We start from the raw sequence: 55371 nt of genomic DNA, 5'->3' as shown, positions 1-55371 counted from the left end.
GCGGGCCGAGATCTCCTGCGGCGTGTACTGCTTGCCGTCGATCTCCTGCTTCCAGTCGGTGCCCATGTGGCGCTTGACCGACGAGATGGTGCGGTCGACGTTCGTGACGGCCTGGCGCTTGGCCGGCTCGCCGACGAGCGTCTCGCCCTCCTTGACGAACGCGACGACCGAGGGGGTCGTGCGGAAGCCCTCGGCGTTCGCGATGACCGTGGGCTCGCCGCCGTCGAGGAACGCGACGACGGAGTTGGTGGTGCCGAGGTCGATGCCGACTGCTCGTGCCATGGTGTCTGCCTCCTGTTCGCAGCTCGCGCTGCGCTCGTGCCTGATTCCGGCAGACCGGCCCACCGTCATCCCCCCATGACCTGGCGGTGGGCTCGTCTCCCGGAATCCCGGCTGCGACCGCGCCCGGGCGGGCGCTGACTTGAGTCGCGATGGCTCAACTTTTCCACCTTGAGTCGGGTCGTGTCAAGTTTCTGGGCGCATTCCCAGGGAGGGTCGACGGATGCGGCTATGCGAGCGCCGCGCGGGGCGACGGCACGATCCAGCGCGCGAGCAGCGGCCCGCCGATCGCCGTGAGCAGCACGTAGCAGGCGGCGAGCGCACCCACCTCCGGGTAGCCCGCGCCCACGGCGAGCGCCGCGATCACGATCGAGAACTCGCCGCGCGGCACGAGCGCCGCGCCCGCGCGCAGCCGGCCGCGCCGCTGCACGCCGTCGCGGGCCGCCGCGAGCCAGCCGGTGCCGAGCTTCGTGGACGTCGTGACGACCGCGAGCAGCAGCGCCGCCGGCAGCACCGGCAGCAGCTCGGCGGGCACGATCGGCAGGCCGAAGGAGAAGAAGAAGATCGCCGCGAACAGGTCGCGCAGCGGCCCCAGGATGCTCCGCGCCCGCACGGCGAGCGACGGCGGCACCGCGATGCCGACGAGGAACGCGCCCACCGCGGCGGAGGCGCCGAGCAGCTGCGTGAGGCCGGCGACGAGCAGCGTGATGCCGAGCAGCCGCAGCAGCACCTGCTCGTCGCTCGGGTGGCTCAGCAGCCGGCCGAGCGGCACCGACGCGCGGCGCGAGGCGAAGAGGATGGTCGTGACCGCGCCCACCGCGAGCGCCACCGCGCCGAGCGCCTGCCACCACTCGGCGCCCGTGAGCACCGCGATGAGCACCGGCAGGAAGATCGCCATCGCGATGTCCTCGATCACGAGGATCGACAGCACCGCCGGCGTCTCGCGGTTGCCGAGGCGGCCGAGGTCGGCGAGCAGCCGCGCCACGATGCCCGACGACGAGACCCACGTGATGCCGGCGAGCGCGAGGCACGCCGGCAGCGGCATCCCGATCGCCAGGCCGATGAGGAAGCCCGCGCCCGCGTTGAGCGCGAAGTCCGCCAGCCCCGAGCGCCCGTGCCGGGCGAGCGACTGCGCGAGCTCCTCCGCGGTGAACTCGAGCCCCAGCATGAGCAGCAGCAGCAGCACGCCGATCTCCGCCGCCGGGCCGATGAACGGCTCCGCGTGCGTGATGTCGACGAGCCCGCCCGAGCCGAGCCCGACGCCCGCGACGAGCATGAGCGGCACGGGCGAGATGCCGATGCGGTGCGCCACGAGCCCCAGCAGCGACACCCCGAGCACGACGGCGCCCAGCTCGAGCAGGAGGGCGGCGACGTCGTGCATGGTCAGACCGGCTGCAGCCTGACCCGCAGCTGATCGATGCCCGTCGCCGAGCCGACCACCACGAGCGTGTCGCCGGCGGCGAGCGGCTCCTCAGGGCCGGGCGCCGCGAGCACGTCGTCGCCGCGCACGATCGCGACGATCGAGCAGCCCGTGAGGGTGCGCGCCTTCGTGCTGCCGAGCGGGTGCCCCGCGAAGGGCGAGCCGGGCTCGATCGCGAGCCGCGCCGACTCGAGGCCGGGGATCTCGCGCGTCACGTCGAGCATGCCCTCCGCGATCCGGGCCGCGCCCAGGAGCTCGGCGAGCGCATCCACCTCGTCCTCGTTGAGCGACAGCTCGAGGCGCACGTCGTCCGGGTCCTCGCGGCTCAGCACGCACAGGTCGGCCTGCCCCTCGCGGTGCACGACGATCGAGAGCGGCACGCCCTTCGTCGTCCTCATGTCGTAGCGCATCCCGACCCCGGGCAGCAGCGTCTGCGTGATCTCCACGACCGCATTCTGGCACCGCGCGGGCGCCGCGACACCCGCGCGCCACCGCGGCTGCGGCCGGCGCGCGCCCCGCGGCCCTACGCTCATGCCATGAGCGTCCCTCACGAGCCGCCCGCCGCATCCGCCCCCGTCTCCGGCGGCGCCGCGAAGGGATCGCCCGACGACGTCGTGCAGCCGTCGCAGATCGGGGTCGCGCCCGTCACGCGGCGCGAGCTCGGGCGCCGCGCCACCGCGTGGGCGCTGTGGGACTGGGGCTCGGCGTCGTTCAACGCCGTCGTGACGACCTTCGTCTTCAGCCGGTACATCGCATCCGACCTCTTCGTCGACCCGGCGATCGTCGAGGCCGCCGGCGAGGGCGGCTCGCCCGAGCTGACCCGCGCGCTCGCCGACAACGCCTCGGTCGTCGCGTGGGCGGTCGCGATCGCGGGCCTGCTCGTCGCGCTCCTGGCGCCCGTCATCGGCCAGCGGTCGGATGGCGGCGGTCGCCGCAAGCTGTGGGTGGCGGTCAACACCGGCGTGACGATCCTCGCCATGGTGGGGATGTTCTTCGTGACCCCCGTGCCCGAGTACCTGTGGCTCGGCGCGGCGCTGCTCGCGGCCGGCAACCTCTTCTTCGAGTTCGCGTCGGTCAACTACAACGCGATGCTGCACCAGGTGTCGACGAAGGCGGCGCTCGGGCGCACCTCGGGCTACGGCTGGGGCATGGGCTACGTGGGCGGCATCGTGCTGCTGGGGCTCCTGCTCGTGCTGTTCATCTTCCCGCTCGCCTCGCCCGACGCGGGCGGCGTGCTCGCGGTGCCGAACGGCCGCGAGGGCGGCGCGCTCGACGTGCGCCTCGCGGTGCTGACGAGCGCCGTGTGGTTCCTCGTCTTCGCGCTGCCGCTGCTGCTCAAGGTGCCCGAGCTGCCCCCGACCGGCGCCGCGCCCCCCAAGGTCGGCATCGTCGAGTCGTACCGCATCCTCTTCCGCACGATCCGCCGCATCGCGCGCACCGCGCCCAAGACGCTGCTGTTCCTCGCCGCCTCGGCCGTCTTCCGCGACGGGCTCTCGGGCGTGTTCACCTTCGGCGCCATCATCGCGTCGTCGGTGTTCGGCTTCAGCGCGACCGAGGTCATCCTCTTCGCCATCGCCGCCAACGTCACCGCCGGCGCCGGCACCTTCGTGGGCGGCTGGGCCGACGACCGCTTCGGCCCCAAGATCGTGATCGTCGTCTCGCTCGTCGTGCTGTCGCTCTCGGGCCTCGCGGTGCTCTTCGTCGAGGGCAAGGCGATGTTCTGGGTGTTCGGGCTCGCGCTGTCGACCTTCGTGGGGCCCGTGCAGTCGGCGTCGCGCTCGTTCATGGCCCGCATCACGCCCGAGGGGCGCGAGGGCGAGATGTTCGGCCTCTACGCGACGACCGGGCGCGCGGTGTCGTTCCTCGCGCCGACGCTGTTCGCGGTGTTCGTCTCGCTCACGGGCGACACGCGCTTCGGCATCCTCGGCATCGTGCTCGTGCTCATCGCGGGACTGCTGCTCGTGCTGCCCGTGCACCCGCGCCCGACGGTGCTCGAGGGCGCGGAGCGCGAGGCGTCCTCGAAGCCGGCCGCCTGACGCGCTGACCACGCGCGCGCATCCGTCGTGGGCGATCTGCGGCACCGATCGGCCCTCCGGACCCGCGGCTGGGGGGCCAGGTGGTGGCGCAGATCGCTCGAGCCGGATCTGGGGCACCGCTCGCCGCTCTCCACAGGCGTGGAACGGATGCGCGCCGGGGCCGAGCGGGGAGGCGCAGGATGCGCGCATGGTCGCCCCCGAGCCCCTGCCCGAGCCGCTCGGCAGCACCTTCACGACGGCGGAGGCACTGCGACTCGGCGTCTCGCGCAAGCGCCTGCGCGCGGGCGACCTCGTCGCGCCGCGCCACGGCGTGCGCATGCGGGAGCAGCCGGCCGACGTGCGCGCACTCGCCACGGCGTTCGCGTCGCGCATGGCGCCGACCCATGCCTTCGCAGGCGTCACGGCCGCACGGCTGTGGGGTCTGCCGGTCGCCCACCCGTGGCGCGCCGACGAGCCGCTCGTCGTCGGCGTCCCCGTCGGGGCGACAGCGACGCGCGCCAAGGGCACGCGGGTGCGCAGGTTCGATCCGAGACGGCTCGTGCCCGGCGAGCTCGAGGGTCTGCGCACGCTCTGGCCGGCGGCGGCCGTCATGTCGATGGCTCGAGAGACCCCGCACGCCGACCTCGTCGTGCTGCTCGACGCGCTCATCACGCCGTCGGAGCACTACCCCGGGCTCCGCGTGCCGCAGCGCCCCTTCGCGTCGGTGGAGCAGCTCGCCGCGTTCGCTGATCGCTGCCGCGGCGTGCACGGCCGAGGGGCGTTCCGCGTCGCGCTCGCCGACGTGCGGGCAGGCGTCGACTCGCCGCCCGAGACGCGGTCCCGGCTGGCGATCGTCGCCGCCGGGCTGCCGGAGCCGACCGTGCAGCACGAGGTCCGGGTCGACGGCGAGCTGCGAGCGGTGATCGACCTCGCCTACCCCGAGTGGCTCATCGCCGTCGAGTACGAGGGCGAGCACCACCTGACGGATCCCGCCCAGTGGGCCAAGGACATCCGTCGCCAGGAGCTGCTCGAGTCGCTCGGCTGGATCGTGATCCGCGCGACGAAGGCCGACCTGCGGCACGGCGGCGCGGGCCTGGTCGCGCGGGTGCGCTCGGCCCTCGCGCGGCGGGGCGTCGCCGCCTGAGGGACCTGCGTCGTGCGGCAGGTCGTCGCGGTTCCGGTACGGAATCGCGGATGCGCGGAGCCGGGACCCGCGATTCGGTACCGGAAGCGCGCACGCGGCCAGGCCGCCGGACTCAGGAGGTCGACAGCGGCCCCCGAGGATCTGCTTCACCGGGGCGGAGCGGTGGGACGCTGGACCATGCTGTCGCCGGCGACGAGCGCGACCGCGGTCGGACGCGGCCGCGAGCTGGCGGCGCTCCGGCAGGCGATGGCGGCGAGCCTCGATGGCACACCCCACGGGGTCGTGATCGCGGGCGAGGCGGGCATCGGCAAGTCGCGGCTGCTCGCCGACTTCGCGGCCGGGCTCGACGACGTCGTGATCGCCCGCGGCCAGTGCGTCGCGCTCGGCTCGCTGCCGGCGCCCTTCGCGCCGCTGCGGGGCGTGCTGCGCGACCTCGTCGTGACGTTCGGCGCCGACGCGCTGCTCGCCGCTGACGGCCCGATCGGCCGGCTGCTGCCGGCGGTGCTGCCCGAGCTCGCCGAGGGGGCCGCGCCCGAGATCAGCCAGGAGCAGCTGCACGACGCGGTGAGCCTGCTGCTCGAGCACCTCTCGGCGACCGCTCCGCTCGCAGTCGTCGTCGAGGACGTGCACTGGGCCGACCTGCCGACCCTCGACCTGCTGCGCAACCTGCTGCACACGCTCCGCCGCGGCCGCGTGCTCGTCGTGCTCAGCTACCGCACCGACGACATCGATCGCGCCGGGCCGCTGCCGGCGTTCCTCGTCGAGGTCGACCGCGCGCGCCGGGTCGCCCGCATCGAGCTCTCGCGCCTCACCCCGGCCGAGATCGCCGAGCAGGCCCGGCTCATCCGCGGCGAAGCCCTCGACCCCGACGCGCTCGCGGCGCTCGTCGAGCGCAGCGACGGCATCCCCTTCTACGTCGAGGAGCTGCTCGGCCTCGGCCCCGACCGCGGACCTCCCATGCCCGCGACGCTCCGCGACGTCGTGCTCGCCCGCTACGCGCGGCTGCGCGCGGCGACGCAGGGGCTGCTGCGCACGCTCGCCGCGGGCGGCATGCGCGTCGAGCACGACCTGCTCGAGCAGGTGCACCGCGGCGACCCTGAGCGGCTCGACGCGGCGATGCGCGAGGCGATCGCGGCGCACGTGCTCACCGCCGACGGCACCGCCTACCGCTTCCGGCACGCGCTCGCCCACGAGGCGGTGCACGACGAGCTGCTGCCGGGCGAGCGCCGCCGCATCCACGCCCGCTACGCCGAGGCGCTCGAGCACACCGGCGGCGCCGGCCGCGCCGCCGAGGTCGCGCACCACTGGCTCGAGGCGCACGAGCCGCGCCGCGCGCTCGCCCCGCTCATCGCCGCGTCGCGCGAGGCGCAGGCGGCGGGCGCGCCCATGAGCGCCGCGACCCTCGGCGAGCGCGCCCTCGCGCTGTGGCCGGCGGTGCCCGATGCGGCCGAGCGCGCCGGCTGCGCCCGCTGGCAGCTGTTCCTCGCGGTGGGCTCCGCCTACGACGAGGCCGGCGACGCGAGGGCCGTGACGATGCTCGACGAGGCGCTCGCCGAGGTGCCCGCCGACGACCGCCACGGACGCGCCCTGCTGCTGCACGAGTCGATGATCGTGCGCCACTCGAGCGGGCTCCCCGGCGGGCTCGACCTCTGCCGGCAGGCACTCGCGCTGCTGCCGGAGGACGACGACGAGGAGGGCCGCGCGATCCGGGTGCGGGTGCTCTGCGGGCTCGGCATCACCGAGGCGCTGCACCGCGAGCCCGGCGCACGGGCGACGCTCGAGCGCGCGGCGGCCGACGCCCGAGCGTTGCTCGCCACCACCCGCGACCCGGCGATCGCCGCGAAGGCTCGCTTCGAGCTCGCGCGCGCACTCACCAACCTCAGCAGCGTGCGCGCGCTCACCGGCGAGGTCGAGGAGAGCCTCGCCGGCATGGCCGAGGCGCTCGCCCTCTCGGGCGCCGATCCGAGCGCGCGATTGCGCCACGACGAGCAGCTCGCCATGCTGCTGCACCAGCTGGGCCGCTACGACGAGGCGCACGACCTCGCGATCGGCGGCCACGAGTTCTCGCGCACCGTCGGCATGGAGCGGGGGTGGGGATGCGCCGTGGCGCTCATCGGTGCCGGCGCCGCCGTCGCGGTCGGCGCGCTGGGCGAGGCCGAGGCGATCCTCGGCCGCGTGCGGGCCGCGCGGCCCGAGCCCGCGATCGAGGCGTTCAGCGCGGCAATCGACGTCGAGCTGCGACTGCTGCGCGACGACCTCGCCGGCGCGGCCGCCGCGCACCGGCAGGCGCAGGACGCGATCGACGACGCGCGCGCGAACGACGCCGACGACGACCTCGCCTTCGCGCGGCTCGCGGCGGAGCTCGCGCTCGCCGACGGCGACGCGGCCGCGGCGTGGGCCGAGGTCGAGCACCTCTGGACGGGCCCGCCGCTGCGGCCTGGCCCCGCCTTCGCGCTCATCGCGACGGGCGGCGTCGTGCTCGACGAGCTGCGCCGCACTGCCGCTCCCCCGCCGGGCGGCATCCACGAGTCGGCGGCAGCACGCCTGCGCGCCGCGCTCGAAGCGGTCGCGGTGTGGCCGATCGCCGACGACTGGCGCGCGATCCTCGAGGCCGCGCTCGCCGGCGACGACGCCGAGGCCTGGCGCGACGCCGCGCATCGCGCCGCCCTGCCCGTGCGGCTGCGCACGCATGCGCTGCACCGGCTCGCCGACGCGCACCTCGCGGCCGGCGACCGCGCTGCCGCATCCGCGGCGCTCGTCGAGCTCGCGGCGCTCGCCGAGCGCTGCGACCTGCGCCGCGCGGCGCGCCTCGCCGACGACCTCGCCACCCGGGCCGGCCTCGAGCGCCGGCGCAGCGCATCCGCCCCCGACGCCGCGCTCGACCCGCAGCACGGCCTCACGCGCCGCGAGCTGCAGGTGCTCGAGCTCGTCGCGCACGGCCTCACGAACCGGCAGATCGGCGAGCGGCTGTTCATCAGCGTCAAGACCGCGAGCGTGCACGTGTCGGCGATCCTGCGCAAGCTCGGCGCCCGCACCCGCAGCGAGGCCGCGGCGCGCGCCGCGCAGCTGCTGGGGGCGGCTCCGCGCGCGGGCGCCTCGGGCTCGGCCGCCGCCGCGGCCTCGGCCGCGCGCCGAAGATAGGGCATCTGCACGATCCGGTCGGACCGCCTTAGCGAGCAGTGTCGTGCTCGAGCCCGTCGCAGCCGCACGGGCCCGACGCAGGAGCGACGACCATGGGACAGCTCGACATCCACCTCGCACAATCGGTCGCGGCCGAGCGCACGCTGCAGGCGCGGCGCCTCGCCGAGCACCGCATGGAGATGCAGGAGCGCGCCGAGCTCGCGCCCAAGCACCGCGAGATCGTCATGACGCGCATCGCCGCGCGCACGCACACGACCGGGCTCGCCCTGCGCCTGCACCTCATCCACGCGCCGACGATGCGCTGATCCCCGCGCCCCACCGACGCGAGGCGCACCGGGAGCATCGACCGCCCCGGTGCGCCTCGCCATGCGCCGGGTCCGCGCCGCGCACAGCGCGGCTCGGGCAGGCTGTCGGCATGGAGGCGCGGATGTCGAGCGTCGAGCTGCTGCTCGACGAGGCTGCCGAGGCGCGCGTGCGCGACGAGTGGCACGCGCTCGCGGACGCGGGCCTGTCGAGCCTCGCCCGGCACGACGCGCCGAGCAACCGCCCGCACATCACCCTGCTCGCGCGGCCCGGCCTGCCCGCGCGCCTGCCGCTCGCGCGCCTGCCGCTGCCGCTGCCGCTCGTGCTGGGCGAGCCGATGCTGCTCGGCGTCGGCGAGCGCCGGGTGCTCGCCCGCGCGATCGTGCCGAGCGCCGCCCTGCTCGCGCTGCAGTCGGCGGTCGTCGAGGCGGCGGGTCCTGCGGACGACGTCGCGCACTTCCGCGCCGGCCGCTGGGCGCCGCACGTGACGCTCGCGCGCCGGCTGCGGCTCGCCGACGTGCCGACGGCCCTCGCGCTGCTCGGCGAGCCGATCGACGCGCGCGCCGTCGGCATGCGTCACTGGGATCCCGCGAGCGGGACCCTCACGCCGCTCGGCGGCTGAACCGCCGCCGGCGACGGCGCGGCAGCCTGAGCGCCCGCGACGCGAGCGTCAGACGAGCGGATCCTCGGGGCGCGTCCGCTCGGCCTCGAGCGGCGGATGCGCGAGCACGCGCCCGACGAGGTGCGCACTGCCGCCGACGAAGGTCACGTCGAGGTCGAGGTCGGTGGCGACCATCCATGCCGGCGCGCCGTGCGGCTCGGCCGGCCAGACAGCGTTCGGCGTGCGGCCGCGGTCGACCCAGTCGCCCTCCCTCCAGCCGAGCCCCGCCGTCTCGACCCACGCCGGGTCGGCGAAGGCGGCGAGCCGGCCGCGCAGCAGCACGTGCCCGCGGCCCTGCCGCTCGCGCGGCAGGCCGAGCAGGCGCTGCTGCTCCATCGCGGCGCGCACGGCGGGGTCGATCGCCGCCCAGGCCAGCTCGCGATGCGCCGCCTCCGCCTCGCGGTGGCGGCGCAAGCGCTCGGAGGACGCGAGCGACGGGTCGATGGGCCAGAAGGTGCTGGTGCTCGAGGGGTCGAGCCCGCTCCCCTCCCAGACGGCGACGAGCACCTCGGCGTCGCCGTGCTCGTCGAGCAGCAGCTCGGTCAGCGTCGTGAGGGTCGGCAGCGGGATGTCGCCGAGCTCCGGCGAGCCGACCCAGGAGCCGCCGCCGAGATCGATCTGGTCCTCGCCGAAGCGAGCGAGCCACGACGTCCAGGGCTGCGGCGCGGCGAGGCGATCGTTGATCAGCGACCGAGCCTCGCGCCAGGTGATCTCGCGCGTCTCATGCACCTGGCACCCATGCGCATCCGTCCGGTCGGTCGCCACGGACAGCATCGCCGGGTGCAGGACGCGCGCGTACGCCTCGAACACCGGCGGCATGGTGCCGGCGACGGTGCTGTCGAGCGGGTGCAGCGCCGCCTGCAGCCACCGCCCGACCTCGATGTCGTGCTCGACGCGCAGCGGCCCGGCCACCGGCGCCGCCTCAGTCGCCGGTGGGCGCGTCGATCACCGTGCGGTGGAACGACTGGAACGAGCGCGACGCCGTCGGCCCGCGCTGCCCCTGGTAGCGGTTGAGGTTGCCGCCCTGCCCGTAGGGCGTCTCGGAGGGCGAGCTGAGCTGGAAGTAGCAGACCTGCCCGATCTTCATGCCCGGCCAGAGCTTGATCGGCAGCGTCGAGACGTTCGACAGCTCGAGCGTCACGTGCCCCGAGAAGCCCGGGTCGATGAAGCCGGCGGTCGAGTGCGTCAGCAGCCCGAGGCGCCCGAGCGACGACTTGCCCTCGAGCCGCGCCGCGACGTCGGCCGGCAGCGTGACCCGCTCGTAGGTGGCGCCGAGCACGAACTCGCCCGGGTGCAGGATGAACGCCTCGTCGGCGCCCACCTCGACGAGCCGCGTGAGGTCGGGCTGATCCTCGGCCGGATCGATGAACGGGTACTTGTGGTTGTCGAACAGCCGGAAGCCGCGGTCGAGCCGCACGTCGACGCTCGACGGCTGCACCATCGCCAGGTCGAGCGGCTCGAGGCCGAGGTCGCCCGACGCGAGCCGGGCGCGGATGTCGCGATCGCTGAGCAGCACGACGCCGAGGGTATCGCTCGCGCGTTCCTGAGCGGATGCGCGGGTGCGGTTCACAGCAGACAGGAGGACGATGGAAGCCAGGAGGTCGCCATGGCCGTGCACCGCAATCGCAGGCTCGAGGACTGGGTCGAGCTCGCGGCCGCCGCCGTCGAGCGCGCGCGGCGCTCGCTCGGCGACGAGGAGGTCGCCCGCCGCGTCGAGGCGGGCGTCTCGGACGAGGACTACGAGACGACCGTGCGCGTGCTGCGCACGATGGGCCGCGACCTGCAGGCGAGCGGCACCGACCTCACCGCGCTCGACGCGCGGCTGCGCGGGCACGGCGAGCACTCCCCCCACGTGCCCGAGGCGCCGGAGGACGCCGGCGAGGGCTCCGAGTGGGGGCTCGAGCGCGGGCCGCAGCCGACGCTCGACGAGCTGCCGCCCCACGAGCGCGGGTCGATGCCGCCGATGGAGGTCGCGAAGCGGCTCGCGCGGCTGCGCAACCCGATCCTGCCCCACCCGCGTCGCGGTCGCGCCAAGTAGCGGTCCCGGGCCCGCAGCGCACGGCCGACGCCTGCCGTCAGCGCGCCCAGATGCCGCGGCCGAACAGGTAGACGCCGTAGACGATGAGGCCCACCGCGATCGCGACGAGCGCGATCACGCCTCCCGGCACGGTCGTCAGCGACTGCAGGGCGCCGTCGAGGCCGCCCGCCTCCTGCGGGTCGTCGCGCACCGCGGCGAAGACGAAGAGCACGCCGACGATGAGCACCGCGATGCCCTTCGCGACGAAGCCCGGGGCTCCGAGCACCTCGACGACGCGGCGGAAGCGGCGCGGCGGGGCGACGTCCTCGAAGAACTTCCGGCGCACGCCGCGCACCACGAAGGCGACGCCGACGCCCGCGATCACGAGCCCGGCGGCGCCGATCAGCCAGGGCCCGACTGGGCCGGCGAGCACCGCGGCCGAGAAGTCCTCGGTGGTCTGCTCGCCGTCGATCCTGCCGCCGAGCGCGAACACGAGCGCCGTGGCCCCCACCACGGCGTGGCCGATGCCGCGGCCGGCGGCCCGGAACGCGTCGCGGCGGTTGCGGCGCGACTCGGCCACCGCCACGACGAAGGCGTGCAGCGCGAGCCCGACGAGCGCGAGGCCGACGACCCACAGCGCGAGCCCGCCGATCACTGTCTGCTGGAGCGCGGCCATCGCCCCCGACTGGTCGGCCGCGCCGCCGGCGCCGGCGGCGACGCCGAGCGCGATGCCGCCGATGATCATGTGCACGATGCCGTTGGCCGACTGGCCGACCGCCTCCACCCAGGAGGTGGCGCGGTGCTCCTCGGCCTGCGCGGCCGCCCGCTGGGCCTTGCGCGCGGCACGGCCCGCCGCATCCGCCGCCTCCGAGAGCGCCGCGCGGGAGCGCTCCCCGTCAGCCACGGGCGCTCAGCGCGACCAGGCGCCGCGGGCGAAGCAGTAGATGCCGTAGAGCATCAGGCCCACGGCGATGCCGACGAGCGCGACGACGCCGCCGGGCACCGTGGTGAGCGACTGCAGCGCCCCGTCGAGGCCGCCGGTCTCCTCGGGATCGTCCTGCAGCGCGGCGACGACGAACAGCGCGCCCACGACCACGACGGCGACGCCCTTCGCGACGTAGCCGGCCGTGCCGAGGCGCTCGACGAGCCGTCGCCAGCGGGCCGGGGGCGCGACGTCCTCGAGGAACTTCTTGCGCACGCCCTTGACGACGAAGTAGGCGCCGACGCCGACGATCGCGAGCCCGATCGCTCCGACGAGCACGAGCCCGAACGGGTTCGCCATGAGGTCGGCCGAGAGCGACTCGGTGCTCTCCTCGCTGTCGGAGCTGCCGCCCATCGCGTAGACGAGGGCGGTGGCGCCGATGGCGGCGTACGCGACGGCGCGGCCCGCCGACTTCGCGGCGTCCTTCCAGTCGCGGCGCGATGCGGCGAGCGCGCTCACCGCGGAGTGCAGCGCGAGGCCCATGAGGGCGATGCCGACAGCCCACAGCCCCACGGCGCCGAGCGGCGTCTGCTCGATCGCCTGCATCGCACCCGACTGGTCGGCCGAGCCGGCGTCGCCGAACGCGACGCCGAGCGCGATCGCGCCGATGATGAAGTGCACGATGCCGTTGGCGACCTGTCCGGCGCCCTCGACCCATCCCGCCGCGCGGTGGTCCTCGGCCTTCGCCGCGACGCCCTTCGCCTTGCCGGCGGCGCGGGCAGCCGCATCCACCGCATCCGACGCGATCTCGCGCGCCCCTGCACCATCGACCATGGTGCAACGGTAGAGCACCGCAGCCCATGCTCAGCGCCCGAGCATGATTCGGCAACACTGTTGCCGTGCGGGACGCCGCACGCGAGGATGTGGCCATGACCGGCCGCCCCCGGCCCGTGATCCGCACGCCCGATCAGCGGATCCGGGTGTTCGTCAGCTCGACCCTGCGCGAGCTCGCCGACGAGCGCCGTGCGGTGCGCGCCGCGATCGAGCGCATGCGCCTGGCCCCCGTCATGTTCGAGCTCGGCGCCCGCCCGCACCCGCCGCGCGCGCTCTACCGCTCCTACCTCGCGCAGAGCGACGTCTTCGTCGGCATCTACGGCGACAGCTACGGCTGGGTGGCGCCCGAGGAGTCGATCTCGGGGCTCGAGGACGAGTACCGGCTCGCGCCGCCCGAGATGCCGAAGCTCATCTACGTGCGCGCGGCCGGGCAGCGCGACCCGCGGCTCGCCGAGCTCATCGCGCGCATCCAGGCCGACGACACCGCCGCGTACCTGCCGTTCGAGACGGCCGAGCAGCTCGAGGAGCAGGTCTCGAGCGACCTCGCCACGCTGCTGGCCGAGCGCTTCGACGAGTCGCGCATGCCCGCCGACGACGGCGGGCCGGAGGAGATCCCGCCCACGCCCGCCTCGCGCATCCCCGTGCCGTACACGACCACCATCGGGCGGGAGCGGGAGATCGCCGAGGTGCGGGCGCTGCTCGAGCGCCGCGGCGATCGGCTCATCAGCCTCGTCGGCCCCGGCGGCATCGGCAAGAGCCGGCTCGCGATCGAGATCGCGCAGGCGAGCGCCGACCTCTTCCCGGACGGCCGCTACTTCCTGCCGCTCGAGGGCGTCTTCGAGCCCGGGCTGCTGCTGCCGACGATCGCGTACGTGCTCGGCATCCGCGACAACGGCGAGGCGGCGCTCGAGGAGCGCATCGCGCGCGCCCTCGCGGGCCGGCGCACGCTGCTCGTGCTCGACAACTTCGAGCAGATCGTCGAGGCCGCGCCGCTGCTCGTGCGCCTGTTCGACGTCGCCCCCGACGCCGCGTTCCTCGTCACCAGCCGCACGGTGCTGCGCATCCGCGGCGAGCGCGTCTACGAGGTGGGCGCGCTGCCGGTGCCCGACGAGGCCGCGCGGGGCGGGGAGCGGGCGATGCGCTCGGCCGCCGTCGCGCTCTTCGTCGACCGCGCGCAGGCGGTGAAGCCCGGCTTCGCGCTGACCGACGAGAACGCCGCGGCCGTCGCCGACATCTGCCGCGCGCTCGACGGCATGCCGCTCGCGATCGAGCTCGCCGCGGCCAAGATGCGCGTGCTCACGCCGCAGGCGATCGCGCAGCGGCTCGAGCAGAGCCTGCCGCTGCTGACCGCCGCCGCCCGCGACGTGCCCGAGCGCCACCGCACGATGCGCGCGGCGATCGAGTGGAGCGTGAGCCTGCTGCCCGACGAGCAGCGGGCGCTGCTCGAGGACCTCGGCGTCTTCGCCCGCCAGTTCTCGCTCGAGGCGGTCGAGGCGCTCGGCGCCGGCCGCGCGTGGGATGGGCAGGCGCTCGACGGCATCGCCGCCCTCGTCGACGGCTCGCTCGTGAAGCAGACGGAGATCGGCGGGCGCCCGGTGCTGTCGCTGCTCGCGGTCGTGCGCGAGTACGCGCTCGGGCGGCTGCGGGAGCACGGCGAGGCCGGCCGGATGCGCGCGGCCCACGCCGACCACTACAGCGCCCTCGTCGCGCGCGTCGCGCCGGGCCTGCGCGGCGCGGGGCAGGGCGACGCGGTCGTCGAGCTCGGGATGGAGCTACCCAACCTGCGCGCGGCCGTGCGGCACCTCGTGCACATCGGGCGGCTCGACGACGCCGGCGACTTCGCCTGGCGGCTGCTCGTCTACTGGTGGATCGCCGGCTTCTTCGGCGAGGTGCGGGTGTGGATGCTCGAGCTGCTCGGCAAGGACCAGCCGATCACGCCGCACACGCGTGCCGTCGCCTGGTTCTTCGCCCTCTGGAGCGAGCTGTGGCAGCGGCCGACGGAGGAGGTCGTCGCCGGCCTCGGCGAGTGCGTGCGGCTCTTCGGCGAGAGCGGCGACCGCGACGCCGCCGCGATGGCGACCGCCGCGCGCGCGACCGCGCGGCTGCAGCTGCCGCTGCCCGACCTCGCCACCGCCGAGCGCGAGCTCGCCGAGGCGGTCGAGGAGCTGCACGAGCTGGGCAACGCATGGGCCGAGGCCATCACCGAGGTCTCGCGCGGCAGGCTCGCGTGGCTGCACGGCCGCACCGACGACGCGCAGGCGCGCTTCGACCGCGCCACCGAGGTCGCCGAGGCGAGCGGCGACCTCTTCACCCTCTCGGTCGCCGGCAACCACCAGGCACGGCTGCAGCTCGTGCGCGGCGAGGTCGACGCCGCCGAGGCCGGCTGCGTGCGCACGCTGCTCGTCTCCATCCGCCTGCACTTCGAGGAGGGCATCGCCTACGGGCTCGAGGGGCTCTGCGCCGTCGCGGCCGCGCGCGGCGACGGCGAGCGGGCGGGGATGCTCGCGGCGGCGGCCGATGCGATCCGGCAGCGCATCGGCGTGTTCGACGCGGAGGCGTTCACCGTGCACACGCCGCAGCTCGACGCCATGCGGGAGGCCGACCCGGCTGCGGTCGCGGCGGGCGAGCGGCGCGGCGCCGAGCTGACGGTGGCCGAGGCGATCGCGATCGCCCTGCCCGACGAGGAGCGCGACCGCATCGCGCCGGCCCTGGCGCAGTGGTGACCGGCGCGCCCGGCCGCGGCAGCGGCATCCGCACCCCCGACCAGCGGCTGCGCGTCTTCGTCTCGTCGACGCTGCGCGAGCTCGAGCCCGAGCGCCGCGCCGTCCGCGCCGCGATCGAGCGGCTGCAGCTCGCGCCGGTGATGTTCGAGCTCGGCGCCCGCCCCCACCCGCCGCGCGACCTCTACCGCGCCTACCTCGAGCAGAGCGACGTCTTCGTCGGCATCTACGGCGAGCGCTACGGCTGGGTCGCGCCCGGCGAGGAGGTCTCTGGCCTCGAGGACGAGTACCGCCTCGCACCGCCGGCGATGCCGCGGCTCATCTACCTGCGCGACGACCCCGAGCGGGAGCCGCGGCTCGCCGCGCTCATCGCCCGCATCGAGCGCGACGACACCGCCTCCTACAAGGCCTTCTCGACCCCCGACGACCTCGCGTCGCTCGTCGCCGCCGACCTCGCGACGCTGCTGGCGGAGCGGTTCGACGCGTCGCGCGCCGGCCCGGCGCCCGCGGCGACCTCCGTCGACCTGCTCGCCGCGCGCATCCCCTCCCCCTACACGCGGCTCATCGGCCGCGAGCGCGAACTCGCCGACGTGCTCGCGCTGCTCGACGACCGCAGCAACCGGCTCGTGACGCTGCTCGGCCCCGGCGGCATCGGCAAGAGCCGGCTCGCGATCGCGGTCGCGCAGGCCGCCGGCGACCGCTTCCCCGACGGCATGGCGTTCGTGGCGCTCGAGAACGTGCTGGAGCCCGAGCTGCTGCTGCCGACGATCGGCGCCGCGATCGGCGTGCGCGACACCGGCGAGCAGCCGCTCGAGCAGCGCCTCGCGATCGCGCTCGAGGGCAGGCGGATGCTCATCGTGCTCGACAACTTCGAGCAGCTGCTCGCGGCCGCACCGATCCTCGTGCGCCTCTTCACCGTCGCGCCCGACGCATCCTTCCTCGTCACGAGCCGCGCGCTGCTGCGGGTGCGCGGCGAGCGCGCGTTCGAGGTGCCGCCGCTCGCGACCCACGACCCGGCCTCCCCCGACTCGATCGTGCGCGCGAGCACGTCGCCCGCCGTCGAGCTGCTCATCGAGCGCGCCCACGCCGTCAAGCCCGACTTCGAGGCGACGCCCGCCACGATCGGCGCGATCGTCGGCATCTGCCGGGTGCTCGAGGGCCTGCCGCTCGCGATCGAGCTCGCGGCAGCCCGCATCCGCGTGCTCACGCCGGCGGCGATGCTGCAGCGGCTCGACCGGCAGCTGCCGCTGCTCGTCGACGCGTCGCGCGACCTGCCGCCGCGGCAGCGCACGCTGCGCTCGACGATCGAGTGGTCGACGGGGCTGCTCGCCGAGCCGGAGCGGCGCATGCTGCGCGACCTGTCGGTCTGCTCGCCCGGCTTCTCGCTCGAGTCGATCGAGGCGCTCGCCGAGGCGCGCGGCTGGGACGTCGACGTCTACGCCGCGCTCGAGACGCTCGTCGACAGCTCGCTGCTCGAGCAGGACGACGTCGACGGCCAGGCGGTCTTCTCGATGCTCGCGACGGTGCGCGAGCACGGCGTCGAGCAGCTGCAGGCGGCGGGCGAGGAGGACGCCGCGCGCGACGCGCACGCAGCCGTCTACGCGGCGCTCGCCCGGCGCGAGGGCCGCGGCCTGGGGTTCAGCGACCAGATGGATGCGGTGGGCAGGCTCAACCTGGAGCGCGGCAACCTGCGCACGGCCGTGCGCCACCTGACGCGGGCGGGCGATGCCGAGACCGCCGCCGACGTCGCGTGGCGGCTCTTCCTCTACTGGTGGATGGGCGCGCACCTGACCGAGGTGGCGCACTGGATGGAGGAGGCGGTGGCGAGCGCGGCCCGGCCGCTGCCGCCGCGCACCCGGGCGATCGCGGCCTTCTTCGTCGGCTGGCGCGACATGTGGGCGGCACCCTCCCACGACATCCCGACCTCCCTGCTCGCCGCCGCCGACGCGTTCGAGGGCGAGGGGGATGCGCTGGGAGCAGCCATGTGCATCGCCACCGCCGGCTTCGCCGAGATCACCACCGCCGACCACGACCTGCCGCGCGCGAGCGTCTGGCTCGAGGAGGGCGCGCGGCGCTTCCGCGCCCTGGGCGCCGGCTGGGGCGAGAGCCTCGCGCTCGTCGCGCTCGCCCGCATCGACGCGCTCGCGGGCGACCTGGCGTCGGCCACCGAGCGCTCGAGCCGCGCGATCGCGGCGGCGGCCGGCAGCGGCGACCGGTTCGCGGCGACGGTGGCGATGCACCACCTCGCGCGCATGCACCTGTTCGGCGGCCGCATCGAGGAGGCCGAGCAGCTGCTGCTCACGGCCACCGCCGACTCGGTGGCGCTGCGGCACGAGGAGGGCATCGCGTACGGGCTCGAGGGGCTCGCCGCGATCGCGGCGCTCCGCGACGACGAGGAGCGCGCCGGGGTGCTGGCGGGGGCGGCGGCGGCGATCCGGCGGCGCACCGCCGTCTTCGACGCGCCCGAGTTCGTCTTCCACACCCGCTACCTCGACGAGCTGGCCGAGCGGGGCGACGCCGCGCGCCTGCGCGCCGGGGAGGAGCGCGGCCGCGACTACGGCGCGATCGAGGCCGCCGAGTACGCGCTCACCGGGCGGCTGCGCCCGGTCGACGCGGCCTGAGGGGCGCTCGGCCGCGTCGGCTAGCGTGGCCCGCGAGCGAAGGAGCACCATGGCGATCGAGACGACCGACGACACCGCGACCCGCTGGCACGGCGCGGAGGGCGACCCCGTGGTCGCGCTCGCGCACGACTGGAACGGACGCCTGCCCTGGATCGACGACTTCGGCGCGCGGCTGGCCGACGAGGGCTTCCGCGTCGCGGTGCTCGACCTCTACGACGGATGGTCGACCACCGACGACGACGAGGCCGACGCGCTGCTGCGCGAGCGGCGCGCCGACCTGCCCGGCGCCCTGCACATCGTCAGCGAGGCGATCGGCGAGGCGAGGGCGCTGGGCAGCGAGCGGGCCGCGATCGTGGGCTTCTCGATGGGCGCGGGCATCGCGCTCGCCTACGCCGCGCAGGGCTCGATCGACGCGGTCGTCGCCTACTACGGCGCCGCCGCGCACAGCACGGCGACGGGTCCCCGCGTGCCGGCGCTCTTCCAGCTCGCCGAGCACGACGACTGGAGCGGCCGCGAGGCGCCCGAGGCGTACCGCGAGCGGCTCGAGGCGGAGGGCTTCGACGACGTCGAGATCCGCCACTACGCGGGCGCGGTGCACGGGTTCCAGAACGCGCAGGTGCCGGAGCGCTACGACGCGGATGCGTCGGCCGCGGCCTGGACGTCGACGGTCGCGTTCCTGCGCGAGCACCTGCGGCCCGCGGGGTGACGCGGCCCCTCGGCGCGCTGCGCGCCGGTCATGCCGCCGCTCGCGCGACCGACGGGCGCGCCGCCCGCACGATGCGCACGGCGTAGACCACGCCGCCCGCGATCGCGACGAGCACCGCCGCGCGGTACACCCACACCCCCGCGGCCGCGCCACCGCCGAGCGGGTTGCCGACCGAGCCGTCGACCTCGGCGGGCGGCGGCACGAGGGCCAGTGCCGCGAGGAGCAGCACGCCGAGCGCGAGCGCCACGACGATCGGGATCCACAGCAGCCGCGGCACCGGCTCGCCCGAGAGCACGCGGGCGAGCGCGAGCAGCGCGACGGCGGCGAGCAGCGCGAGGCCGCCCTCGAGCGGGTCGATGAGGCCGAGCACGAGCAGCGGCAGCGCGAGCACGCCGAGCACCACCGCGACGATCCGCCGAGTCCGCATGCCGGCCTCCCTCCGCCCGTCCGCGCCGGACGGCCCTCGGGTGCAGGATGGCACCGCCTCGCGGCCCGCGGAAGCCCTCAGCCGGCGAAGCTCGTCCGCAGCAGCCGCTCGAGCGCCGGCAGCCCCTCCGCGAGCGCCGCGCGCTGCCGCGCGGCGCCGTTGCCGGCGGCTCGCGTGCGCTCCAGCAACGACTCGACCCGGCCCCGGTCCCCGGCCGCGTCGAGCGCGGGCGAGGCGGCCTCGAGCATCCGCTCGATCACGTCCCAGGCGGGGGCGACGGATGCGGTGGTCGGGTCGACGAGGCCCGCGTCGAGGCCGTGCCGGGCCGCGTGCCACACCGCGGCGTCGAGGTGCTCGGCGTGGGCGGCGGCCGGGTCGTGCGGCAGCGCCCCGGCGGCGGCCGTCTCGACGAGCGCGCGCGCGAGCAGCGCCGCCGCGATCGTGTCGTCGGCGCTCAGCTGCGCGTCGAACACGCGCAGCTCGACCGTCGGGTAGCGCTCGGCGAGCCGCATCATCCAGGCGATCGCGCCGCTGTCGAGGGTCGTGCCGAGCCCGACGAGCGCCGCGATCCGGCGCTCGTAGTCGGCGGCGTCGGCGAAGTCGGGCGGCACCGATGCGGTCGTGAAGCGGCGGCCGACGAGCGTGCGCCAGCTCGCGAAGCCGGTGTCGCGGCCGGCGAAGCACGGCGAGTTGGCGGTGAGGGCGATGAGCGGCGCGAGCCACGGCCGCAGCGCGCGCATGATCAGCACGCCCTCCTCGCGGGAGGCGATGCCCACGTGCACGTGCAGCCCTTGGATGCTGTGGTCGGGGCGCACGGCGCCGAGCTCCGCCACGAAGCGCTCGTACCGCTCCCCCTCGGCGACGCTCGAGACGCCCGGACCGTGCGGGGTGCCGATGCTCGCGGCGATGAGGCCGCGCCGCCCGGCGGCGCCGGCCAGCACGCGCCGCCACTCGCGCACCACCCGGTCGGCCGCCGCCGCGTCGTCGAGCACCGGCGACGAGAACTCGAGCTGTGCGCGCAGGAACTCGTGCCCGACCCAGCCGTACGACGCATCCAGGTCGGCGATCTCCTCGATCACCGCATCGGCCACGTCGACCGGCGCGAGCGTGCCCGGCTCGAGCAGCACGACCTCCTCCTCGACGCCGAAGGTGCGGGGCGTGCGCCGGTGCGGCAGCAGGACCGTCATGCCCCGGATCATGCCGCACGCGCCTGCGCGCCGCCAGGACGACCGCCGCCGGCGCCGCGAACCTGGGAAACGGGCCCCTGGCGCCTCCCAGCCCCGTGGGCGACAGTGTCTGCATGCGCGCGATCTGGAAGGGCTCCATCACCTTCGGCCTGGTGAACGTGCCCGTGAAGCTGTACTCGGCGACCGAGGAGCACGACCTGCAGCTCCATCAGGTGCACGACGCCGACGGCGGCCGCATCCGGTACGAGCGCAAGTGCGAGGTGTGCGGCAAGAAGGTCGCCTACGAGCACATCGACAAGGCCTACGACGACGGCGAGCAGACCGTCGTGCTCACCGACGACGACTTCGCCGCGCTGCCCGCGGAGCGCAGCCGCGAGATCGAGGTGCTCGAGTTCGTGCCCAACGAGCAGATCGACCCGATCCTGCTCGACCGCAGCTACTACCTCGAGCCCGACTCGAAGAGCCCGAAGGCCTACGTGCTGCTGCGGCAGGTGCTCGAGGACACCGAGCGCACCGCGATCGTGCGCATGGCGCTGCGGCAGCGCACGCGCCTCGCCACGATGCGGGTGCGCGACGACGTGCTGCTCGTGCAGACGATGCGCTGGGCCGACGAGGTGCGGGCGGCCGAGTTCGCGAGCCTCGACGCCGACGTCACGGTCGGCAAGCGCGAGCTCGACCTCGCGAAGTCGATCGTGCGCGAGCTCGAGGCCGACTTCGACCTCGACAGCCACGTCGACGAGTACCAGGAGCAGCTGCGCACGCTCGTCGAGGCCAAGCTCGAGCAGGGCGACGCGCTCGACACGGCCGCGACCTTCGGCGAGACCGACGACGAGGAGGGCGGCGAGGTCATCGACCTGCTCGAGGCGCTGCAGCGCTCGGTCGAGAAGAAGAAGGCGGGCTCGGATGCCTCGGGCGGCGCCGCGTCGTCGTCGGAGGCGGATGCGGGGTCGGGCTCCTCCGCGCGGAAGCCGGCCGCGAAGGCGCCGGCGAAGCGCGCCGCGGCGAAGTCGGGCTCGTCGTCGACAGCGACGAAGGAGCCCGCGGCGAAGGCACCGGCCGCGAAGAAGCCCGCGGCGAAGGCGGGTGCGGCCAAGACGGCGGCGGCGAAGAAGCCGGCCGCGAGCAAGCGGAAGTCCGCCTGACGTGGCGGCGGCCGACCGGATCGTCGTCGGCGGCCGGAGCCTGCGCTTCTCGAGCCCCGACAAGGTCATGTACCCGGCCACGGGGACGACCAAGCGCGACGTGCTCGAGTACGTGCTGCGCGCATCCGACGTGCTCATCGCGCACGCGGGCGGGCGCCCCGTCACGCGCAAGCGCTGGACGGAGGGCGTCGGCACCGAGCGCAAGCCCGGGCAGGTCTTCTTCCAGAAGACGCTCGAGCGGGGCGCGCCCGACTGGGTGCAGACCGTCGAGCTGCAGCACTCGACCGGGCCGAAGCAGTACCCGGTGCTGTCCGAGCCGGCCGTGCTCGCGTGGATGGCGCAGATGGGCGCGCTCGAGCTGCACGTGCCGCAGTGGCGCATGCTCGACGGCGAGCGGCACGGTGATGATCCCCCTCGGCCCGACCGGCTCGTGCTCGACCTCGACCCGGGGCCGGGCGCCGACCTCGACGACTGCGCGCAGGTGGCGCTGTGGGTGCGCGAGCTGCTCGAGGACGTCGGCCTCCACCCGATGCCCCTCACGAGCGGCTCGAAGGGCATCCACCTCTACGCCCGGCTCGACGGCACCGTCACGAGCGAGCAGGCGAGCGAGGTGGCGCACACGCTCGCGCGATCGCTCGAGGCGATGCACCCCGAGCTCATCGTGAGCGACATGAAGAAGTCGCTGCGCGAGGGCAAGGTGCTGCTCGACTGGAGCCAGAACTCCGGCTCGAAGACCACCGTCGCGCCCTACTCGCTGCGCGGGCGGCTGCGGCCCACCGTCGCCGCGCCCCGCACGTGGGCCGAGGTCGAGGCGGGCGGGCTCGAGCAGCTCGAGTACGACGAGGTGCTCGCCCGGCTCGAGCGCGACGGCGACCTCATCGCCGCCCTCGACCCACCGCCCGACCGGCTCGCGAAGTACCGCGGCATGCGCTCGGCGCACCGCACGCCGGAGCCCGTGCCCGCCGAGCCGCCCGCGCCGACCGACGGGCGCTCGTTCGTCATCCAGAAGCACCGCGCGAGCCGGCTGCACTACGACTTCCGGCTCGAGCAGGACGGCGTGCTCGTGTCGTGGGCGGTCCCGAAGGGGCTGCCGTCGACGCCGAAGCAGAACCGCCTCGGCGTGCAGACCGAGGACCACCCCCTCGAGTACGGCTCGTTCGAGGGCACGATCCCGAAGGGCGAGTACGGCGCCGGCGTCGTCGAGATCTGGGACGCGGGCACGTACGATCTCGAGAAGTGGCGCGACGACGAGGTCATCGCGACCCTCCACGGGCGGCCCGACGGCGGCCTCGGCGGCGACCCGTACCGGTTCGCGCTCATCCGCGCCGACGCCGACAAGCGGCAGTGGCTCGTGCACCGCATGAAGGAGCAGGACGCCGAGCGCGACGCACGGCTGAAGGGCTACGCGCCGTCGAAGGCGTCGGCGGCGCGGGCGGCGCGGGGCGGCGAGGACGACGATTCGCCGGCGGCCCCCGCTGCCGCGCCGAAGCGGCGGCTCGGCGCGAAGGCCGACCGCTCGCGAGGCAGGGCCGACCGGCCGACCGACCTGCGGCCGATGCTCGCGACGCAGTCGGAGCCATCCGCGATCGACGACGAGCGCGAGTGGTCGTTCGAGGTGAAGTGGGACGGCTGGCGGGTGCTCGTCGACCGGCGGGGCTCCACGGTGCGACTGCTGAGCCGCAACGGTCGCGACCTGTCTGGCGCGTTCCCCGAGCTCGTCGAGGCGGTGCCGGCCTCGATCGAGGCGGATGCGGTGCTCGACGGCGAGGTGGTGATGCTGAAGCGCGGCGCGGCCGACTTCGCGGCGCTGCAGGAGCGCGGCGGGCTCTCGGGGCGGCAGGCCGCGCGCGCCGCGAAGGCGACGCCGGCCACGCTCATCCTGTTCGACCTGCTCGAGGTCGACGGCGAGCGGCTCGTCGACGAGCGGCTCGACGAGCGCCAGTCGCGGCTCGACGGGCTCGTGCACGAGAGCCGCCGCGTCAAGATCTCGAAGCCGCTGCGCGGCCGGCTCGAGCGCATCCTCGAGGCGACCGCCGAGCGCGGGCTCGAGGGCATCATGGCCAAGCGCCACGACAGCCGCTACAAGCCGGGGCGGCGCAGCGACGACTGGCGCAAGCTCAAGCACCAGCAGTCGCAGGAGGTCGTCGTCGTCGGCTGGCTCGAGGGCAACGGCTCGCTCGCCGGCACGGTCGGCTCGCTCGTGCTCGCGCTGCCCGGCGAGGGCGGGCGGATGCGCTACGCCGGCCGGGTGGGCACGGGCTTCTCAGGCAAGGATCGCGACCGGCTGCGCGACGAGCTGCGGCCGCGACGCACGGTCCCCGCGATCGACGGGGTGCCGAGCGACGTCGCGCGCAAGGCGAACTGGGTGCGCGCGGCCGTCGGCGAGGTCGAGCACACCGAGCAGACAGCGTCCGGCGCGCTCCGGCACCCCGTCTGGCGCGGCCTCCGCCCCGACAAGGCCCTCGCCGACCTGAACCCGTAGCCCCGCCCTCTCCGCCGGTCGAGCCGAGGGCCCTCCGGCCGTCGAGTCGAGACCACCCGCGCCCCCCGCGCCCTCCGCCGGTCGAGCCGACGGCCCTCCGGGCCGTCGAGTCGAGACCACCCGCGCCCCGGCGCACAACGCAAGCCCGCCCGCCCGATCTCCCCGCGCATCCGCCGCCGCCCCCGCACGCGCCGCGGAAGCCGCCTCCCCGGCTTGCGTTGTGCGCGCACGCCCGCGGCGCGGCAGACTGCCGCCATGACGACCGACCTCCTCGACCTCGAGTCGCTGCTCACCGACGAGGAGCGCGCCGTGCGCGCCCGGGTGCGCGCGCTCGTCGACCGCGAGATCCGCCCCCACATCGCCGACTGGTTCGAGCGCGCCGTGTTCCCGCGCGAGCTCGTGCCGGCGCTCGCCGCCGAGGGGCTGCTCGGCATGCACCTCACCGGCTACGGCTGCGCGGGCCGCAGCGCCGTCGAGTACGGCATCGCGATGCAGGAGCTCGAGGCCGGCGACAGCGGCATCCGCACGTTCGTCTCGGCGCAGGGCTCGCTCGCGATGACCGCGATCGCGAAGCACGGCTCCGAGGAGCAGCGCCAGGAGTGGCTCCCTCGCATGGCCGCGGGCGAGGCGATCGGCTGCTTCGCGCTCACCGAGCCGGATGCCGGCAGCGACCCCGCCTCGATGCGCACCGTCGCGCGCCGCGACGGCGACGACTGGGTGCTCGACGGCGCGAAGCGGTGGATCGGGCTCGCCTCCATCGCCGACCTCGCGGTCGTGTGGGCGCAGACCGACGAGGGGGTGCGCGGGTTCCTCGTCGAGACGTCGTCGCCGGGCTTCACCGCGATGCCGATCGAGCCGAAGCTCTCGATGCGCGCCTCGATCCAGTGCGACATCGCCCTCGACGGGGTGCGGGTGCCCGAGTCGATGCGGCTGCCGGATGCGCGCGGCTTGCGGGCGCCGTTCGAGTGCCTGGGCGAGGCGCGGTTCGGGATCGCCTGGGGAGCGCTCGGCGCGGGACGGGACGCGCTCGAGGGCGCGCTCGCCTACGCCGGCGCGCGCGAGGTCTTCGGGCGCCCGCTCGCCGGCATGCAGCTGACGCAGGCGCGCCTGGCCGAGATGGCGCTCGCGCTCCAGCAGGCGCAGCTGCTCGCGCTGCACCTCGGGCGGCGGAAGGACGCGGGCCTGCTGCGCCCGCACGAGATCTCGATGGGGAAGCTCGCCTCGGTGCGGGCCGCGATCGACGTGTGCCGCGAGGCGCGGGCGCTGCTCGGCGGCAACGGCGTGACGCTCGAGCACTCTGCGATGCGGCATGCGGCGAACCTCGAGAGCGTGCGCACGTACGAGGGCACCGACGAGGTGCACACGCTCGTCATCGGGCAGGCGCTGACGGGGCTGAGCGCGTTCCGGGGCTGAGGTCACGCAGCAGCAGCGCTCGTCCTCGACGGCGGCCGCACGATCCACTGACCGCGAGCGTGCCGCGAGGGCCATACTCAGGCCATGGGACTCCGTGGATCGATCATGCGCGGAGCCGCCGACTTCCATGCGGCGCTCTTCCGCCGATTCACCTCGCCGAGGATCCACCGCATCGCAGGCCTGCCCATCATGCTGCTGACGGTCGCGGGGCGGCGCAGCGGCAGGGCCCTGACGACGCCCCTCGTCTACCTCGAGCACGAGGGCGGCTACGCCGTCGTCGCCAGCGCCGGTGGGCAGACCGAGGCGCCGCAGTGGTTCAAGAACCTGCGGGCCGCGACCCAGGCGACGATCGATCTGGGCGACGGGCCGCGCGAGGTCGACGTGCGCATCGCGCCCGAGCCCGAGCGGCAGGGGTTGTGGGCGCGGTTCCTCGCCGAGGGGACGACGTTCGCCTCCTACGAGAGACGGACGGATCGGGTGTTCGGCATCGCGGTGCTGACGCCGCGGTGACGCTGCCGGCCGCCTCGTGACGGCAGCGGCCTGAGGCCGCGGCCTCCTCGGCCTACGGCTGCACGTCGAAGGCGTGGTGCTCGAGGTCGTGGAGCGCGTAGACGAGCAGCGTCTCGACGGTGAAGACCGAGCCGTTGGAGCGCCTGCCCGGACGGCCCCACGCGTCTGACGGCACCGCATCCGCCGCGTTCGCCAGGCTCGTGGCGGCGACGTCGACCTCGGCGGCCACGTGCTCGGGCTCCTGGCCCGCGTAGCCGCCGTCGATCGCCGCCTGATCCTGATCCCAGTTCGCGAACTCCGGGTCGTCCTCGTGCAGCAGCTGCTCGAGTCGGCCCTGCATCACGCGGCAGACGTCGCGCACGTGCGCGGCGTACTCGAGCGGCGACCACGTCGCCTCGTCGGGGCGCTCGGTGACGCCCTCGCCGTGCATCCGCTGGTGCATCGCCGCCGCGGCATGGCGGATGCGCCTGCCGAGGTCGTCGCGGTCGACGTCGAGCGGGTCGAACCCGCACTCGGGGCAGCGCTCGTGGAGCACCCAGGTCCAGTCCTTGGTGTCGGGCTCGATCGGCATGCGGCCAGCCTGGCACGGCTGCGCGGATCATCCCAGCGGATGAGGCGGTCGCGCCGGTCGGCGGACGCGGCGACCGGGCCCCGATTCCTAGCGTCGGAGCATGGCACTCACCACGATCCTCTCCGTCGCCCTCTCCGTCCTGGCGCTCGCCGCCATCACCGTCGCCGTGATCGGCGCGGTCATCATCGGCCTCGCGCAGCTCGGACGCGCGCGGGCGGGCCGCGCGGCGCAGCGCTGACCCGCGGAGCTCGGGCCCAGCCGCTGCCCACCGTTCGTCGACCGGCTCCGCGTCGCGCCGACCGGATAGTCCGGTCGGCATCGCACCTGGCCGGTCGACGAACGGCGCCTGGCGGCACAGGGGTCGACGGGACGCAGCCGCAGCGGTCGGCGAGGCCCGGTGCGCCGCGGCCCGCCGCCTCCATGTTGCGGGCGGCATCGTCGGCGGCCTACTGTATTCCTGAACGATCGGTCACTAATTCGCGACCGGTCGCATCACCTGCAGTGACGACGGAGTCAGGAGTCCCATGCCCGAGGCCTTCCTCGTCGGTGGCGCGCGCACCCCGGTCGGCCGCTACGGCGGCGCCCTCGCCGGCGTCCGCCCCGACGACCTCGCAGCCCTGGTCGTCGGCGAGGCCGTCGACCGCGCCGGCATCGATCCCGCCCTCATCGACGAGGTGATCCTCGGCGGCGCCAACCAGGCCGGCGAGGACAACCGCAACGTCGCGCGCATGGCCGTCCTGCTCGCGGGCCTGCCCGACGCGGTGCCGGGCATCACCGTCAACCGCCTGTGCGCATCCGGCATGTCGGCGATCATCATGGCGTCGCAGATGATCCGCGCCGGCGACGCCGACGTGGTCGTCGCGGGCGGCGTCGAGTCGATGACGCGCGCGCCCTGGGTGCAGGCCAAGCCCGAGAAGGCGTGGGCGAAGCCGGGCGAGGCGTTCGACACGTCGATCGGCTGGCGCTTCGCCAACCCGCGGCTGCTCGCCCGCGACAAGGCGACCTTCTCGATGCCCGAGACCGCCGAGGAGGTCGCGCGCGTCGACGGCATCACCCGCGACGACGCCGACGCCTTCGCGCTGCGCTCGCACGACCGCGCCATCGCCGCGATCGACGCCGGCCGCTTCGCCGACGAGATCGTCGCGGTGCCGACGCGGGCCGGCGACGTGACCGTCGACGAGGGCCCGCGCCGCGAGACGACGATGGATGCGCTCGCGCGCCTGCGGCCCGTCGTGGCCGGCGGGTCGGTGGTCACCGCGGGCAACGCGTCGAGCCTCAACGACGGCGCATCGGCGATCGTGGTCGCGAGCGACGCGGCCGTCGCGCGGCTCGGCCTCGCGCCGCGCGCCCGCATCGTCGGCGGCGCGAGCGCCGGCATCGCGCCGGAGATCATGGGGCTCGGCCCGGTGCCGGCGACCGAGAAGCTGCTCGCCCGCACGGGCGTCGCGATCGACGAGATCGGCGCCGTCGAGCTCAACGAGGCCTTCGCGACGCAGTCGCTCGCGACCATGCGCCGGCTCGGCCTCGACGACGCCATCGTCAACGCCGACGGCGGGGCGATCGCGCTCGGCCACCCGCTCGGCTCGTCCGGCTCGCGACTCGTCGTCACGCTGCTCGGCCGCATGGAGCGCGAGGGCGCCGACCGCGGCCTCGCGACGATGTGCGTCGGCGTCGGCCAGGGCACCGCGATCCTGCTGGAGCGCCCGTGACTCCCGTCCGCCCCTTCGCTGGTCGAGTAGGGCGGAGCCGCCCGTATCGAGACCTGAACCGGGTCTCGTCTCGATACGCGCCCTTCGGGTGCTCCTCGACGACCGGTGCATGGGCGGGGCGCGCATGAGCGGCTCGCTGCGCATCGAGGAGCGCGACAGCCACGTGCTGGCCGTGCTCGACCGGCCCGAGAAGCGCAACGCGATCGACCAGGAGCTCGTCGACGCGCTGCACCGGCTCTGCGCGCGGCTCGAGGTCGAGCGGCGCGCCCTCGTGCTCGCCGGGTCCGGCGGCACCTTCGCGGCCGGCGCCGACATCGCGCAGCTGCGCGAGCGGCGCGCGACCGACGCCCTGGCCGGCATCAACACCCGCTGCTTCCAGCGCATCCGCGCCCTGCCGATGCCGGTGATCGCGGTGCTCGACGGCTACGCGCTCGGCGGCGGCGCCGAGCTCGCCTACGCCGCCGACATCCGCATCGGTACGCCGACGCTCACGATCGGCAACCCCGAGACCGGGCTCGGCATCATCGCCGCGGCCGGCGCCACCTGGCGCCTCAAGGAGATCGTGGGCGACGCCCTCGCGAGCGAGATGCTGCTCACCGGGCGCCTGCTGAGCGCTGACGAGGCGCTCGCCGCAGGGCTCGTCAGCGCGGTGCTCGAGCCCGAGGCAGCGCTCGCCCGCGCGGTCGAGCTCGCCGACCGCATCGCCGCGCTCGACCCGGCCGCGACGCAGGCGACGAAGCGCTCGCTGCTCGCCCCCGCGAGCGCACACCCCGAGATCGACCTCGCCGAGCAGGCGGTGCTCTTCGAGAGCCCCGAGAAGCACCGGCGCATGACGGCGTTCCTCGAGCGCCGGTCGGCCAAGCGCACCCAGGAGACCCGATGACCGATGTGACGGATGCGGTGGCCCCCGACGGCGGGCACGGCACGGCCCGCACGAGCCCGGCCGCCGACGACACCGACGCGCAGGTCGGCGCAGGCGCCCCCGAGCGCGTCGGCGTGCTCGGCGGCGGCCGCATGGGCGCGGGCATCGCGCACGCGTTCGTGCTCGCCGGCAGCCAGGTGGTCGTCGTCGAGCGCGACGAGGCGGCGGCCGACGCCGCCCGCGAGCGCGTCGCCGCGAGCCTCGCGAGAAGCGTCGAGCGCGGCTGGGCCGAGCCGCTCGACGAGCTCGAGGGGCGCCTGAGCGTCGCCGTCGACGTCGCCGCGTTCGGCGGCTGCGGCCTCGTCGTGGAGGCGGTGCCCGAGGACGAGGGGCTGAAGGCGGATGCGCTCGCCCGCGTCGAGGCGGTGCTCGACGACCGCGCTGCGCTCGCGAGCAACACGTCGTCGATCTCGATCGACCGGCTCGCGCGCGGCCTCGCCCGCCCCGAGCGCTTCCTGGGGCTCCACTTCTTCAACCCGGTGCCCGCATCCGCGCTCGTCGAGATCGTGCTCGGCGACGCCACCGAGCCGCGGCTCGCGAACGACGCGCGCGCCTGGGTGGAGGCGATCGGCAAGGCGCCGGTGACGGTGCACGACGCGCCCGGCTTCGCCAGCAGCCGCCTCGGCGTCGCGCTCGGGCTCGAGGCGATCCGCATGGTCGAGGAGGGGGTCGCGAGCCCCGGCGACATCGACACCGCGATGGAGCTCGGCTACAAGCACCCGGTCGGGCCCCTGCGCACGACCGACATCGTCGGGCTCGACGTGCGGCTCGGCATCGCCGAGCAGCTGCACCGCGAGCTCGGCCCGCGCTTCGAGCCGCCGGCGCTGCTGCGCCAGATGGTCGCCGAGGGCCGCCTCGGCAAGAAGAGCGGGCGCGGCTTCTACGACTGGACCGCCGAGTGACCGGCCCCGCTCCGCACAACGCAAGCCCAAGCGCCCCGATCCGCGGCCTATCGGGCCGACACCTCGCATCCGCCCCGCGCCGCGGCCCACGGGCTTGCGTTGTGCACGGCCACTGACCGAACGATGGAGACGACGATGACCCGACTGCTGCCCAGCTACATCCAGGACGCCTGGTGGGAGCCGACCGAGGCCGACGCCGCCGACGCGACCGTCGTGCGCGACGCCTCGACCGGCGAGGAGGTCGTGCGCGTCTCGACCGCCGGCCTCGACACCGCCGCCGCGCTCGAGCACGCCCGCACCGTCGGTCAGCACAGCCTCGCGCCGCTCACGTTCCACCAGCGCGCGATCCTGCTGAAGCAGATGGCGCTCGCGCTCACCGAGCGCAAGAGCGAGCTGTACGAGCTCTCGAGCCGCACCGGCGCGACGAAGAGCGACTCGTGGGTCGACATCGACGGCGGCATCGGCGTGCTCTTCACCTACTCGTCGAAGGGGCGGCGCGAGATGCCGCAGTCGACGATCTACCTCGACGGGCCCGTCGAGCCGCTGTCGAAGGACGGCTCGTTCCTCGCCCGCCACATCTGCACGACCCTGCCGGGCGTCGCGGTGCAGATCAACGCCTTCAACTTCCCCGTCTGGGGCTCGCTCGAGAAGCTCGCACCGGCGTTCCTCGCCGGCATGCCGACGCTCATCAAGCCCGCCACGCCGACCGGCTACGTCGCCGAGCACATGGTGCGCATCCTCGCCGAGTCGGGCCTGCTGCCCGCGGGCGCGATCCAGCTCGTCTCGGGCTCCGCGCGCGACCTCATGGACCACCTGCGGCTCGGCGACACCGTCGGCTTCACCGGCTCCGCATCCACCGCCGACTCGCTGCGCCGCCACGAGGCCGTGCAGGCCCGCGGCGTGCGATTCACGGCCGAGACCGACTCGATCAACGCCTCGGTGCTCGGCCCCGACGCGGTGCCCGGCACGCCCGAGTTCGACGCCTACGTGCGCGGCCTCGTCGCCGAGATGACGGCGAAGGCGGGCCAGAAGTGCACCGCCATCCGCCGCGCGATCGTGCCGACGGGCATGACGGATGCGGTGGCCGACGCCGTGCGCGAGCGGATCGCCGCGAAGGTGGTCGTCGGTGACCCGCGCGCCGAGGGGGTCACGATGGGGCCGCTCGCCTCCACCGAGCAGCGCGACGAGGTGCTACGGCAGGTGATGAAGCTGCGCGAGGGCGGCGGGCAGATCGTGGTCGGTGGCGACGCCGGGCACGTCACGCTCGCCGACGGCTCGCTCGGCGAGGCGGCGGGCGGCGCGTTCGTGGCGCCGACGCTGCTCGCCTTCGACGACCCGGCCGCGGCTGCGCTGCACGAGGTCGAGGCGTTCGGCCCGGTCTCGTCGCTCGTCGAGTACGGCTCGCCCGAGCAGGCCGCCGAGATCGTCGCCCGCGGCGGCGGGTCGCTCGTGACCTCGGTCGCCTCGCACGACCCAGTGTTCGTCAGCGAGCTGACGCGCCGCATCGCGCCGCACAACGGCCGCATCCTGCTCCTCGACCGCGACGACGCGCGCGCCTCGACCGGGCACGGCTCGCCGCTGCCGATGCTCGTGCACGGCGGGCCGGGCCGCGCCGGCGGCGGCGAGGAGCTCGGCGGCATCCGCTCGGTGCTCCACCACATGCAGCGCACGGCCATCCAGGGCTCGCCGACCATGCTGACGGCCCTCACCGGCGTGTGGCACCCGGGGGCGACGGCGTCGACCGAGGCGCCGCATCCGTTCCGCAAGTCGCTCGCCGAGCTGCGCATCGGCGACCAGGTCGTCTCGGAGCGGCGCGAGATCACGCTCGACGACATCGAGCACTTCGCCGAGTTCACGGGCGACCGGTTCTACGCGCACATGGATCAGGAGGCGGCCGAGGCGAACCCGTTCTTCCCGGGCCGCGTGGCGCACGGCTACCTGCTGCTGTCGTTCGCGGCCGGCCTCTTCGTCGAGCCGGCGCCCGGCCCCGTGCTCGCGAACACCGGCCTCGACAACCTGCGCTTCATGACGCCCGTCTGCCCCGGCGACACCCTGCGGGTGACGCTCACGGCGAAGCAGATCACGCCGCGCGAGACCGACCCCTACGGCGAGGTGCGGTGGGATGCGGTGCTCACGAACCAGGACGACGAGACCGTCGCGCAGTACGACCTGCTGACGTACGTCGCGAAGGAGCAGCCGGCGGCCTGAGCACCCCGCCCGACCGCTCGTTCTCGGTACCGATTCGCGGCTGAGAGCCCGCACGACCCGCGAGTCGGTACCGGAGAGCATCCCGCCCCCAAGTCGCCCCTGGCGCCCGCCCGACCGCGGGTCGACAATGCGGCTACAGCGTGGCGAGGGGGTGCACCGTGGACGGTGCCGACAGGAACGCGCAGCACGAGGCCGTCGTCGAGCGGCTGATCGCCTGCATCAACGAGCGCCGCATCGAGGTGATGGACGAGCTGTTCCACGAGGATGCGGTGATGGACTGGCCGCAGTCGGGCGAGCGGGTGGTGGGCGGCGAGAACCGCCGCGGCATCTACCGCGCGTTCCCCCAGCTGCCGACGATCACGCCGCGCCGGATCGTGAGCGCCGGCGACCTCGTCGTGGCCGAGGCGACGCTCGACTACGGGGGCCCTGTCTACAAGACGGTCTTCGTCTTCGAGTTCCGGGGCGACCGCATCGCCCGCGAGACGGCCTACTGGAGCGAGCCGTTCGACCCGCCCGACTGGCGCTCGCGCTGGGTCGAGGTGGCCTGACAGCACGAAGGGCGGAGACCCGACCGGATCTCCGCCCCCGTGCGACCGATCACTCGGCGGGCAGCACGAGCTCCTGGCCGACCTCGATGTGGTCGGGGTTCTCGACGATGTCCTGGTTCACGGCGAAGAGGCCGAGCCAGCCGGTCTCGATGTCGTTCGACTTGGCGATCGCGAACAGCGAGTCGCCGGCCTCGACCGTGACGCGCTCATCCGACGGCTCGACGTCCGGCAGGTCGTAGCTGGCGGGCGCGGCCGGTGCGGCCTGCGCAGCCGGAGCGGCCTCGGCGGCCGCCGGCGCCTCGGCGGGCGCGGCCTGCTGCGTGGCGGTGTCGACGGGCGTCGAGCTCGGCTCGGCGGCGCCCGAGGCGCCGATCTGCACCGAGCAGGAGGGCCATGCGCCCCAGCCCTGGCCGGCGAGCGTGTTCTCGGCCACGCGGATCTGCTCCTCGCGCGACGCGTCGGCCGGGTTGCCCGAGCCGCCGTAGGCCTGCCACGTCGACAGCGAGAACTGCAGGCCGCCGTAGTAGCCGTTGCCGGTGTCGATCGACCAGTTGCCGCCCGACTCGCACTGGGCGAGCGCGTCCCAGGTGGCGTCGCTCGCGGCGTTCGCCGCGGTCGGCACGAGCATCGCGCCCGCGAAGACGGCCACGCCGGCGGCCGTCACGGCGCCGCCGCGCAGGAATCGCTTCGATCGGCGGGCGTCGTCGGTGGTGTGCTTCTGCATGAGCTGAACTCCACGGCCCCGTCTCGGCGCGCGATCCCGCGCATCCGACCGCCCGACCGGAATGACTCGATTCGATGGCGCGGAGGACTCCAGGGGCGGATGCGACGGCCGTCCTTCGCGGTTCAAGCCGGCTACGCTACCAAAGATCACGATTCGATAACAATCGTGCGCATCCGGCACGTCCCGCGCTCAGCCCTCGAGCCGCCGCAGCAGCGCGACGTCGTGCACGTCGACCTCCCGCGGCTCGTAGCCCTCGCGCAGCTGCAGGAGCCGCGCGGCCGACGCGACCACGACGGCGCGCCCGCCGATCGATCCCGTGGTGCGGTCGGCGGCGCGATGCACCAGCTCGCCCCCGTCGAGCAGCGCCTGCACGCCGTCGCCGCCAGGCAGGATCTGCATCGGGTGCAGGTCGATCCGCCGGTCGCCCGCGGCGAGCTCGATCCGCACCGGCAGCCAGTCGTCGACCACCGCGTACCCGCGCTCGCGCAGCACCGCGAGTGCGTCGTCGAGCGCGACCTCGTCGAGGAAGACGTCGAGGTCGCGGTGGGGCCTGGTCTCGCGGCCGACCAGCGCATCCACCGCCCAGCCGCCGTTGCACTGATAGACCACCGACCGGCGCTCGAGCCAGTCGACGAACCAGACGACCTCCTCCGGCGGCACGGCTACAGCGACGACGGCTCGCGCAGGCCCGTGCGCACGAGCTCGAGCACCGAATCGGCGAGCTGGTGCGGGGTGATCGGGCCGTCGGGGCGGTACCACTCGACGATCGAGTTGACCATGCCGAAGGTGAGCCGCTCGGCCACCCGCGGGTCGATGTCGGGCCGCAGCGTGCCCTCGGCTCGCGACTGCTCGAACATGGCGCGCAGCTTGCGGTCGATCTCGCGCCGTCGCCGAAGCGCCTCGAGCTCGATCGGGGTGTTGCCGCGCAGCCGCAGCAGCAGGGTGACGAACGCCCGGTGCTCGCACAGCACGAGCACCGCGCCGCGGATGACGTGGCGGATGCGGTCGACGACCGGGCCGCTCGTCGCCTCCGGAGCGTCGAAGACGGCCTCGAGCGCGTCGAGCGCCTTGCCGAGGGCCACCTCGAGCATCTGCTCCTTCGAGGCGAAGTGGTGGTAGATCGCCGACTTCGACAGGCCGAGCCGCTCGGCGAGCACCCCGAGGGAGGTCGCGTCGTAGCCGCGCTCGTTGAACGCCTCGACGACGACCTCGAGCATCGAGTCGCGGTCGTAGCCGGGGCGGCCGCGGCGGGCGGGCTCGGTGGCGGTGGTCATCGGGACATCATCTCAGCGGCGCTCGACCGCTGGCGGGTCAGCGAGGGTCTCGCGACGCGTGCGGGCTGCGCCCGCGCGCTCCTCGACCTTGCGCGATCCGGGCTCACGGCCGTGAGCCCTCCTCGCGCAAGTCATACACACGCTTGTACTTGCCCTCCGAGCGCGGCAGCGAGCCCGTCGGCACGATCTCCACGTCGACGGTCGTGCCGATGCGCTCCTTCACGCGCAGCTTCAGGATCTCGGCGGCGGCCGTCGACACGACCGGCTTCACGCCCGGCGTGCTCTCGATCTTCACGACGAGCCCGTCCATCCGCCCGCGCTTGACGAGCTCGAGGATGAAGTGCGGGGTGAGGTGCTCGATCTCGAGCACGATCTCCTCGATCTGCGTCGGGAAGATGTTGACGCCGCGCACGATGAGCATGTCGTCGTTGCGGCCGGTGATCTTCTCGATGCGGCGCATCGTCGACTGCGCCGAGCCCGGCAGCAGCCGGGTGAGGTCGCGGGTGCGGTAGCGGATCACGGGGAACGCCTGCTTCGTGAGCGAGGTGAAGACGAGCTCGCCCATCTCGCCGTCGGGCAGCTGCTCGCCGGTCTCGCCGTCGATCACCTCGGGCAGGAAGTGGTCCTCCCAGATGGTCGGGCCGTCCTTCGTCGACGCGAACTCGCTGCCGACGCCCGGCCCCATGACCTCCGACAGCCCGTAGATGTCGACCGCGTCGAGGCCCATCCGCCGCTCGAGCTCGGCCCGCATCTCGTTGGTCCACGGCTCGGCGCCGCAGATCGCCACCTTGAGCGACGTCGCGCGCGGGTCGAGCCCGGCCTCCTCGAACGCATCCGCGATCGTCAGCAGGTACGAGGGCGTGCACATGATCGCGTCGGGCTCGAAGTCGCGGATGAGCTGCACCTGCCGCGCCGTCTGGCCGCCGGAGACGGGGATGACGGTCGCGCCGAGCCGCTCGATGCCGGCGTGGGCGCCCTGGCCGCCGGTGAAGAGGCCGTAGCCGTAGGCGTTGTGCACCTTCATGCCGGGCCGCACGCCGGCGGCGCGCAGCGAGCGGGCGACCACGTCGGCCCACACGTCGAGGTCGTCCTTCGTGTAGCCGACGACCGTCGGCCGGCCGGTCGTGCCGGAGGAGGCGTGGATGCGCGCCACCTGCTCCATCGGCACCGCGAACATGCCGAACGGGTAGGAGGCGCGGAGGTCCTCCTTGCTCGTGAACGGCAGCCGCCGCAGGTCGTCGAGCGCGCGGATGTCGTCGGGGTGCACGCCCGCCTCGTCGAGCTTCCGCGTGTACGTCGGCACGTTCGCGTAGGCGTGGCGCACGGTCTGCTGCAGCCGCTCGAGCTGCAGCGCGCGCAGCTCGTCGAGCGTGAGCCGCTCGCCGGCGTCGCGGAGGTCGGCGGATGCGGTGGGCTGGTCGAGCATCGTTGCTCCTGTCTCTGCGGTCATCGAGGAGGCCAGAAGGGCCGCATCGAGATGGCGATCGGTCGTGGTCTCGACACGCCGCCTGCGGCGGCTGCTCGACCGACGGGGGATGGGTGGGTCAGGCGGGGCCGCCGGTGCCCTCGGGCGCGGCGGGGGCGGTGCGGTTGGTGGAGAAGGAGCGGCCGCGGAACTCCGCGACCGTCTCGCCGGTCTCGTCGACGATCGTGACGTCGTAGAGCCCGTTGCGGCCCGATCGCCAGCGCCGCTCGGCGGTGGCCGTGAGCGTCTGCCCGGCGTGGGTGGCCTTGGCGAAGGTGATGTCGGCGCCGGATGCGACCGTGACGGTGGCGTCCTCGTTGCACGCGTAGGCGAAGGCGGTGTCGGCGAGCGTGAAGACCAGGCCGCCGTGCGTGATGCCGAAGCCGTTCACCATGCGGTCGGTGACCGGCATGGTGAGCACGGCGCGGCCGCGCGCGAGCTCGGCGATCTCGATCCCGAACGCCTCCTTGGCGCGGTCGGTCTCGGCCATGACCGTGGCGAGCCACGTGTCGTCCCGGGTCGTCTGCAGTGCCATGCGCGCTCCGTTGCGTCCGCTCTCCGGGCCCCGTTGCAGGCCCGCATGCGGCCAGTCTATACTTACTGAACGTTCGGTCACTAATTCCGGACCGTGATGGAGACGGAGTCGACGATGACGCTCACCGCACCCGACGCATCCGCCCGCATCGACGCGGAGCAGGAGGCCGAGCTGCAGGCGCGCTTCGACGCGCTGATCGACGCAGACCAGCGCATCGAGCCGCGCGACTGGATGCCCGACGCCTACCGGAAGACGCTCATCCGGCAGATCTCGCAGCACGCGCACTCCGAGATCATCGGCATGCAGCCCGAGGGCAACTGGATCTCGCGCGCGCCGAGCCTGAAGCGCAAGGCGATCCTCATGGCCAAGGTGCAGGACGAGGCCGGCCACGGGCTCTACCTCTACTCGGCCGCGCAGACGCTCGGCATCAGCCGCGACGAGATGACCGAGCAGCTCATCACCTCGCGCGCCCGCTACTCGTCGATCTTCAACTACCCGACGCCCACGTGGGCCGACATGGGGGCGATCGGCTGGCTCGTCGACGGCGCCGCGATCTGCAACCAGGTGCCGCTGTGCCGCGCCTCCTACGGTCCCTACGGCCGCGCGATGGTGCGCATCTGCAAGGAGGAGTCGTTCCACCAGCGGCAGGGCTTCGAGATCCTGCTCGAGCTGAGCCAGGGCACCCCCGAGCAGCACGCGATGGCGCAGGAGTCGGTCGACCGCTGGTACTGGCCGGCGCTCATGATGTTCGGCCCGCCCGACGACGAGTCGCCCAACTCGGCGCAGTCGATGGCGTGGAAGATCAAGCGCTTCTCGAACGACGAGCTGCGCCAGCGCTTCGTCGGCATGCTCGTGCCGCAGGCCGAGGTGCTCGGGCTCACGCTGCCCGACCCGAACCTGCGCTGGAACGAGGAGCGCCAGGCCTGGGACATGTCCGAGATCGACTGGACCGAGTTCAACGAGGTGCTCGCCGGCCGCGGCCCCGCCAACGCCCAGCGCATCCAGCACCGCCGCGACGCCCACGAGGAGGGCGCGTGGGTGCGCGAGGCCGCCGCGGCCTACGCCGAGAAGCAGGCCGCCCGCGACCGCGCGGCCGCCTGACGCCACCGAGATCACCGAGCTTCCCCGAACCGCGGGTCTCGACCCCGAGACCCCGCGCTCGAGGGGAGTTCGACGAAGAGACGAACGAACGAGGAGACGAGGATGTCGACACCCGGAGACGTCGCCGGCGAGGGCTGGCCGCTGTACGAGGTGTTCGTGCGCGCCAACCGCGGCCTGAGCCACGTGCACGTCGGCTCGCTGCACGCGCCCGACGACGACATGGCGCTGCGCAACGCGCGCGACCTCTACACCCGCCGCAACGAGGGCGTCTCGGTGTGGGTGGTGCGCTCGAGCGCCATCACCACGAGCGACCCCGACCAGAAGGGCGCCTTCTTCGAGAGCCCCGCGGGCAAGAACTACCGCCACGCGAAGTACTACGAGAAGAGCGCGGAGGTGCCGCACCTGTGAGCGACATCAAGCCCAGGGACGCCGCCGCCGTAGCGGCCGCCTACGAGGCCGAGGCCGCCGATGTGCACGGCGACGTCTCGGTCGACGAGCTCGCGCTCTCGGCAGAGCTGACGGGGGCGGATGCGTCGGCGACGGCGAGCGACGACGTCGCGGAGTACGCGCTGCGGCTCGGCGACGACGCGCTCATCCTCTCGCAGCGCCTCGGCTGGTGGATCTCGCGCGCCCCCGAGCTCGAGGAGGACATGGCGCTCGGCAACATCGCGCTCGACCTGCTCGGGCACGCCCGCAGCCTCCTGCACTACGCCGGCACCGCATCCGGCCGCTCCGAGGACGACCTCGCCTACTGGCGCGACGAGCACGAGTTCCGCTGCGCGTGGCTGTTCGAGCAGCCGAACGGCGACTTCGCGCACACGATCGCGCGCGGCCTGATCGCGTCGATCTGGATGCAGGAGCTCTACACGGCGCTGTCGCAGTCGACGGATGCGACGCTCGCGGCCATCGCGGCGAAGGCCGTGAAGGAGGTCGCCTACCACCGCGACCACGCCGTGCAGTGGACGCTGCGGCTCGCGGGCGGCACCGACGAGTCGCGCCGGCGCATGCTCGTCGCGCTCGCCGACCTGTGGCCGTACACCGACGAGCTCTTCCGCGACGACGCGCTGCACGACCGCCTCGAGGGCGTCGCGCCGCGGCCGTCGAGCCTGCGGGCAGGCTTCGACGAGGTGTGGGATGCGGTGCTCGCCGAGGCCGGGATCGTCGAGTCCGACTTCGTGCACCCGCGCATCGGGCAGTCGTCGGGCGGCGGCAGGCACGGGAACCACTCGACGCACCTCGGCCCGATGCTCGCCGAGATGCAGGTGCTGGCTCGCCGGCACCCGGGAGCGACGTGGTGACGATGGCTCCCTCCCCCGCCGCCGCCTCCCCCGCTCGTCGAGTCGGCCCGCAGGCATCCCCCGCTCGTCGAGTAGGCCCGCAGGGCCGTATCGAGACGCCGCGCGCCAGTGGTCTCGATACGCCGGTCTCCGACCGGCTACTCGACCAGCGGATGCAGCGCGCTCGAGAGGTCGCCGCCGCCGTCGTCGACCCCGAGGTGCCCGTGCTGACGATCGAGGACCTCGGCGTGCTGCGCGACGTGCGGCTCGACGGCGAGACGGTGGTCGTCACGCTCACGCCGACCTACTCCGGCTGCCCGGCGATCGACCAGATGCGCGACGACGTGCTGCTCGCGCTCACGGCGGAGGGCTTCCGCCACGTGCGCGTCGACTTCACGCTCAGCCCCGCCTGGACGACCGACTGGATGAGCGACGCCGGCAAGGCGAAGCTCGAGGAGTACGGCATCGCACCGCCCACGCACCGCGCGGGCGAGCGCAGCGGCCCGATCCCGCTGTCGCTCGGCGTGAAGTGCCCGCGCTGCGGGTCGCTCCGCACGCGCGAGGTGTCGCGCTTCGGCTCGACCGCCTGCAAGAGCCACTTCGAGTGCCTCGCGTGCCTCGAGCCCTTCGACCACTTCAAGGTGCACTGAGATGGCCGCGATCAACCTCGGCAGCAGCACCTCGCGGCGCCGCGCCCGCTTCCACGAGCTCGAGGTCGCCGACGTGCGCCCGCTCACCGCCGACGCCGTCGAGGTCACCTTCGCGGTGCCGGGCGAGCTGCACGACGACTTCGGCTACGTGGCCGGCCAGCACCTGGCGCTGCGCGCCACGATCGACGGGCAGGAGGTGCGGCGCTCGTACTCCATCTGCCGCCCGCCGACCCCGGGATCCATCTCGGTCGCGATCAAGCGCGACCTCGGCGGCCGCTTCTCGACCTGGGCCAACAGCGAGCTGCAGCCGGGCGCCCGCATCGACGTCATGGTGCCGCAGGGCACCTTCACGTCGGCGCTCGAGCAGGTCGACGGCGCGCACGTCGTCGGCATCGCGGCCGGCAGCGGCATCACGCCGATGATGGCGCTCGCGCACGAGGTGCTCTCGCGCTCCGAGACCTCGACCTTCTCGCTCGTGTTCTCCAACCGCTCGACCCTCGACGTGATGTTCATCGAGGAGCTCGCCGACCTCAAGGACCGCTACCCGGCCCGGCTCGCCCTGCACCACGTGCTCTCGCGCGAGCAGCGGGCGGCGCCGCTCATGTCCGGCCGCATCGACGAAGAGCGCCTCGAGCGCATCCTGTCGGAGCTCATCCGCCCCGAGAGCGTCGACGAGTGGTTCCTGTGCGGCCCGTTCGAGCTCGTGCAGCTGTGCCGCGACGTGCTCGCGGCGAAGGGCGTCGACGAGGCCCACGTGCGGTTCGAGCTCTTCACGACGGGCAAGCCGGATGCGGCGGGCGGCGACCGCGGACGGCCCGTGCAGGTGGAGGCGGGCGAGGAGACCTGGACGCTCGACTTCACGCTCGACGGGCAGTCGTCGCAGGTGCAGAGCCCGGTCGCGGCGCGCGAGTCGATCCTCAACGCGGCGCTGCGGGTGCGGCCCGACGTGCCCTTCGCGTGCGCGGGCGGCGTGTGCGGCACGTGCCGCGCGAAGGTCGTCTCCGGCAGCGTGCAGATGACCGAGAACTACGCCCTCGAGCCGGACGAGCTCGAGCGCGGCTACGTGCTCACGTGCCAGTCGCACCCCAAGGGCGACACGGCGAAGGTGGTCGTCGACTACGACGTGTGACGCGCCGGGCGCGCCCCGGCGCGCTCAGTCGAGCTGCAGGAACGCGCGCAGCTCGGCGACGCCCTCGGCGTCGTTGAGCGGCGCGCTCCAGTCGGCGAGCTGCTGCTCGTCGACGTCGGCGTCGAGCGGCATGAAGACGTGCGCTGCGGTCGGCCAGCGGTCGAAGAAGCCCTCGGCCGCCGACGCCGCCATCGCGGCGGCGATCGCGCCCCACACTGCGTGCCGGAACTCCTGCATGCCCGGCACCGCGAACCCGGCGGTCCCCGTCGACGCGTCCGCGCTCGGCTTCGCCTGCTCGAGCTCTGCGCGCAGGGGCTCGAGCTGATCGGGCGCGCCGCTGCCGGTCACGTCGAGGTCCCACTCGCCGATGTGCCACTTCGAGTCGAGGGCGAACTCGGGCTCGTCGGCGACCATCGCGTCGAGGTTCTGCCGGGAGTTGGCGAAGGCGACGACCGAGGTCGCGTCCGCGTCGGTCGAGATGCCGATGCCCGCGATCTCGCCGTCGGGCCGCGACCCGGCGGCGGCGAGCATCGCCGCCTCGAGCATCGGCTGGATCCGGTCGGCGAGCTCCGCCTGCCAGGCGGCGAGGTCTGCGGTCATGGCGTCACCCTACCGACGGCCACCGAGCGGGGCCCGGTCACGGGCGGCCGCCGAAGACGTCGCGCCCTGCGCCGCGGAGCGCGTCGATGACCGCCTCGCGGCCCGCGCCGTCGGCGGCCTGCAGCCGCTGCAGCACCTCGCGCACGTTCGCGATGTTGTGCTGCCCGGCCACGTTCGGCGCCCACGTGAGGTTGTGCGGCCCGGTGTACCAGTCGACGCCGTTGCGCTCGAGGATCTCCTTCGCCTGCGCGATGAGCGCCTGCTGGCGCGCACCCACGCCCTTCTTGAAGACGATGTGGTGGCCGTGCGGGGCCTCCATGTCGGGCGGGCGGGGACCGTGGAACGTGGTCGTCAGCTCGCCGAAGTCGGGCGCGGTGAGGTCGCCGGCCTCCACCGCCGCCTGCCGGGCGGCCGCGGTCGCGGCGTTCGCCGCCTCGGTGTCGGCGTCCGGCCAGGTCGACGGCGGCGCATCCGGATCCGGTGCGGCGTCGGGATCGCGGAGGCCCGGGGCGCTCGGGGTCGTGCGCTCGGGCGCGTCGTGGTCGGGCGCCCGGTCGGGCGTGCGCTGGGAGCGCGAGAGCTCGACGTCCTTCGCCTCGATCTGCTGGCGGATCTGCCGGGTCTTCGCGCTGAGCCTCGTCGACTTCTTCGCGACCGCGCGGGCCGCCTCCGGCACGAGCTCCTCGATGACGTCGAGGGCCTCCTTGATGACGATCTTGATGGTCGACATCCCGCATCACCCCGTGAAGATCTGGCAGGAGGACAGCTGCATGATGAAGTCGTCGGCGAGCCGCTCCTGGTCGGCGGCGTTCGACTCGAGGTCGCCGGCGGCCTGGTCGAGCGCGTCGAGATCGGCCTGGAACTCGGAGACGTCGCCGATCGCGCCCTCGACGAGCTCGGCCTCGAGCATGGCGGTGATGCCGTCCATCATCGGCCCCTGCAGCGGCTCGATGATCAGCGGCAGCAGCTGCTGCGCGAGCTGGTCGACCGCGATGTTCGTGAGCACGTCGAGCGCCTTCTTGCGCAGCGCGATGATGGCTGCGCTCGCGGCGGCGGAGGCGCCGAGCGTGATGATCGCGCTCGCCGCCGCGGCGGCGATCTGCGCGGCGGTGATGACGAGCTCGGCGATGACCTTGACCTTGAGCGCGACGACGGCGTCGGCGCCCACCTCGATGCCGCCCGCGACCGGGTCGAGCGCGTCGACGAGCTGCTGGATGTTCGTCGACCGGTCGGTGTCCCACGCGTTGGAAAACGACGTCGACGCCTGGCCGGTGAGCGCGGTCGCCACGCCGGTCTTCACGCGCGTCTCGGCCACCTCGACGGTGCCCTCGACGTCGTCCTTGAACTGGCGCATGATGCTCGCCGCGCGCCGCATCTCGTCCTCGTCGAGCGGCGGCCAGTCGTAGCCGAGCATGTCGAGCACCCAGACGAGCTCGCCCGGCAGGTTCATCGCCACGCTGCATCACCCCCCGGTCGACCGAACGGCTCCACGGTAGGCGGCGACGCGCCCCGTCGGCGATGGGGAGAACTGCCCGCCCGTGCCCGGCCGTGCCGCCCGCGCTCGGCCATGATGGTCTCGACGCGCGACGACGCCGGCGCCCCGGCTCCGCGCCCCACGGAGGGAGCCCCATGATCGAGCTGCAGCTCGCCGACGGCATCGCCGAGATCGTGCTGAACGCACCCGAGCGGCGCAACGCCGTCGACGCATCCGCCCTGCAGGCGATGTCGGATGCGCTGACCGAGGCCGAGCGGGCGGGCGTGCGCGCGCTCGTGCTGCGCGGGGAGGGCAAGGCGTTCTGCGCCGGCCGCGACATCTCGCAGGTCGATCCGCGCACCGACGACACGATCGGGTTCCTGCAGGACCGCGTGCAGCCGCTGCTGCAGCAGCTCGCCGCGTTCCCGGCGCCCACCTTCGCCGTCGCCCACGGCGCGTGCCTGGGCGTGGGGCTCGGGCTCCTCATCGCGGCCGACGTGGTCTACGTCGCCGAGACCGCGAAGCTCGGCAGCCCGTTCGCCGCGCTCGGCGCCACGCTCGACTCCGGCGGCCACGCGCTCTTCTTCGAGCGGCTCGGCGCGCACCGCACGCTCGACCTCATCTACTCCGGCCGGCTGCTGACGGGCGCCGAGGCGGTCGCCGCCGGGCTCTTCTCGCAGGTCTTCCCCGACGACGAGGTGCTCGCCGCCACCCGTGCCGCGGCCGCGCATGCCGCGCAGGGGCCGACGCTCGCGTTCATCGCCTCGAAGGAGCTCATCCGGGGCCTCCGCGACGAGCGGCTGGGCCTGTGGCAGTCGATGGGCGGCGAGAGCGCCGCGCAGGCCGCGCTCGCCGAGACCGCCGACTACCGCGAGGGCTTCGCGGCGTTCCAGCAGAAGCGCACGCCCACGTTCACCGGCCGGGGCTGAGGCGCCGATGGCGACCGACGGCATCCGGCCCCCCGACCACCTGGCGGCGCTCGCCGACTGGCAGGCGCAGTTCCTCGAGACGCTGCGGAGGGCCGACCCCGCGACGCCGATCCCGTGGCTCGCGCCGTGGACGGTCGAGAAGCTCGTCGTGCACCTCGCCCGCGTGCACCACTGGGCGGCAGGCCAGGCGCGCCGCGTGCAGGAGGAGCCGCTCGGCCGTGGACCGTTCGACCTGCCCGAGCTCTACGCCGCGTGCGCGCTCGAGGTGCGCGAGGCGCTCGCCGAGCTCGACCCCGACGCGCGGGCGTGGGCGCTCGTCGACGACGGCGTGCCGCGCGGCGAGCACACCGGCACCGTGCGGTTCTGGCACCGGCGGCAGGCGCTCGAGACGCTCGTGCACCTGTGGGATCTGCGCACGGCGATCGGCGAGCCGCTCGACGTCGACGCGGGCGCGTGGCTCGACTGCCTCGACGAGCTCGTCACCGTCATGCACCCCCGGCAGCTGCGGCTCGGCCGGGTCGAGGCGCCGGCAGCGCGGCTGGTCTTCGCCCCGACCGAGACGGATGCGCGGCTCGCGCTCACCGGGTCGGCACCGGGTGCGCCGGAGGTGGTGCTCACAGGGCCCGCCCGCTCGCTCGCGCTGCTGGCGTGGGGCCGGGTGCCGCTCGCCGAGGCGGCCGACGCCGACGGCGGCATCGAGGTGCGCGGCGACCGCGCGCTCGCGGCGGCGGTGCTGGGCGCGGGCCTGGCGCCGTAGTCGCAGGATCCGCCCGCGCGCGGCGCGGCGCGCCGCGCCGCAGATGGGCGATGATGTCCCCCGTGAGCACCTCTGCAGTCCCCGTCGGCCAGCCGCTGCCCGGCGCGTCCTTCGGCCAGTCCGTCCGGCGCTTCTTCCAGGGCTTCCTCGTCTTCTCGGGACGCGCGAGCCGCAGCGAGTTCTGGTGGGCGATGCTGTTCACCTTCCTCGTCTCGCTCCTGTCGCAGGTGCCGTTCTGGATCGCGTGGATCGGCTTCATGATGCAGGCGGTGTCGGTCGAGGCCGCGGGCGTCGGCGCCGACCAGGAGGCGCTGCTGGCGCCCCTCGGCGCGATGTTCGGATGGCTCGCGCTGCTCGTCGTGGTCTCGCTCGCGCTCGCGGTGCCCACCTACGCGGTGATGTGGCGGCGCGTGCAGGATGCCGGCTTCCACGGCGCGTTCGCCCTGCTGTCGCTCGTCGGCCTCGGCATCGTGCCGCTCGTCATGTGCTTCTTCCCCTCGAACCCGCTCGGCGCGCGCTTCGACCGCAGCGCGACGGCGCAGGCCTGGGACGCCGGCCAGCCGTCGCTCGCGCAGCCGTACGCGGCAAGCGGGTACGGGGCGCCTGCCGCCTACGGGCAGGGCGCCGGCTACGGCCAGGGCGCCGCGTCCGGCCAGTCGTCGCCGTACGACGCACCGCAGGCGGACCCGCACAGCAGCCCGGCCTACGGCGGGCAGTCGTACGGCGGCCAGTCGTACGGCGGCCAGAGCTACGGCGGGCAGTCGTACGGCGCCGCGCCCTACGGCTCGGCGCCCGGCGCGTCGCCCGGCGACGCGGGGCCCGCCCACGGCCGCCACTCCGACGATCGCTAGCGACCGCCCGCGACCCTGACGTCGGTCGCCTCGCGCGGCCGGAACCGCCGCTCGAACGCCCGCTCCGTCGGCGCCCACACCTCGCGCCACAGCGCGTCGTGATCGTTCCCCGCCTGCCGGTCGCGGCGCATCCCGCGCTCCACCGCCACCTCGAGCGGCACGTCGACCCAGACGGCCAGGTCGAGCAGCGGCAGGAGCCGCGGGTGCAGCAGCCCGACCGCGTCGACGAGCTGCACGGGCGCCGCGGGCGCGAGCCGCTCGGGCTGCCGGCCGCCCGTCGCCCAGTCGACCGGCCGGAACCGCGCGGGCTCCCCCGCCCGCAGCGCCGCGAGCACCGCCGCGAGCTCGTCGCGGTGCAGCGCCGCCCAGTCCTCGCTCGCCGAGCGGCTGCCGATCGGGTCGAGGAAGTCGTCGCCGCGCACGCGCGCCGCCGGCAGCCGCTCGGCCAGGGCGCGCGCGAGCGTCGTCTTGCCGGCACCGCCGTAGCCGGCGATGCCCACGACCACGACGGCGCGCTCCGCCATCAGGCGGCGGATGCGCGCGGCCAGCTCGTCGACGCTCGCCGGCTCGGTCATGGGGCCGCCAGCATCGCCGCCACCCGCGCCGCCGTGCCCCACGACAGCGTCATGCCGCTCCCGCCGTGGCCGTAGGCGGCGATCACCCGCAGCGCCCGGCCCGGCACCTCCTCGATGCGCAGCCGGGCGCGCCCGGGCCGCAGCCCCACCGCGCGCGACAGGATCGGCATCCCGGCCACCGCCGGCACGAGCGCGGCGCACCGAGCGAGGATGCCCGCCTCGATCGCCGGGTCGGGCTCGAGCGAGGTCGCGCCGGCCTCGTGCGTGCCGCCGAGCACGAGGCAGTCGCGGCGCGGCAGCACGTAGGTGAGCCCGGCCGGATCCTCGTCGTCGATCACGAACGTCGTGACGCCCGGGTTCTCGACCCGCACGACCTGGCCGCGGATGGGCACCACCGTCGCGTCGTCGCCGAGCAGCGCGCCCCCGCGCGCCCCGGCGGCCACGACCGCGACGTCGAAGGCGCCCGCGAGCGCATCCGGATCGTCCACCCGCCGGTGCTCGAAGCGCACGCCCAGCGCCTCGCACTCCGCCTGCAGCCACGGCAGGTACTGCGACATGGTCGCGAGCGGGGCCCTCGTGCGCATGCCCGTCGTGCCGGCGGGGAGGTCGGCGGCGGCGGCCGGGGCGGCTGGCAGCAGAGCCGTCCACGAGCGGTCGGGCGCCGCTGCGCGCTCGACGACGATCCCGTCGCGCAGGTCGACGCCCGCCTCGGGGCGCTCGGCGATCGCGACGAAGCGGCGCAGCGAGAGCGCGAGCATCGCGTCGACCTCGGCCGAGCGCTCGGCCGCGTAGGGGAACCACACGGCGCCTGCGACGGCCGACGTCGTCTCGAGCGGCGCGAGGTCGGCGATCACCGTCACGTCGCGGCGGCCCGCCGCCGCGAGCTCGTGCGCGATCGAGAGGCCGATGACGCCCGCGCCGATGACCGCGATCCGCTCGCCCATCCGCGCTCCCCCGTTCCCCGACCGGCTCCGTGCTCGTCCGACCGCATCATCCTTCCCGACCCGCGCGGAGCCGGTCGACGGACGGCGGATGCGCCGAGTCAGTGGAGCGGGACCGCCTCGAGCGGGTCGCCGCGGTCGATGTAGAGGGCCGCGCCGGGCACGGTCGCCGCCGCGAGCTGCGCCATCGCGGCGGCCTCGAGCTCGGGGTGGCGGCCGTCGAGCGCGCCCACGCGGATCGCGACGACGAGGTCGAACGGCTGCTCGCGGCCCTTCAGCCGGAACTGCTCGGCGGTCGAGACGCGGAAGTCGAGGCTGCCGTGGGAGGAGACGCGCTCCGCGGCCTGGATGGCCGTCGGCGAGCGGTCGACGCCGAGCACGTAGCCGTCGGGCCCGACCTGCTCGGCCATGGCCCGGGCGAGCGCGCCGGGGCCGCAGCCCACCTCCAGCACGCGCATCCCGGGGCGCAGGGGCAGCGCCTCCAGCACCGCGGCGAGCCGCGGGGAGAGCTCGGCCATGTCGCCTCCTCGTCAGGAGAGCATGACGGCGCGGTGGAGCTCAGGCAAGAGGCCCTTTCGGGCCTCTTGCGCGACCCCAGCGCCGGCGCCCGTCTCGGGCGCCGGGAACCGTCGATGCCGGCGAGCGGTCCGAGACGCGTCGCGGGTGGTCTCGAGACGCCGCCTCCGGCGGCTCCTCGACCAGCGGAGGAGGCGGCTCCTCGACCAGCGGAGAGCGCGGCTCCTCGACCAGCGAGGGCGGGAGGGCGGGGGCTACATCGCGGGCGTCGGGCGCTCGGCCGGCGCGGTGGTCACCGCGATGGCGTCGCCCTCGACATCCACCCGCACGACGCCCGACTCCAGCCCGCCGACGATGAGGTCGGCGACCCGGTCCTCGACCTCGCGCTGGATGAGCCTGCGCAGCGGCCGCGCGCCGTACTCGGGCTCGTAGCCGTGCTCCGCGAGCCACGCGAGCGCCGCATCCGTCACCTCGAGCTCGACGTCCTGCGCCCGCAGCCGGTCGCCGACGCGGTCGAGCAGCAGCGTCACGATCTGCCGCAGCTGCGCCGGCTCGAGCTTGTGGAACAGCACGATCTCGTCGATGCGGTTGATGAGCTCGGGCCGCATCTGCTCGCGCAGCCTGCCCATGACCTTCGCCCGCAGCTCGTCGGGCGAGCCGCTGCCGTCGCCGGCCTGGAACCCGATCGGGCCCGACTTCGACGCGAGGAACTCGCCGCCGAGGTTCGAGGTCATGATCACGACCGTGTTGCGGAAGTCGACGGTGCGGCCCTGGCCGTCGGTGAGCCGGCCGTCCTCGAGCACCTGCAGCAGCAGGTTGAAGACATCCGGGTGCGCCTTCTCGATCTCGTCGAGCAGCACCACCGAGTACGGCTGCCGCCGCACGCGCTCGGTGAGCTGGCCCGCCTCGTCGTAGCCGACGTACCCGGGAGGCGCGCCGATGAGGCGGGCGACCGTGTGGCGCTCGCCGAACTCCGACATGTCGAAGCGCACGAGCGCGTGCTCCGAGCCGAACAGGCTCGACGCGAGCGCCTTGGCCAGCTCGGTCTTGCCGACGCCGGTGGGGCCCAGGAACAGGAACGAGCCGATCGGGCGGCCGGTGTCGCCGAGCCCCGACCGCGAGCGCCGCACGGCCTTCGCCACCGCGCCCACCGCATCCTCCTGCCCGATGACGCGCTCGTGCAGCTCCTCCTCGAGGCGGCCCAGCCGCTGCCGGTCGCCCTCGGTGAGCCGCGAGGCGGGGATGCCGGTCGCGCGCGAGACGACGCCCGCGATCTCCTCCTCGTCGACGACGCCGTCCTCGCCGGAGCCCGACTCGATCGATGCCTGGATGGCGGCGATGCGGTCGCGGATGCGGGTCGCCTCCTCGAACTCCTCGGCCTCGACCGCCTGCCGCTTCTGCTCCTCGAGGTGCTCGCGCTCCTTCGTCAGCGCATCCACGTCGACCTTCGCGCCCAGGCTCAGCCGCAGCCGCGCGCCGGCCTGGTCGATGAGGTCGATGGCCTTGTCGGGCAGGAACCGGTCGCTGATGTAGCGGTGGGAGAGCTCGACCGCGGCGCGGATCGCATCGGGCGTGTAGGTGACGCGGTGGTGCTCGGCGTAGGCGCTCTGCAGCCCCTCGAGGATGCGCACGGCGTCCTCGACGCTCGGCTCGGCCACCAGCACGGGCTGGAAGCGGCGCGTGAGCGCGGCGTCCTTCTCGATGCGGCGGAACTCCGCGAGCGTCGTCGCGCCGATCATGTGCAGGTCGCCGCGGGCCAGGCGCGGCTTCAGGATGTTGGCCGCATCCATGCCGCCCTCGCCGCCGCCCCCGGCGCCCAGGATCGTGTGCAGCTCGTCGATGAAGACGATCAGCTCGTCGCGGTGCTCGGTGATCTCGTCCATCGCCTTCGTGATGCGCTCCTCGAAGTCGCCGCGGTAGCGCGTGCCGGCGACCATCGCGGTGAGGTCGAGCGCGACGACGCGCTTGCCCTTCAGCGACTTCGGCACGCCGCCCTCCACGATCGCGCGGGCGAGCCCCTCGACGATGGCGGTCTTGCCGACGCCGGCCTCGCCGATGAGCACGGGGTTGTTCTTCGTGCGGCGCGACAGGATCTCGATCGTCTGCTCGATCTCCTCGGTGCGGCCGATCACCGGGTCGAGCTCGCCGTCGCGCGCGCGAGCGGTGAGGTCGATGCCGAACTCGTCGAGCGTCGGCGTCGTCGAGTCGGGGTCGACGTGCTTCGCGGGGGTGCGCGCCTGCTGCGCCTCGATGGCCGCGCGCTGCGCCTCGGCGGCGCCGCGCTGCAGCGCCTCGGGCGTGATGCCCGCCTCGTGCAGGAGGGAGCCGACGGCGCTGTCGCCGGCGAGCAGGAACGCGAAGAAGAGGTGCTCGGGGTCGATGTAGCTCGAGCCGTTGGCCCGGGCGATCTGGTACGCGTCGCGCAGGGCGCGCTGGGCCGAGGGCGTCAGCGACGGCGGCCCCTGCGTCTCGCGCTCGCCGTCGGCCGGCATGCGGTCCTCGATCGTGCCGCGCAGCGCCTCCTCGTCGGCGCCTGCGGCGCGCACGGCGGCCGACACCTGCGGCAGCTCGAGCAGCGCGCGCAGCAGGTGCAGCGCGTCGACCTCGGCGTGCCGGTGGGCGCGCGCGTACTCGACGGCGCTCGCCATGACCGAGCTCGTGCGCCGCGAGACGAGGCGCGAGAGGTCGATCGATCGCTGCGCGGGCGCGCGCTGGCCCTGCAGGATCCGGGCGATGAAGTCGTCGAACGATCCGTCGCCGCCGATCCCGAAGGACGGTCCGTAGATGGCTGCCATGCGCATCCCCCTCGAAGGTCTTCGTCGAACTTGAGTCTGCTCGACTCAAGTTGGAACATGCTGGGAGGCGGCGCGCATTCCCGACCCGCGCATCCGCCTCAGCTGATGGCCTGCCGCACGAGCGCGGCGATGCGCTCGCGCACCTCTGGGGTGTCGGAGACGAGGGCGTACGACGTCGGCCACATGGCGCCCTCGTCGAGGTTGGCGTTCGTCTGGAACCCGAGCGTCGAGTAGCGCTCGTCGAACTTCGACGCCTGCTGGAAGAAGACGAGCACCTTGCCGTCGCGCGCATAGGAGGGGAACCCGTACCAGGTCTTCGGGTCGAGGTCGGGCGCGACCTCCGACACCACCTCGTGCACCATCTGCGCGAGGCCCTTGTCGGGCTCGGGCAGGCCCTCGATCACGTCGAGCACGTCCTGCCGGTCCTTCTCCTTCTTGCCGGCGCCCTTGCGCGACGACTGGGCGCGCAGCTCGGCCGCGCGCTGCTTCACCGCCTCGCGCTCGACGTCCGACAGCGTGTCGTCCTGCTGCTGCTTCGCCACGACTTCCTCCGCATGCTCGGTGCGGCGCCCCACCGGCGCCGCCTCCATCATGGACCTCGGATGCGCGCGGCGGCAGGGCCCGTCCGCGCGGCTGTGGAGGGTGATGAGAGGCCTCTCACCGACCCCTCCTCCTCGCCTCACCGGCACCGGCGACAGTGGTCATCACCAGGCAGCACCCCCGATCACCAGGAGGAACAGCATGAACACCAAGTGGATCGCCCTCGGCACCGTCGGAGCGCTCGGGCTCGGCGCCATGGCCGCGAGCGCGGCCGGCATCGCCAACGCCGTCGAGCTGCGGGATGCGCAGGGCCGCGTCGTCGACAGCGGGCAGGTGCGCGGCGACATCCTCGACCGCGAGTCGCTGAACGTGAAGATCACCGGCGACCACGCCTCCGTGGTCTCGGCGACCTCGGCCCCCACCGCCACCGACGCCCCGTCGGCGACGCAGTCGGCGCCCTCGCCCACCTCGACGGCGTCGGCTCCCACGGCCGCCTCGCCGGCCTCCGTGGTCTCCCCCGCATCGGTGCCGAGCCCCGCGTCGGCCCAGTCCGCGGCTCCCGCACCGGCACCGGCACCCGCGCCCGCTCCCGCGCCGGCGCCCGCCCCCGAGTCGGCCCCGACGCCGGACTCGGCACCGAGCCCGGTCTCGGCCCAGTCGCCGATCTCGGCCCAGTCGCCCGTGTCGGTCCCCTCGGCCGGCAGCGCGGAGTCGCCCGAGTCGAACGACTGACGAGCGCAGCACCGCTCCACAGCAGGCAGCGCCCCGCCGACCGCGGCGGGGCGCTGCCGTGCGCCGGGCCGGCCCCGCGCGCGTGGAATGCCGGCGCATCCGGCCCGGTTCTCCCCGACGTGCGCAAGCAGCTCGGATTCCTCTCCTTCGGCCACTACCGCGACATCCCCGGCTCGCGGGTGCCGACCGCGGGCGACTCGCTGCGGATGCACGTCGACCTCGCCGTCGCCGCCGAGGAGGCGGGCCTCGACGGCGCCTGGGTGCGCGTGCACCACTTCGACCAGTCGCTCGCGAGCCCCTACCCGCTGCTCGCCGCCATGGGCGCGCGCACGAGCAGGCTCGAGCTCGGCACCGGCGTGATCGACCTGCGGTACGAGCAGCCGCTCGCGATGGCCGAGCTCGCGAGCGCCGCCGACCTGCTCGCGGGCGAGCGGCTGCAGCTCGGCATCTCGCGCGGCTCGCCCGAGCGGGCCGTCGACGGGCAGGAGCGCTTCGGCCTGCCGCTGCCCGAGGGCGCGTCGTGGTCGGATGTCGCGCGCGAGCGCGCCGCCCACCTGCGCCGGGCGCTCCGCGGCGAGCCGATGGCGCGCTCCGCGCGCGCCGCGGAGACCGGCGGCGACCCCGACCTGCCGATCGAGCCGCGCTCCCCCGGCCTCGCCGACCGCCTCTGGTGGGGCGCCGGCAACCACGCCTCGGGGCTCTGGGCCGCCGAGCACGGCTACCACCTGCTCTCGTCGACGCTGCTGCTGCAGGACGACGGCCGGCCGTTCCACGTGCAGCAGGCCGACCAGGTGCGCGCCTACCGCGACGCGCACGCGCGGGCCGGCCACCGCATCCGTCCCCGCACCGCCGTGACGCGGAGCGCGTTCCCGATCGCGACCGACGACGACCGCCGCTACTTCGGCCTCGCCGACGAGCGGCGCGACGGGGTCGGCCGGCTCGACGGCAGCGCGGCGCGCAGCGGTCCGACCTACGCCGGCGACCCCGAGCACGTCGCGGCGCGGCTGCTCGCCGACGAGGCGGTGCAGGAGGCCGGCACCGTGCTCTTCGCGCTGCCGAGCCAGCTCGGCTACGCCACGAACGCCCGCCTGCTCGCGTCCCTCGCCGCCGTCGGGCGCGAGCTCGGGTGGCTCGAGGCCTGAGCGCCCGCGGCTGGCCGATCCACACCGCCGCCGCACGACGGAGCCCGGCACGACCTGCGTGCCGGGCTCGGTCGTGCGTGCGCCAGGGTCAGCGCGGGTGCACGCCCTCGGCGATCTCCTCGAGGACCTTCGCGTTGAACGCGGGCAGGTCGTCGGGCGTGCGGCTCGAGACGAGGCCCTTGTCGGTCGCGACCTCCTGGTCGACCCACTCGGCGCCGGCGTTCCGCAGGTCGGTCCTCAGGCTCGGGTAGCTCGTGATCGTGCGGCCCTCGACCCCGCCGGCCTCGATGAGGATCCAGGCGCCGTGGCAGATGACGCCGATCGGCTTGCCCGACTCGACGAAGCCGCGCACGAGCGCGACCGCGTCCTCGTCCATCCGCAGGTGGTCGGCGTTCACGACGCCGCCCGGGAGCACGAGGGCGTCGTAGTCGGATGCGTCGGCGCCCGACACGGGCCCGTCGACCGCCTGCGTGTGGCCCTTCTTGCCCTCGACCTGGCCGTCCTTCGGAGCGAGGAGCGTCGGCTGCCCACCGGCGCCCTGCACGGCCTCCCAGGGGCTCGTGAGCTCGGAGTCCTCGTAGCCGTCCGTCAGGACGAACGCGACCTTCTTGCCGGTGATGTCGGCCATGGTGCTGCCTCCTTGTCGCTGTCTGGTTGGGGTACGGCGGCGACGGTACCCGCCGCGCCTGGATGCGAGCGGAGCGAGCGCTTCAGGCTCGCGGCAGCTGCTTGGCGAGCAGGCGCTCCTCGCCCGCCGCCTCCCAGACCTCCCATGCGGCGTGCAGGGCGATGGCGACGATGACGACGCCGAGCACGACGTCGGGCCAGCCCGAGCGCGTGAGCCACGTGACGAGGCCCATCGCGATGATGGCCACGTTCACGAGCACGTCGTTGCGCGCCGAGAGGAAGGCCGCGCGCCCGATCGACCCCGCCGTCGTGCGGTGGCGCGCCAGCAGCAGCGCGCTCACGAGGTTCACGACGGCGGCGCCGCCCGCGGTCACGACGAGCGCGATCACGTCGGGGGGCGCGGGCTCGAGCGCCTTCTGCACGACCTGCCAGGCGGCCACCGCCGCGGGGATCAGGATGAGCAGGGCCATCGCGCGCCCCGCGAGGGCGCGGGTGGCGAGCGGGAGTGCCGCGGCGAGCACGATCAGCACGTTGATCGCCGCGTCCTCGAGGAAGTCGACCGCGTCCGCCATGAGCGAGGCCGAGCCGATCGTGGCGGCGACCGAGAACTCCACGAAGAAGTAGGCGAGGTTGAGGCCCGCCACGATGAGCGCGGCGCGCTGCAGCCGTCGGATGCGCGGATCGCCGGGCGCGGACGCCTGCCGGCCCGCCGGGGTCCCTTCCATGCGGGCAGGCTACCCCGCTCCGATGTGGGTGGCCGGACGTAGCGTCGAGGGTGCGACAGAGCATCCGGAGGCACCCGTGCAGCACGCGAACCACACCGCTGTAAGTCTCCGTCGGCGTGTCGCGGGGACGACTTCGGCAGTCGTGCACAGCTGTCAGCAGCCGCTCTCCACAGCCTTTTCCGCGTCGTTCCGCGCCGGGAATCACAGCCTGGGGATTCTTGTTGATAGAGGTGTGGAGAAACACACCATCTTGTGTCGTCGCTCCCCGCCAGGCCCCACATATAGTGGGAGCCCGGCCCCGGCCGACCGCTTCCCAGCACCAGAGCATCCACACGAGGAGAGCCGCTCATGACCGTCACCGTCTACTCCAAGCCGGCCTGCGTCCAGTGCACGATGACCACCCGCGCGCTCGACGCGCAGGGCATCGAGTACCAGATCTTCGACGTCACCGCCGACGACAAGGCGCTGCAGACCGTCAAGGACCTCGGCTACATGCAGGCCCCCGTCGTCATCGCCGACGAGGAGCACTGGTCGGGCTTCCAGCCCGACCGCATCAAGGCGATCCTCGCGGCCTGAGCCGCACCGCCGTGATCGGGGCAGCCGTGGGCGACGTCGTCTACTTCTCGAGCGTGTCGGGCAACACCGCCCGCTTCGTGGAGAAGCTCGGACGACCGGCCTCGCGCATCCCCCTCCACGCCTCCGAGCCGCCGCTGCAGCAGCGTGAGCCCTACGTGCTCATCGTGCCCACGTACGGCGGCGGCGACGGCAAGGGCGCCGTCCCCAAGCAGGTGATCAAGTTCCTCAACGACGAGGAGAACCGCAAGCACCTGCGCGGCGTGATCAGCGCCGGCAACACCAACTTCGGATCCGGCTACGGGCTCGCGGGCGACATCATCGCCCAGAAGTGCAACGTGCCGCACCTCTACCGCTTCGAACTCTTCGGAACCCCCGACGACGTGCGCGTCGTCAACGACGGATTGGATGCACTATGGCGACAGTGACGCCCGAGATGACCACGGGCAAGACGTCGGCGATGGACTACCACTCGCTCAACGCGATGCTCAACCTCTACGGCCCGAACGGCGAGATCCAGTTCGACAAGGACCGCGAGGCTGCGAACCAGTACTTCCTGCAGCACGTCAACCAGAACACGGTCTTCTTCCACTCGCTCAAGGAGAAGCTCGACTACCTGGTCGAGAACGAGTACT

Annotated in this window: 57 protein-coding genes (2 of these 57 cut by a window edge); 32 read left to right on the top strand and 25 right to left on the bottom strand. The window is 74.4% G+C overall.

Going from position 1 to position 55371, the window contains the following annotated elements:
- The 3 genes from dnaK to J2X49_RS05680 all read right to left on the bottom strand — a co-directional run.
- Window positions 1–282 carry the 5' portion of a molecular chaperone DnaK gene (gene dnaK, locus J2X49_RS05690; protein WP_128188941.1) on the bottom strand. Its footprint begins 1581 nt before the window's first position, so only the first 282 of its 1863 coding nucleotides appear in the window; the start codon lies at window positions 280–282; its stop codon lies off the left edge, out of view.
- 226 nt (window positions 283–508) lie between these two features.
- On the bottom strand, window positions 509–1660 hold the full coding sequence (locus J2X49_RS05685; RefSeq protein ID WP_310123583.1) for a cation:proton antiporter: 1152 nt from the start codon (window positions 1658–1660) through the stop codon (window positions 509–511).
- A gap of 2 nt (window positions 1661–1662) precedes the next feature.
- Window positions 1663–2145, bottom strand: a complete 483-nt coding sequence (locus J2X49_RS05680; RefSeq protein ID WP_128188943.1) for a cation:proton antiporter regulatory subunit — start codon at window positions 2143–2145, stop codon at window positions 1663–1665.
- A gap of 90 nt (window positions 2146–2235) precedes the next feature.
- Between J2X49_RS05680 and J2X49_RS05675 the strand changes: the two genes are divergently transcribed.
- The 5 genes from J2X49_RS05675 to J2X49_RS05655 all read left to right on the top strand — a co-directional run bounded on the left by J2X49_RS05675 (window position 2236) and on the right by J2X49_RS05655 (window position 8924).
- Window positions 2236–3735, top strand: coding sequence for an MFS transporter (locus J2X49_RS05675; RefSeq protein ID WP_310123580.1), 1500 nt, complete (start codon window positions 2236–2238; stop codon window positions 3733–3735).
- A 187-nt stretch (window positions 3736–3922) separates the two neighbouring features.
- Window positions 3923–4858, top strand: coding sequence for a hypothetical protein (locus tag J2X49_RS05670; RefSeq protein ID WP_310123578.1), 936 nt, complete (start codon window positions 3923–3925; stop codon window positions 4856–4858).
- A 162-nt stretch (window positions 4859–5020) separates the two neighbouring features.
- Window positions 5021–7999, top strand: coding sequence for an AAA family ATPase (locus J2X49_RS05665; RefSeq protein ID WP_310123575.1), 2979 nt, complete (start codon window positions 5021–5023; stop codon window positions 7997–7999).
- Between the two features lie 92 nt (window positions 8000–8091).
- Window positions 8092–8304, top strand: a complete 213-nt coding sequence (locus J2X49_RS05660) for a hypothetical protein (RefSeq protein ID WP_310123573.1) — start codon at window positions 8092–8094, stop codon at window positions 8302–8304.
- Window positions 8305–8414: 110 nt separating this feature from the next.
- Window positions 8415–8924 carry a 2'-5' RNA ligase family protein gene (locus J2X49_RS05655; RefSeq protein ID WP_310123570.1) on the top strand — a complete coding sequence of 170 codons (510 nt, stop codon included), beginning with the start codon at window positions 8415–8417 and terminating at the stop codon, window positions 8922–8924.
- 48 nt (window positions 8925–8972) lie between these two features.
- On the opposite strand, the gene J2X49_RS05650 is transcribed toward J2X49_RS05655, so the two are convergent.
- The gene (locus J2X49_RS05650) at window positions 8973–9875 is read right to left on the bottom strand and encodes a hypothetical protein (protein ID WP_310123567.1); all 903 of its coding nucleotides are present in this window, start codon (window positions 9873–9875) and stop codon (window positions 8973–8975) included.
- A gap of 10 nt (window positions 9876–9885) precedes the next feature.
- A complete protein-coding gene (gene dcd, locus J2X49_RS05645) occupies window positions 9886–10479 on the bottom strand; it encodes a dCTP deaminase (protein WP_310123563.1) in 594 nt (197 codons plus the stop codon).
- Between the two features lie 90 nt (window positions 10480–10569).
- Here dcd and J2X49_RS05640 point away from each other — a divergent pair, with 90 nt between their 5' ends.
- The gene (locus J2X49_RS05640) at window positions 10570–11001 is read left to right on the top strand and encodes a hypothetical protein (protein ID WP_310123560.1); all 432 of its coding nucleotides are present in this window, start codon (window positions 10570–10572) and stop codon (window positions 10999–11001) included.
- A 37-nt stretch (window positions 11002–11038) separates the two neighbouring features.
- On the opposite strand, the gene J2X49_RS05635 is transcribed toward J2X49_RS05640, so the two are convergent.
- Together J2X49_RS05635 and J2X49_RS05630 are read right to left on the bottom strand one after the other, a co-directional pair.
- Entirely contained in the window at window positions 11039–11884 is an 846-nt protein-coding gene (locus J2X49_RS05635) for a DUF1206 domain-containing protein (RefSeq protein WP_310123557.1), read from the bottom strand.
- 6 nt (window positions 11885–11890) lie between these two features.
- The gene (locus tag J2X49_RS05630) at window positions 11891–12736 is read right to left on the bottom strand and encodes a DUF1206 domain-containing protein (protein ID WP_310123554.1); all 846 of its coding nucleotides are present in this window, start codon (window positions 12734–12736) and stop codon (window positions 11891–11893) included.
- 95 nt (window positions 12737–12831) lie between these two features.
- On the opposite strand from J2X49_RS05630, the gene J2X49_RS05625 reads away from it, so the two are divergent.
- The 3 genes from J2X49_RS05625 to J2X49_RS05615 are packed head-to-tail and all read left to right on the top strand — an operon-like array spanning window position 12832 to window position 18783.
- The gene (locus J2X49_RS05625) at window positions 12832–15459 is read left to right on the top strand and encodes a DUF4062 domain-containing protein (protein ID WP_310123551.1); all 2628 of its coding nucleotides are present in this window, start codon (window positions 12832–12834) and stop codon (window positions 15457–15459) included.
- On the top strand, window positions 15456–18077 hold the full coding sequence (locus J2X49_RS05620) for a DUF4062 domain-containing protein (protein ID WP_310123548.1): 2622 nt from the start codon (window positions 15456–15458) through the stop codon (window positions 18075–18077). The genes J2X49_RS05625 and J2X49_RS05620 overlap by 4 nt, the downstream gene beginning before the upstream one ends.
- A gap of 49 nt (window positions 18078–18126) precedes the next feature.
- Complete coding sequence (locus J2X49_RS05615; protein WP_310123545.1) at window positions 18127–18783, top strand: alpha/beta fold hydrolase; 657 nt, start codon at window positions 18127–18129, stop codon at window positions 18781–18783.
- Between the two features lie 28 nt (window positions 18784–18811).
- Here J2X49_RS05615 and J2X49_RS05610 read toward each other — a convergent pair whose 3' ends face one another.
- On the bottom strand, window positions 18812–19210 hold the full coding sequence (locus J2X49_RS05610; RefSeq protein WP_310123542.1) for a hypothetical protein: 399 nt from the start codon (window positions 19208–19210) through the stop codon (window positions 18812–18814).
- A gap of 77 nt (window positions 19211–19287) precedes the next feature.
- Window positions 19288–20397, bottom strand: a complete 1110-nt coding sequence (locus J2X49_RS05605; RefSeq protein ID WP_310123539.1) for a YbdK family carboxylate-amine ligase — start codon at window positions 20395–20397, stop codon at window positions 19288–19290.
- A gap of 113 nt (window positions 20398–20510) precedes the next feature.
- On the opposite strand from J2X49_RS05605, the gene J2X49_RS05600 reads away from it, so the two are divergent.
- The 4 genes from J2X49_RS05600 to J2X49_RS05585 all read left to right on the top strand — a co-directional run bounded on the left by J2X49_RS05600 (window position 20511) and on the right by J2X49_RS05585 (window position 25944).
- Complete coding sequence (locus tag J2X49_RS05600) at window positions 20511–21539, top strand: Ku protein (RefSeq protein WP_310123536.1); 1029 nt, start codon at window positions 20511–20513, stop codon at window positions 21537–21539.
- A 1-nt stretch (window position 21540) separates the two neighbouring features.
- Window positions 21541–24021, top strand: coding sequence for an ATP-dependent DNA ligase (locus J2X49_RS05595; RefSeq protein WP_310123533.1), 2481 nt, complete (start codon window positions 21541–21543; stop codon window positions 24019–24021).
- Window positions 24022–24276: 255 nt separating this feature from the next.
- A complete protein-coding gene (locus J2X49_RS05590; protein WP_310123530.1) occupies window positions 24277–25434 on the top strand; it encodes an acyl-CoA dehydrogenase family protein in 1158 nt (385 codons plus the stop codon).
- Window positions 25435–25518: 84 nt separating this feature from the next.
- Complete coding sequence (locus tag J2X49_RS05585) at window positions 25519–25944, top strand: nitroreductase/quinone reductase family protein (protein WP_310123527.1); 426 nt, start codon at window positions 25519–25521, stop codon at window positions 25942–25944.
- A 52-nt stretch (window positions 25945–25996) separates the two neighbouring features.
- Here the strand turns inward: J2X49_RS05585 and J2X49_RS05580 are convergent, their stop codons facing one another.
- Entirely contained in the window at window positions 25997–26515 is a 519-nt protein-coding gene (locus J2X49_RS05580) for a DinB family protein (protein ID WP_310123525.1), read from the bottom strand.
- A gap of 100 nt (window positions 26516–26615) precedes the next feature.
- On the opposite strand from J2X49_RS05580, the gene J2X49_RS05575 reads away from it, so the two are divergent.
- From J2X49_RS05575 to J2X49_RS05550, 6 genes are all read left to right on the top strand, one after another.
- Window positions 26616–26753 carry a hypothetical protein gene (locus J2X49_RS05575; protein WP_310123524.1) on the top strand — a complete coding sequence of 46 codons (138 nt, stop codon included), beginning with the start codon at window positions 26616–26618 and terminating at the stop codon, window positions 26751–26753.
- Window positions 26754–27039: 286 nt separating this feature from the next.
- Window positions 27040–28224: an acetyl-CoA C-acyltransferase gene (locus J2X49_RS05570; protein WP_310123522.1), complete on the top strand. Its 1185-nt coding sequence runs from the start codon at window positions 27040–27042 to the stop codon at window positions 28222–28224.
- 124 nt (window positions 28225–28348) lie between these two features.
- Window positions 28349–29107 (top strand): enoyl-CoA hydratase/isomerase family protein, encoded by a 759-nt coding sequence (locus tag J2X49_RS05565; RefSeq protein ID WP_310123521.1) that lies wholly within the window; start codon window positions 28349–28351, stop codon window positions 29105–29107.
- Window positions 29104–30048 (top strand): 3-hydroxyacyl-CoA dehydrogenase family protein, encoded by a 945-nt coding sequence (locus J2X49_RS05560; RefSeq protein ID WP_310123519.1) that lies wholly within the window; start codon window positions 29104–29106, stop codon window positions 30046–30048. Before J2X49_RS05565 ends, J2X49_RS05560 begins: the two co-directional genes overlap by 4 nt.
- Window positions 30049–30183: 135 nt before the next feature.
- The gene (paaZ, locus tag J2X49_RS05555) at window positions 30184–32256 is read left to right on the top strand and encodes a phenylacetic acid degradation bifunctional protein PaaZ (RefSeq protein WP_310123517.1); all 2073 of its coding nucleotides are present in this window, start codon (window positions 30184–30186) and stop codon (window positions 32254–32256) included.
- A 158-nt stretch (window positions 32257–32414) separates the two neighbouring features.
- Window positions 32415–32804, top strand: a complete 390-nt coding sequence (locus J2X49_RS05550; RefSeq protein ID WP_310123514.1) for a nuclear transport factor 2 family protein — start codon at window positions 32415–32417, stop codon at window positions 32802–32804.
- A gap of 49 nt (window positions 32805–32853) precedes the next feature.
- Here J2X49_RS05550 and J2X49_RS05545 read toward each other — a convergent pair whose 3' ends face one another.
- From J2X49_RS05545 to paaI, 5 genes are all read right to left on the bottom strand, one after another.
- Complete coding sequence (locus J2X49_RS05545; RefSeq protein WP_310123511.1) at window positions 32854–33528, bottom strand: transglycosylase family protein; 675 nt, start codon at window positions 33526–33528, stop codon at window positions 32854–32856.
- A gap of 189 nt (window positions 33529–33717) precedes the next feature.
- The gene (locus J2X49_RS05540) at window positions 33718–34188 is read right to left on the bottom strand and encodes a nucleotidyltransferase domain-containing protein (protein ID WP_310123510.1); all 471 of its coding nucleotides are present in this window, start codon (window positions 34186–34188) and stop codon (window positions 33718–33720) included.
- Between the two features lie 2 nt (window positions 34189–34190).
- Window positions 34191–34802, bottom strand: coding sequence for a TetR/AcrR family transcriptional regulator (locus tag J2X49_RS05535; RefSeq protein ID WP_310123507.1), 612 nt, complete (start codon window positions 34800–34802; stop codon window positions 34191–34193).
- A 103-nt stretch (window positions 34803–34905) separates the two neighbouring features.
- Window positions 34906–36228 (bottom strand): phenylacetate--CoA ligase PaaK, encoded by a 1323-nt coding sequence (paaK, locus tag J2X49_RS05530; protein WP_310123505.1) that lies wholly within the window; start codon window positions 36226–36228, stop codon window positions 34906–34908.
- A 118-nt stretch (window positions 36229–36346) separates the two neighbouring features.
- Window positions 36347–36802: a hydroxyphenylacetyl-CoA thioesterase PaaI gene (paaI, locus tag J2X49_RS05525; protein ID WP_310123502.1), complete on the bottom strand. Its 456-nt coding sequence runs from the start codon at window positions 36800–36802 to the stop codon at window positions 36347–36349.
- Between the two features lie 114 nt (window positions 36803–36916).
- On the opposite strand from paaI, the gene paaA reads away from it, so the two are divergent.
- The 5 genes from paaA to paaE all read left to right on the top strand — a co-directional run bounded on the left by paaA (window position 36917) and on the right by paaE (window position 40959).
- Complete coding sequence (paaA, locus tag J2X49_RS05520; RefSeq protein WP_310123499.1) at window positions 36917–37903, top strand: 1,2-phenylacetyl-CoA epoxidase subunit PaaA; 987 nt, start codon at window positions 36917–36919, stop codon at window positions 37901–37903.
- 102 nt (window positions 37904–38005) lie between these two features.
- On the top strand, window positions 38006–38311 hold the full coding sequence (gene paaB / locus J2X49_RS05515; protein WP_123696538.1) for a 1,2-phenylacetyl-CoA epoxidase subunit PaaB: 306 nt from the start codon (window positions 38006–38008) through the stop codon (window positions 38309–38311).
- Between the two features lie 5 nt (window positions 38312–38316).
- Window positions 38317–39201: a 1,2-phenylacetyl-CoA epoxidase subunit PaaC gene (gene paaC / locus J2X49_RS05510; RefSeq protein ID WP_310123982.1), complete on the top strand. Its 885-nt coding sequence runs from the start codon at window positions 38317–38319 to the stop codon at window positions 39199–39201.
- Window positions 39202–39353: 152 nt separating this feature from the next.
- The gene (gene paaD, locus J2X49_RS05505; RefSeq protein ID WP_246992655.1) at window positions 39354–39830 is read left to right on the top strand and encodes a 1,2-phenylacetyl-CoA epoxidase subunit PaaD; all 477 of its coding nucleotides are present in this window, start codon (window positions 39354–39356) and stop codon (window positions 39828–39830) included.
- A gap of 1 nt (window position 39831) precedes the next feature.
- Window positions 39832–40959, top strand: a complete 1128-nt coding sequence (gene paaE / locus J2X49_RS05500; protein ID WP_310123490.1) for a 1,2-phenylacetyl-CoA epoxidase subunit PaaE — start codon at window positions 39832–39834, stop codon at window positions 40957–40959.
- A gap of 24 nt (window positions 40960–40983) precedes the next feature.
- On the opposite strand, the gene J2X49_RS05495 is transcribed toward paaE, so the two are convergent.
- The 3 genes from J2X49_RS05495 to J2X49_RS05485 are packed head-to-tail and all read right to left on the bottom strand — an operon-like array spanning window position 40984 to window position 43015.
- Window positions 40984–41559, bottom strand: coding sequence for a DUF4303 domain-containing protein (locus J2X49_RS05495; RefSeq protein WP_310123487.1), 576 nt, complete (start codon window positions 41557–41559; stop codon window positions 40984–40986).
- A 37-nt stretch (window positions 41560–41596) separates the two neighbouring features.
- Window positions 41597–42289 carry an AHH domain-containing protein gene (locus J2X49_RS05490; protein WP_128190661.1) on the bottom strand — a complete coding sequence of 231 codons (693 nt, stop codon included), beginning with the start codon at window positions 42287–42289 and terminating at the stop codon, window positions 41597–41599.
- 6 nt (window positions 42290–42295) lie between these two features.
- Entirely contained in the window at window positions 42296–43015 is a 720-nt protein-coding gene (locus J2X49_RS05485) for a hypothetical protein (RefSeq protein ID WP_310123483.1), read from the bottom strand.
- Window positions 43016–43188: 173 nt separating this feature from the next.
- Here J2X49_RS05485 and J2X49_RS05480 point away from each other — a divergent pair, with 173 nt between their 5' ends.
- From J2X49_RS05480 to J2X49_RS05470, 3 genes are all read left to right on the top strand, one after another.
- Window positions 43189–43962, top strand: a complete 774-nt coding sequence (locus J2X49_RS05480) for an enoyl-CoA hydratase/isomerase family protein (RefSeq protein WP_128190714.1) — start codon at window positions 43189–43191, stop codon at window positions 43960–43962.
- A 7-nt stretch (window positions 43963–43969) separates the two neighbouring features.
- Window positions 43970–44719: a maleylpyruvate isomerase family mycothiol-dependent enzyme gene (locus tag J2X49_RS05475; protein WP_310123478.1), complete on the top strand. Its 750-nt coding sequence runs from the start codon at window positions 43970–43972 to the stop codon at window positions 44717–44719.
- A 62-nt stretch (window positions 44720–44781) separates the two neighbouring features.
- On the top strand, window positions 44782–45570 hold the full coding sequence (locus tag J2X49_RS05470) for a DUF805 domain-containing protein (RefSeq protein WP_310123474.1): 789 nt from the start codon (window positions 44782–44784) through the stop codon (window positions 45568–45570).
- Here J2X49_RS05470 and J2X49_RS05465 read toward each other — a convergent pair.
- The 5 genes from J2X49_RS05465 to J2X49_RS05445 all read right to left on the bottom strand — a co-directional run bounded on the left by J2X49_RS05465 (window position 45567) and on the right by J2X49_RS05445 (window position 50939).
- Window positions 45567–46145, bottom strand: coding sequence for an AAA family ATPase (locus J2X49_RS05465; RefSeq protein WP_310123472.1), 579 nt, complete (start codon window positions 46143–46145; stop codon window positions 45567–45569). The two genes, J2X49_RS05470 and J2X49_RS05465, sit on opposite strands and share 4 nt — an antisense overlap.
- Window positions 46142–47089: an FAD-dependent oxidoreductase gene (locus J2X49_RS05460; RefSeq protein ID WP_310123469.1), complete on the bottom strand. Its 948-nt coding sequence runs from the start codon at window positions 47087–47089 to the stop codon at window positions 46142–46144. The genes J2X49_RS05465 and J2X49_RS05460 overlap by 4 nt, the downstream gene beginning before the upstream one ends.
- 98 nt (window positions 47090–47187) lie before the next feature.
- A complete protein-coding gene (locus J2X49_RS05455) occupies window positions 47188–47604 on the bottom strand; it encodes a methyltransferase domain-containing protein (RefSeq protein ID WP_310123468.1) in 417 nt (138 codons plus the stop codon).
- 252 nt (window positions 47605–47856) lie between these two features.
- A complete protein-coding gene (locus J2X49_RS05450) occupies window positions 47857–50397 on the bottom strand; it encodes an ATP-dependent Clp protease ATP-binding subunit (RefSeq protein ID WP_310123467.1) in 2541 nt (846 codons plus the stop codon).
- A gap of 98 nt (window positions 50398–50495) precedes the next feature.
- Complete coding sequence (locus tag J2X49_RS05445) at window positions 50496–50939, bottom strand: hypothetical protein (protein WP_164877140.1); 444 nt, start codon at window positions 50937–50939, stop codon at window positions 50496–50498.
- 199 nt (window positions 50940–51138) lie between these two features.
- Here J2X49_RS05445 and J2X49_RS05440 point away from each other — a divergent pair, with 199 nt between their 5' ends.
- Both J2X49_RS05440 and J2X49_RS05435 read left to right on the top strand, forming a co-directional pair.
- Window positions 51139–51669: a hypothetical protein gene (locus tag J2X49_RS05440; RefSeq protein ID WP_310123465.1), complete on the top strand. Its 531-nt coding sequence runs from the start codon at window positions 51139–51141 to the stop codon at window positions 51667–51669.
- 119 nt (window positions 51670–51788) lie between these two features.
- Window positions 51789–52811, top strand: a complete 1023-nt coding sequence (locus tag J2X49_RS05435) for an LLM class flavin-dependent oxidoreductase (protein ID WP_310123463.1) — start codon at window positions 51789–51791, stop codon at window positions 52809–52811.
- Between the two features lie 88 nt (window positions 52812–52899).
- Here J2X49_RS05435 and J2X49_RS05430 read toward each other — a convergent pair whose 3' ends face one another.
- Together J2X49_RS05430 and J2X49_RS05425 are read right to left on the bottom strand one after the other, a co-directional pair.
- Window positions 52900–53439 carry a type 1 glutamine amidotransferase domain-containing protein gene (locus tag J2X49_RS05430; protein ID WP_310123459.1) on the bottom strand — a complete coding sequence of 180 codons (540 nt, stop codon included), beginning with the start codon at window positions 53437–53439 and terminating at the stop codon, window positions 52900–52902.
- An 82-nt stretch (window positions 53440–53521) separates the two neighbouring features.
- Window positions 53522–54163, bottom strand: coding sequence for a cation transporter (locus J2X49_RS05425; protein WP_310123458.1), 642 nt, complete (start codon window positions 54161–54163; stop codon window positions 53522–53524).
- A gap of 348 nt (window positions 54164–54511) precedes the next feature.
- Here J2X49_RS05425 and nrdH point away from each other — a divergent pair, with 348 nt between their 5' ends.
- The 3 genes in view from nrdH to nrdE are tightly spaced (at most 26 nt apart) and all read left to right on the top strand, a layout consistent with a single transcriptional unit that may run on beyond the window.
- Window positions 54512–54739 (top strand): glutaredoxin-like protein NrdH, encoded by a 228-nt coding sequence (gene nrdH / locus J2X49_RS05420; protein WP_128189966.1) that lies wholly within the window; start codon window positions 54512–54514, stop codon window positions 54737–54739.
- Between the two features lie 26 nt (window positions 54740–54765).
- A complete protein-coding gene (nrdI, locus tag J2X49_RS05415) occupies window positions 54766–55164 on the top strand; it encodes a class Ib ribonucleoside-diphosphate reductase assembly flavoprotein NrdI (RefSeq protein ID WP_128189978.1) in 399 nt (132 codons plus the stop codon).
- A protein-coding gene (gene nrdE / locus J2X49_RS05410; RefSeq protein ID WP_310123455.1) for a class 1b ribonucleoside-diphosphate reductase subunit alpha crosses the window boundary here: on the top strand, window positions 55152–55371 show its beginning. 1931 nt of this gene lie beyond the right edge of the window; only the first 220 of its 2151 coding nucleotides appear in the window; its start codon is at window positions 55152–55154; the stop codon falls past the right edge of the window. Before nrdI ends, nrdE begins: the two co-directional genes overlap by 13 nt.

Source organism: Agrococcus sp. BE272 (genome assembly GCF_031457935.1).
In the GTDB taxonomy this organism is placed as follows: Bacteria; Actinomycetota; Actinomycetes; order Actinomycetales; family Microbacteriaceae; genus Agrococcus; species Agrococcus sediminis.
Note: the sequence above shows the minus strand (reverse complement) of the source record. Positions and strands in the feature narration are given on the sequence as shown.

Coding starts and splice junctions, on each gene's coding strand:
- J2X49_RS05685 (WP_310123583.1), bottom strand. CDS start 1,660: ATGCACGACGTCGCCGCCCTCCTGCTCGAGCTGGGCGCCGTCGTGCTC.
- J2X49_RS05675 (WP_310123580.1), top strand. CDS start 2,236: ATGAGCGTCCCTCACGAGCCGCCCGCCGCATCCGCCCCCGTCTCCGGC.
- J2X49_RS05670 (WP_310123578.1), top strand. CDS start 3,923: ATGGTCGCCCCCGAGCCCCTGCCCGAGCCGCTCGGCAGCACCTTCACG.
- J2X49_RS05660 (WP_310123573.1), top strand. CDS start 8,092: ATGGGACAGCTCGACATCCACCTCGCACAATCGGTCGCGGCCGAGCGC.
- J2X49_RS05655 (WP_310123570.1), top strand. CDS start 8,415: ATGGAGGCGCGGATGTCGAGCGTCGAGCTGCTGCTCGACGAGGCTGCC.
- J2X49_RS05640 (WP_310123560.1), top strand. CDS start 10,570: ATGGCCGTGCACCGCAATCGCAGGCTCGAGGACTGGGTCGAGCTCGCG.
- J2X49_RS05630 (WP_310123554.1), bottom strand. CDS start 12,736: ATGGTCGATGGTGCAGGGGCGCGCGAGATCGCGTCGGATGCGGTGGAT.
- J2X49_RS05625 (WP_310123551.1), top strand. CDS start 12,832: ATGACCGGCCGCCCCCGGCCCGTGATCCGCACGCCCGATCAGCGGATC.
- J2X49_RS05615 (WP_310123545.1), top strand. CDS start 18,127: ATGGCGATCGAGACGACCGACGACACCGCGACCCGCTGGCACGGCGCG.
- J2X49_RS05610 (WP_310123542.1), bottom strand. CDS start 19,210: ATGCGGACTCGGCGGATCGTCGCGGTGGTGCTCGGCGTGCTCGCGCTG.
- J2X49_RS05605 (WP_310123539.1), bottom strand. CDS start 20,397: ATGACGGTCCTGCTGCCGCACCGGCGCACGCCCCGCACCTTCGGCGTC.
- J2X49_RS05600 (WP_310123536.1), top strand. CDS start 20,511: ATGCGCGCGATCTGGAAGGGCTCCATCACCTTCGGCCTGGTGAACGTG.
- J2X49_RS05590 (WP_310123530.1), top strand. CDS start 24,277: ATGACGACCGACCTCCTCGACCTCGAGTCGCTGCTCACCGACGAGGAG.
- J2X49_RS05585 (WP_310123527.1), top strand. CDS start 25,519: ATGGGACTCCGTGGATCGATCATGCGCGGAGCCGCCGACTTCCATGCG.
- J2X49_RS05580 (WP_310123525.1), bottom strand. CDS start 26,515: ATGCCGATCGAGCCCGACACCAAGGACTGGACCTGGGTGCTCCACGAG.
- J2X49_RS05575 (WP_310123524.1), top strand. CDS start 26,616: ATGGCACTCACCACGATCCTCTCCGTCGCCCTCTCCGTCCTGGCGCTC.
- J2X49_RS05570 (WP_310123522.1), top strand. CDS start 27,040: ATGCCCGAGGCCTTCCTCGTCGGTGGCGCGCGCACCCCGGTCGGCCGC.
- J2X49_RS05565 (WP_310123521.1), top strand. CDS start 28,349: ATGAGCGGCTCGCTGCGCATCGAGGAGCGCGACAGCCACGTGCTGGCC.
- J2X49_RS05560 (WP_310123519.1), top strand. CDS start 29,104: ATGACCGATGTGACGGATGCGGTGGCCCCCGACGGCGGGCACGGCACG.
- paaZ (WP_310123517.1), top strand. CDS start 30,184: ATGACCCGACTGCTGCCCAGCTACATCCAGGACGCCTGGTGGGAGCCG.
- J2X49_RS05545 (WP_310123511.1), bottom strand. CDS start 33,528: ATGCAGAAGCACACCACCGACGACGCCCGCCGATCGAAGCGATTCCTG.
- J2X49_RS05535 (WP_310123507.1), bottom strand. CDS start 34,802: ATGACCACCGCCACCGAGCCCGCCCGCCGCGGCCGCCCCGGCTACGAC.
- paaK (WP_310123505.1), bottom strand. CDS start 36,228: ATGCTCGACCAGCCCACCGCATCCGCCGACCTCCGCGACGCCGGCGAG.
- paaI (WP_310123502.1), bottom strand. CDS start 36,802: ATGGCACTGCAGACGACCCGGGACGACACGTGGCTCGCCACGGTCATG.
- paaA (WP_310123499.1), top strand. CDS start 36,917: ATGACGCTCACCGCACCCGACGCATCCGCCCGCATCGACGCGGAGCAG.
- paaB (WP_123696538.1), top strand. CDS start 38,006: ATGTCGACACCCGGAGACGTCGCCGGCGAGGGCTGGCCGCTGTACGAG.
- paaD (WP_246992655.1), top strand. CDS start 39,354: ATGCAGCGCGCTCGAGAGGTCGCCGCCGCCGTCGTCGACCCCGAGGTG.
- paaE (WP_310123490.1), top strand. CDS start 39,832: ATGGCCGCGATCAACCTCGGCAGCAGCACCTCGCGGCGCCGCGCCCGC.
- J2X49_RS05495 (WP_310123487.1), bottom strand. CDS start 41,559: ATGACCGCAGACCTCGCCGCCTGGCAGGCGGAGCTCGCCGACCGGATC.
- J2X49_RS05490 (WP_128190661.1), bottom strand. CDS start 42,289: ATGTCGACCATCAAGATCGTCATCAAGGAGGCCCTCGACGTCATCGAG.
- J2X49_RS05480 (WP_128190714.1), top strand. CDS start 43,189: ATGATCGAGCTGCAGCTCGCCGACGGCATCGCCGAGATCGTGCTGAAC.
- J2X49_RS05475 (WP_310123478.1), top strand. CDS start 43,970: ATGGCGACCGACGGCATCCGGCCCCCCGACCACCTGGCGGCGCTCGCC.
- J2X49_RS05465 (WP_310123472.1), bottom strand. CDS start 46,145: ATGACCGAGCCGGCGAGCGTCGACGAGCTGGCCGCGCGCATCCGCCGC.
- J2X49_RS05460 (WP_310123469.1), bottom strand. CDS start 47,089: ATGGGCGAGCGGATCGCGGTCATCGGCGCGGGCGTCATCGGCCTCTCG.
- J2X49_RS05455 (WP_310123468.1), bottom strand. CDS start 47,604: ATGGCCGAGCTCTCCCCGCGGCTCGCCGCGGTGCTGGAGGCGCTGCCC.
- J2X49_RS05450 (WP_310123467.1), bottom strand. CDS start 50,397: ATGGCAGCCATCTACGGACCGTCCTTCGGGATCGGCGGCGACGGATCG.
- J2X49_RS05440 (WP_310123465.1), top strand. CDS start 51,139: ATGAACACCAAGTGGATCGCCCTCGGCACCGTCGGAGCGCTCGGGCTC.
- J2X49_RS05430 (WP_310123459.1), bottom strand. CDS start 53,439: ATGGCCGACATCACCGGCAAGAAGGTCGCGTTCGTCCTGACGGACGGC.
- J2X49_RS05425 (WP_310123458.1), bottom strand. CDS start 54,163: ATGGAAGGGACCCCGGCGGGCCGGCAGGCGTCCGCGCCCGGCGATCCG.
- nrdH (WP_128189966.1), top strand. CDS start 54,512: ATGACCGTCACCGTCTACTCCAAGCCGGCCTGCGTCCAGTGCACGATG.